Source organism: Desulfosporosinus paludis (genome assembly GCF_045689965.1).
Classification (GTDB): Bacteria; Bacillota; Desulfitobacteriia; order Desulfitobacteriales; family Desulfitobacteriaceae; genus Desulfosporosinus; species Desulfosporosinus paludis.
The window spans coordinates 4,836,200-4,893,870 of the sequence record NZ_CP144211.1 but is presented as its reverse complement, the minus strand read 5'-3'; the positions used below and the strand labels follow the sequence as shown (position 1 = coordinate 4,893,870).

Below are 57,671 nucleotides of genomic sequence, written 5' to 3'. Positions count from 1 at the left end.
TTGATTCTTTAATTTCAAGACTATCGTCAGACGGTCTTACCTCCTCAGCTTGGAGCATTGCTGCCCCTCTGTCCCTATCAACAGTCACTTTACTCATTTCGTCTGCAATATTGCTTAGCCGCTCGACCATCTGGTTAAAAGCGGCAGCTAAATCCCCGATCTCTTTGGATCCAGTAACATTAACCTTTTCAGTCGCATGTCCTGTTGCTACATCTCGTGTACCCAAAGTAATCTCATGAAGGGGCCGGATAATCATTTTTTGGATAAAAAACCATGTTAACAAAATCACCATCAACGTCAGCCCTAAACCCAAAACACTGAGTCGGATCAACGAATTTACTACGAAGGACTGGGTGTAGCTTTTAGATATTCCAACATAAAAAATCCCTATTATATCTCCCTGATTATCTCGAATTGGCTCATAAGCAGTTTGAAACAGCTGACCCACAACATTGGCTTCTCCAAGATAGATTTGGCCGTTTTTCAAAACAGTCTGAGCTACAGCGTCGGAAACTTTAGTTCCAATCGCTCGTTCTCCGTTAACTCCACGCACCGTCGTGGCTGTACGAGTATCTCCAAGAAATAGGGTGACCGTATCACCCGTCAGTTCTGATAAATGATCCACTAGGTTTGTTTGATATGAAATTAAAACGTCTCCCTTATACAAAGTTCCTGCTTTTATCTGCCACTGCCCAGGAATACTAACGTTAATAATTTCCATGCAAGTTGCTAGATCCGTCTTCGCTTTCACGATAGCAGCCTCCACAGCTCGTTCCTTCATGTACCACCCGAAAACAAAAATGAAACTCGTCGCTAAAAGAATCAGAGAACCAAGCATAAGCAAGACAATTTGATGTTTAAGTGAACGCACCTCAACCCCTCCTCATGAGAAAGGCAATTTCCTTATTCTTTTGATATGATTTAATTCCACTATTATACTCGTTTTCCAAATGAGTATTTTTTAATCGGAGCTTTTTTTAGGGCAGGAATTGAGCATCTTCACGTGGAATTCATTAGTTAACAACCGCGGAAAAAGGAGGGTGCTAACCATGTCTTTGTTTCAGGTGCTCTATGAAATTCTAAGTCAAAACGGCTGGGATTTTGACTTTGACACGAAGAATGAAATCATCAAACTTGAGATTCGAGGGGTTAACGCTAATTTTCATGCTTTTCTTTTAGTTGATGAAGAGCAAGAATCCTTACTTTGCAATACACATATTAATCAGAAAATTCCTCATGCCAAACGCCTTGTCGTATGTGATTTCATGAGCCGCGTGAATTATGAACTTGCTAACGGTAATTTTGAAATGGATATGGATAACGGTGAAATCCGTTTTCGCACGTTTCTGGATCTTGCCGATGCAGAGCCCTCCAAAGATCAGATTTTAAACATAGTCTGGAACGGTGTTCTCGGTTTTGACACTTACTATCCTGGTTTAATGAAACTTGTCTATGAAGACTATAGTGCTGAAGAAGCTGCAGCATATTGCAATGAAGAAAATGCTTAACGAAAATAAAGAAAACTTGGCTGGCGCCCGAAGACACTGTCTTCGCACTTGTTAGCCTTGGCGAAGGCGGCTGCCTTAGTTGCCCATATGCTTCAGACGAAGACACTGTCTTCGCACGAATTAACCTTCTTGCAGTATACAACAAAGTTATACTTTCAGATTAGTACTAAAAAGGAGTGGCAAATTTGCCACTCCTTCACTATGCAGTCATGGGCACAATATAGATCAGCATCATAATAAAATGGACCAGACTCCCCACCGCAATAAAGAGATGAAATATCTCATGAAATCCAAACCGTTTAGGAAAAAAATCAAAGATTTTAGTCGCATAAATAACCGCACCTATAGTATAAGCTACGCCGCCTACGGCCATAAGGATGATTGCACCTTTGGGGAGGTGATGAATGAGCTGCAAAAAAGGTACTAAGGCAATCCATCCTAGGGAAACATAAAAAGCCGTTGATACATACCGAGGAGCATGGATGAGCCATAATTTTAAGGCCATTCCAATTAACGCCAAAACCCAAACGGATATAAGCATTGCCCAACGCCAAGCCCCTGCAAGGCCAAAATAAAAGACCGGGGTATAGGAGCCTGCAATAAGAAAATAGATAGCAATATGATCAATTTTCTTTAAGAGAAGCTCCTTTTTGGGAGTCGTTCGAACCCAATGATAAACAGAACTCGCCCCATAAAGCATAATCACACTAATACCATAAATCGTCATAGTAATGAGTTTAGAGATATTGTCTTTGCAATTAATGATCAAGAATATAAGACCAACAATAGCTGCCATAAAAGGGACAAAATGTGTCCACGTGTTGACTGGTTCTTTCATCTTTAAACTCATTGGAAAGCCTCCTAAACCTATGTATGTTTACTGGCTATAATTGTAAACCTTACCTAAAGCAAAATCAACATCACAACCTGTAGGTATTCATAATGGTTCTTGAGTTTAACAAACTTACAAAAAAGGTAAGCAATTTATATTGTAGCAATAATTACCTGAGTAATAACAGCGCTCTAAGACATAATAAGAATGTTCCAGTACACAAACACATTTTAAAGGAGGGTTCCTATCATGGCAGGAGAAAGAAATACAAACACACCAGCAGCTCAAGGTGCTTCACAACAATTGGATCAATTCAAGTATGAAGTTGCGAATGAAATGGGACTCCAACTCGGCGGTGACCGCACTAGTCGTGAAAACGGTTCTGTCGGCGGTCAAATGACCAAACGCATGATTCAATTCGCTGAAGAGCATCTCAAAGGCGGAGCAAGAATCTAACGTTTAGCCAGCTAACATGGCATCTAAACAAGAAGGATATCGTAAGATATCCTTCTTGTTAATTTTACTCTTAAATAACTATAATTTTAACACCCCCTGAACACAATAAACATTATGCAATGAAGTTACGAATAGCAAAAAAGGAGCTTTTCGCTCCTATTTAATCGTACCATCAGTTTCTTCCAAGTGTTTTTTCTTTGAGGCCAGTTGAGCTTTAACATCTTTAATTTGGTGCGCCGAAAGTTCTTCAGCATTTTCCTCTAAGAATTCTTCATTTTTATGAATGTTTTGGATGGTTAATTCCAGCTTTTTTAGGTCTTCAAATTTATCCTTATTGCCATCTTTTCTGGGCATGCTCTTCACCTCAAAGCTAGTTTATCCAAAACAGAAGGATTCATCCAAATAATCTTCTCGGTCCAAAAGCTCTGCAATTAGCAGCTTTTCCATTCTTTCCAACAAACAATACCGGCTAAAATCAGAATAAAAAAATCCCTAAGTACATAGTAAAGGCTAATTTTCTCTGGCCCGCCAAATCCAAAACATCCACAGCCATAGGGTAGAACATTACTATAGTTTAGAGTTATTTGAATAAGAAAAACTAAAGACAGCAAAAGTAAAAAAATACTGGAATACTTCGATTTCCAATTTAAAACTAAGGATAAACCTGCTAATATTTCCAACCAAGGAAATACAATGGCAATCAATAAAGCTATTAATGCCGGCAAAAAGGGATAATAAGCCAAAATAGTTGCTTTAAAAAGGTACAAGTTAAAAAGCTTTGACCCTCCCGCGAATATGTAAATTCCCGCAAGCAGTACTCTTAATATCAATTTGTTCCACCTGTTTCTTGAAAAAATTTCTTATACTCCTCAACGGTTTCAAAACCTCCGGTAATACCTTTAACTAATTTATGATTATTATAGACGAAAATCGAAGGGGTCCCCTGTATTTGAAACTCTTTGCGCAAATAATCATATTTTTGCACATCGACTTTGACAATAGTTTTGATCGTAAGTTCCTTCACTGCCTGTATCAACTTAGGTTCGGACTTAATACATTGTTCACAGGTTGGCGAATAAAAATAGACATAAAAATTCTCACCACTATCTATTTTTTGTTGTAATTGATTGGGGGTAATATCCGGTATCTGGTTTGTTTTGAACATTTGTGATTGCCACAAATAAATTCCAACGGATAATAATATTCCTACAATGAATATTACAAGAAATATTCGTTTCATCCCACCACTCCCCCACTTTGTAAACTTAATTTTCTATTCTTTCCAAGGGACGTTATACCAGTCTGTCTCCCCTCAATTGACGTGCAATGATTAGGATTAATAACACACCATCTGTTAACCAATTCCTAGTTGAGACGTATACAAGTTAGTATACCATAATGAGCAAAGATTCTTGCTCATTATATATCCTTCATTTCCTTGATATTCAATGCACATAGACAAATTCCTTTTTAAGTCCAATAAGGACAATAATAAATACATTATACTTAAAGACAGCTTCCTAAAGGAGACTGCTCATCAATGGATAATCTTCATTTTCAATGACACCTCCAGTAATTGGACGGAGCCTGCTATTAAGGAATGCCGACCTGAAAACGGCAGAAGAACCGAATTTTGCCCTAATTACGTCAACTGCACTATCAACCTTACGTCGTTTATCGAAATTCTTGCCAAATAAAGAAGTTTGATAGAAGTCGTTTTGGCAAAGCTCCGATACGCGCAGCCCCATATGTCTAAGGGGTTGACCGTTCCATAATTCATCGAAAAGCTGGCAGGCTATTTCCCAAATTTCATCGGTGCAATCAGTGGCGTTATAGAGCTTTCTTTGATGTGAACAACCATAAAATTCATTCGTTTGAAATGATACTGATACCAGCCGAGCCAATATATTAGCTTGACGCAGTCGAGCACTTACTGATTCGACGAGTGAAAGAAGTACGTGATAGGCATTTGTTCGGTCTTCTATATCAAAGGGAATCGTCGTAGAATTCCCCATGCCTTTTACTTCAATGGTATCCCCTGTTCGGACAGGAGAATAATCTATGCCGTTTGCGTAGTTCCAGACGAGAACCCCATATGACTTTAGAAACAGTTTAATCAGTTTCAAGTCAAAATTAGCAAGTTCTCCAATCGTTCGAATCCCTCTAGATCTAAGCTTTTGAGAGGTCGCTCTTCCGATCATGAAAAGTTCCTCGATCGGTAAAGGCCACATTTTAGTTGGTACTTCTTCAGGGAAAGATCGTATGGACCATATCTGGCTTCTTAAGCTCTCCAGCCATCTTAGCCAAGAGCTTATTCGTGGAAATTCCGATATTCGCTGTAAAGCCTAGTTCATTTTTTATCTTGTCCTTAATTTCGTGGGCGGTTTTAACGGGATTGTTGGAATGCAGCCCCATTCCTGAAAAATCCAGAAAACACTCATCGACGGAAAACCGCTGAATGGATGGACTATATTCCCTGAGAATCTCGACCATGGCATCACTACACTGACGATAAAGAGCATAATTCGGACGCACAATCATAAGATCAGGGCACTTTTGGCAGGCCGAATAAAGCGTTTCACCAGTCGTAATGTTAAATCTTTTAGCCGGTATTGATTTTGCAAGCACAATACCATGACGAGTGGTTGGATCACCCCCAACGACCGACGGAACTGTCCTTAAATCTAGTGGGTCTCCATGTTGGAGTCGGTATGAAGCTTCCCATGATAGGTAGGCTGAATTCGCATCAATATGGAAAATATATTGTTTCGCCATCGATTTACTCCTCCTATTACTGGACATTTATTCTCACAGTACATTCATTTGGATATTATACGAACTTATGTTCTATTATACTCATATCCATTATGAACATCAATGAGTGCTCAGCCACAGAGGTTGACATCGAAAGGATAAACGATTAGTATTTTTTTTAAAAGCAATGAAAGAGGCATTTAGCGTGGAACAAACTATACCAACAAGAGACCAAGCCTATGATCTTCTGACTAAGTATAATAAAACTGACAGCCTGATCATGCACGCCATGGCTGTTGAAGCTGTCATGCTTCATTTTGCCGATATTCTTGGAGAACCTGATAAGGAAAAGTGGGGCATCATCGGATTGTTACACGATGTCGATTATGAAATGTACCCTGAACAACACTGCACAAAAGCCCGGGAAATACTGACAGAACACAACTTGCCCGAAGACTATATCCATGCCGTGCAAAGTCATGGTTGGGGATTATGCTGTAATGTCGAACCTATACATAGAATGGAGAAACTATTATTCACCATCGATGAATTAACGGGTTTAATTGCTGCAACTGCTCTCCTGCGGCCAAGCAAGAGCATTCTCGATCTGGAGGTCAAATCTGTTAAAAAGAAATGGAAACAGAAAAGCTTTGCAGCAGGAGTAAACCGTGAAGTCATTGAACAAGGCACAAAAATGTTGGGGATGGAGCTTGACTATATCATCGGAGAAACAATCAAAGGAATGCAAAATGTGGCGGAGGGTATTGGATTAAAAGGAGACCTTTAAAATATTTGGCTATAGCAAAATATACATAAACTCGTACACGTCTGGCAATATTACACCTGGAGGTGATTTTATGGCAATGCCAAATTTGAAATGTACAGTAGATACCTGCCATTACTGGGGAACCGGTAACCATTGTGCCGCAGACGGTATCGAGGTAAATAACCAAAGCAACAAAGCTCATACTTCTGATGATACAATCTGCCAAACATTTAAACCTCAAGGGTAAATAATTTCGATAAAGGTTGCCGTTTTGACGAGGCCACTGAAAAAGTCCCTGTATTATATGCTTTTAAAAAGAGCTAGAATTACTGGTTATAAGGTAATTCTAGCTCTTTTTTGATATAATTAAGGTAGCAAATCAAGTTTTTGGCGCTGCTTCTTATTCGCTCGGCAGCCGCTTAATTTGAAGGATTTATTATTAAAGCTCCGACGGACAAATCCGTCAGAGTCTTTAATTTTCCGGGGGCTTCACCCGCCGCTTAAGATAATGCCGGGGTAATCTGCAAACTCACGAATTGTCATTCTTTTTTTCTTCCGGTAACTCATAACCGTTTGTCCCAGGCGATGATAGCTCATACTATCTCCCTTTCCACAATAACGCGCTTTTTCCCCAATTTGTACTGACATAATGTATTTCCAAGAGAAAGCCTGTAATTTATTATTTAACTATAATATAATAATTTCTGTGCGTTATATTGTACCATGTATTTTATAGCACACAAACACTTGGAGGTATCTGATGCAATTAGGAATTATCCGTTATGGTTCTTTAATTTTAGGAGTATTTGCCCTATCTACTTCAGCGATTTTTGTAAAACTGGCTGATGCTCCCTCCTCAATCACTGCTTTCTATCGCCTTTTCTTTGCAGTGCTGATACTGCTGCCGCTTTTAGTCTTCAAAAGAGAAAACCGGCAAGCTCTTTTCTCTTTGTCTAAGAAACAATGGGGATTAGGGTTCCTATCAGGCTTGTTTTTGGCAATCCACTATGTGTTATGGTTTGAATCCCTGAACTACACATCCGTCGCAAGTTCAACCGTTATCGTCACATTGCAGCCTCTGTTTTCATTTGCCGGGGGACACTTCCTGTTTAAGGAACGAGTCAGTAAGAGCGTAATCGCCAGCTCTTTGATTTCCATGATTGGCTGTATTATTATCGGTTGGGGAGACTTGCAAATCAATTATCAGGCTTTATGCGGGGATGTTCTTGCCTTTATAGCTGCCGGGATTATAACTGCCTATTTTTTTATCGGGCAGCACATGCGAAAACAATTGCCGGTTGTTCCTTATTCAATCTTAGGCTATACAGGCAGCGCATTTTTCCTGGCAATCTATGCGCTGAGCCGGCAGGTGTCTTTCACTGCTTATCCTCTGCAGACATGGAAAGCCTTTATCGGTTTAACCGTAATTGCGACGATTTTGGGACAAATGGTTTTTAACTGGCTGCTGAAATGGTTGAGTACAGCGGTTATCTCCATGAGTATGCTGGGAGAAATAATCGGAACCTGCATTCTTGCTTATTTCATTTTAGGAGAGGTTATCTCTTGGCGGCAGGGAGTGGGCATAGTAATCACATTAGTTGGCCTCGCCTTATTTTCATTTCATAAAAGCAAGACAAAAATAGAACAATACAATTGCTCTGCTTAAACCAACTTATTTATTCATCTTCGTTTCACAGTATATAGAATTGGAGGTATTTTATATGGAGAAGATTAATGTCCAAGAAAAACTTAGCCTTTTCAATGAATACTGGAGTCCCAGAATTATCGGGGTAGTCAATGAGTCCTATGTAAAGTTGGCCAAATTTAAAGGAGATTTTATCTGGCACACTCATGAAAATGAGGATGAAATGTTTTACGTACTTAAGGGAGTATTGACAATTAAGTTTAGAGAGAAAGATGTACTGCTCCATGAAGGGGAATGCATAGTAATCCCCAGAGGAATCGAGCATATGCCTGCTGCCGAAAAAGAGGTTCAGGTAATGCTTATTGAAGCGAAGACTACTTTAAATACAGGCAATGTAATAAATGAGAGAACAGTAGAAAGCCTTGAAAAAATTTAGGCATTGCATTACTTAAAAAATCATTTCTCAGGTGAAATATGGAGAAGAAAAACCTGCCATTAGGGCAGGCTTTAAAGTTTAGTTGATAGGGCGACTTTTATGCCGCAGCGCAGCCGGTTGTAATACCAACAGCCGGAAATCGGCGTCTTACCATTTTCACGGCAGATATTGCATACTACCGGAAATAATACTTTATTTCCTTTGTATCAAGTTTGCGATTAAGAACAAAATCCAAATATGCAAAGGATAAAACGCATAAAAGAAATATTTTAGACCTTTTCCCCTTTCGCCGTTATAGGAAAGCATCAACGGAAGGGCTATTATCATCATCCATTGGTAATTCCCATAGAACAGATTTTGAGCTGTGAATCCGCCTAAACCTGCGCTTGCAAACATTAAGACGGAAAAGATGATATACATAACTGAAAATTTTAGGCGATTATTTCTAAAAACATACATAAAAATGCCAAGTACTATAAAAATAAGCGCTCCTTCACTTGTTAGAAGATTTGGGATTAACCCGTTTGCCAAGTACGCATAGGCTTTCGATAGAGCCTGAAACCGTGTGAAAAGCAGAAAACTGACTATCTGAATCACGACAAAGCCAATCCATAATAGAACTTTCTGGTTTATAGTACTTTTTCAAAACAAATGTACTTGTTTTCACATGATTTCCTTTTAACACGCGAGTCAATATCATCTCTCCATTCGCCGTTCATTCAAGATCCACTGTGGACATCCGCTCTGACGTAGTATACGATGCAAAAGATTAGCGAGACAAAAAAGGTAAGTGCTAGGATAACCAGCGCAGGGGGCGCATAAGGGTTCGGGCTGGAATTTTGGGCTATGCCTTGGGCTAGTTGCCGGACAGGCCAATAAGGAACCAACCAGGGAAAAAGGATACCACTTAGGCCATGTCCAGCTTCACCGATAACTGTGATGACTGTGACAAACACCCCTAAAACTGTCATAGGAATAACACTTTTTCCGACCATACTTAAAGCTGCTGCCACAGGAATCGTGCCAAACGAGAGTACAACAATCATCAAATTCATTCGCATTCCCAACCAGATTACATCAACGTTAATTTGATGCTTTAAAAACAGCATGGAACCAATTACCAACACAGTCACACACGAGAGTGCTGTAGTTATAGCAATGAGCAAAAATACGGCCGACAGTTTACCCGCGAGGAATCCCACACGCGAGACCGGATAGGAAAACAGTTGATTAATTGTAATTGTACGCTCCTGATACTCACGTGCTATGATATAGGCAGTCATCAGAGCAAACAAAGCTGGCCCCAGTATTGTTATCACCTGCCCCTGGCGATAAAACATGTCCTGCAGGTTAATACCTACAGGAGCACCTGCAGGAGATACTTTTGGTAATAATGCCAACAAGCTCACAAGATTTGCCGGTAATGCGCCAATAAGAACCATCCAAAGAATCTTGGTATTTTTAAGCTTCATCATTTCAGTATAAATAACGCTAAACAAGCCCAGCACCTCCGGTGATTTTGAGAAAATAATCTTCCAGGCTTTCCCCGACAGCACACTTTCCTTAACGCCAATACCATGACTAGCCAGCGTAGAATTAACCATTGCCGATTTATCCAAACGTTCGTAAAGGCGAAGGATGCCGGGTCCGGCTACGAGATAATCGGTCACTCCAAGCTTTTGCTCCAAAACATAGGCTGCCCGCTGCTCATCATCGACCTTAATTTCAAGATAGTGCCTGGTCTTTTCCTGCAGGGTCTCATAGTCTATCTCCTCAAGCAGCCTTCCCTGATGAATGATACCGATCCTGGTGGCCACCTGCTCGATCTCACTTAACAAATGACTGGAGATTAAAAAGGTGATGCCGCGTTGTCTAGCCAGATCCAAAAAGAGCAGCCGGATTTCCTTGATGCCTACCGGATCTAAACCGTTGGTCGGTTCGTCCAAGATTAGGAATTCCGGATGATGAAGTAGAGCACGGGCAATTCCCAGTCTCTGCTTCATTCCCAGGGAATAATTCTTCACTTTTTGATGTTTTGCATCGAGCAAGCCAACAGTAATCAGAACCTCGTCAATGCATTTCTTGTTGCCCATGCCCATGAGGCGGCGATGGATCTCCAGGTTTTCTGTTGCACTCAGGTTGAGATAAAACCCTGGGTACTCGATAATAGCGCCGATGCGCTCCAGAGCCATGGCCCTGCCGCCATTCAATCCTGCGCCGAACAATTCGATCTCTCCCGCTGATGGACGGATCAGTCCCATTAGCATCCGAAGGGTCGTCGTCTTGCCTGCACCGTTTTGCCCCAAAAAACCGTAGATGTCTCCAATCCTAATGTTAAGGTTGAGGTCGTGAACTACTGCTTTTTCTCCGTAGCGTTTGGTCAAATGATGGGTTCGTAAACAAAAGCCCACGGATATCACTCCTTTCGAAGCACAGTATACATTACAGTTCTTTCAAACCTTTTAAAAGCAGATGGAAGTATCGCAGCAGGAGAAAAAGGATGATGGATATGAAAGCAAGAAAAAAAGCGAGGTTCAGCATGCTAACACCCCTCGCCCAGTTTATAGCCAAAACCCCAGACGGTCTGAAGATACAGGGGGTTCGATAGGTCTTTCTCTATTTTCGTCCGGAGCCTGCTGATATGAACCATGACGGTATTGTCATCGGTCATACTCTCTTCCTGCCAAACGGCCTGGAAAATCTAGGATTTGGTAAAGACGCGAGTGGGATTGGACAGGAACAGATTCAGAATGGCGAACTCCTTGGCGGTCAAAGACTTTTTCTGTCCGCCCACGGTGACCTCATAAGTCACTAGATCAAGCTCCAAATCTCCGTACTTCAAGACCCTAGACCCGGCCCCATTAGCATCCTGATTGAAATCCATGTAACGACGAAGCTGGGCTTTGACTCTTGCGATCAACTCTCCTATCGTAAACGGTTTGATGATATAATCATCCGCCCCAAGCCCTAAACCCATTATTTTATCCATTTCTCTATCTTTGGCGGACAGGATAATCACTGGAATTGTTTTTTTTCCCGGATTTTGCGCAAGACTTCCTGACCATCAACTTTAGGCAACATCAAGTCTAAAATGATGAGTTGGTATTCCTTATTGGAAATATACAAAAGTGCTTCTTTTCCGTCGTAAACGGAATCTGTTGCAAATCATGCCCCCAGCATTGGAAACAGCAACGACCAATTCAGCCTAACGTACAAAGGTATATCCTGTAATAATCGTACCGACACCGCCTTCAGCGATTTCGGTATATCTGGTAAAGCTCCTCAGTGAGGTATCCTTCCGCTGTTGCTTTTTCCACGGAAGTTGCAGAACGAAAGAAATGGTTTGCAATAATCATACTCTAGTAAATATACATTATTTAAGATTTAGCTTGCGTTTTCAAGTATCTCTTCTTTATAGGTTTCAGTTTTCCTTTCCTTCAACAAGGCAATTGCATATACCAGCATAAAAATAACCATAAAGATGGCAGAAAACCGATACATCATAGCATAACTCTTACTTTCTGCAATGAGGCTTAATAATATTGAGCCAATTGTAAAGCTTAAATCCATTGAGGATAGAAATGTTCCATTAGCTGCACCTATACGCTCAACTGGTGATCTGTTTACTGCCCATGCCTGTAAAGATGGTTGAACTGCACCATATCCAAACCCATAAAATAGTGAAGCAATAATCAGAGTAGTAACAGAGTCTACGTAGGAGAGTATAATAAGTCCAATGATCATTGATATCGCTCCGGGTATAACTACTACAGCATGACCTTTTCTATCAAATAACTTTCCCACAAAAGATCTTGTAACTAAAATCATTGCGACATGTCCTATAAAATATACCCATATATTAGATAGCTTAACTTCCTTACCAAATAACATTATATAACTCATAATTCCACACAAAGGAATTGCTAATAAAAAACAAAGAAACGACGGGAGCAGCGCTCTCTTTTCAATTAAACCCCTCAATGAAATAATTTTCTCTTTTTTAGCACCTAACCTTTGCACCTTATTTTGAGAAATCGACACTAATTGTAATAATAGCATTGCAATACCAACCAAGATTATAGAAACCACAGCTACTACATTGAACTTATAACTATTCATAACCATAATTGCTATAATTGGCGCTAAAGACATTGAAATTATCATAGATAGTGAGTAATATCCCATTCCTTCACCTCTAAGTTTACGGGGAACCATTTCCGAAATTACGGCAGCAATAGCTGTAGATGACATCCCCCAACCGACGCCTTGAAGAATACGTACTACTATTACTGCTGATATAGGAAGAAACATGTAAGAAAAAGTGCATAAAGCTAAAATAAAGAGACCAATTAATAAAAGAGGCTCCCTATTAATTTTATCAGCTATATGTCCAGTAACCGCCCTGCACACAAGTGAAGATATAGAAAATCCACTAACAACAAGACTGGCTTGCAAATTATTTCCGCCAACCTGTTTGGCAAATGCAGGTAAAGTTGGCACCAATAAATAAAAAGCTATATAAACAAATAAATTTATTATTAAAATGACTATATAATTTTTCGTCCAAAGTTTGTCCGAAAAATTTAAACTTTTTTCTTTCAATTATCTCTCCACCTTCTCTTGTGAATTTATATTGTTGTTCATTTTCAAGAGAACACGTCTATAAGTTTCTATTTCTTCATCTGAGATTCCCTCGATTATTGTTTGAAAGAAACTTTCTAGAGAAGGTCCCACTTGTTTCTTAAGGTTTATTCCTTCCTCCGTTATTTGTACACTAAATGCTCTTTTATCTTTTTCACTAGGTTTCCTTATAACAAGCTTTTTCCGTTCTAAGATATCCAATATTCTTGCTAATGTAGGTTGATCTTTATCCACATTTTCAGCTAACTGCTTCTGTTTAATTTTATCTTGCTGTGATAGTTTCAATAATACATTCCACTGCTCAAGAGTAATATTATGCACTTCAAGTTTTGAGTTTAAATAGCGCATCATTTTTTTATTAGTTTGATTTGTCAGTTGACCTATAGATTCATCATAAGATATATACATACATATGTCCTCCCATTTTCTTGTTGCAACAATTATTGCTATGCTAATTATATTTTGGAGGATAATTACTGTCAATACACATATACAAATTAGACTTAGCCTTTTAAATGGAAGTATTTCGGTTTTTCCTCATATACCTGCGCTGTCACCTCTAAGCCTTTAACCATTAGTATTAAGTTAACTGTTTTCAAAACAGCTTCAGTCTCAAGGTAGCCCTATAAATTGTTACACAATCAAAAAATCCGCTTGTAGAGCGGCTTTTTTGATTGTGATTGTATTACTTAAACTTATTACGGTATCCACGTGCTCAATCAGTCGAGCAAGATAAAATATAACAAGAAATAGCTACTAATGATTTTTTAGGTATTGATGTTTCGAGATTGTTAAAACCATAATACCCTGTTCTTGCTGCACACCAGGTATTGCAGGATTATAACTTAATAAGTCTACCTGAACCTAAAGTTTGGTAGTCCGGATGTGACTAGAATATGCTACCTCCTGTGCATAATCGTGTGATTGATAACCTGATGACTTTGGGTTTGACCCCGAAAGCGAGGCGTTAGCCGGCGCCCGCCGGACATTATTTAAAATACTTATTGCCGTTTTAGATAAATACTAGTAAATTCCCTAATCATGGACACTTCTATCCTTAGAACCTTTTCTCCATCTTCTCTTTCAATTAAATGTGCCTTAATATCCCCATCCTGCTTGAGCACCTTGGTTCCAGGATTTATACCGATACCCGAAGATATATCTATAAAAAAGTTATATACGGGCTGCAGTTGCCTTATTGGTTTTGTCGGCCCTGAAGTCAGGTTAATGAGCGATAATACATACCCTTCATTATTCTCAGTAAGCGCAATATGAACGCTGTTTGGGGCGTTTGTTGTTAATGACAATTTTCCTTGGAGAGTCCATTTTATGGCGTTGAAGAAAGTATCGATAAAATCCTCGTGTCCGTTGGTATGGCATAATTTATCTGTTTGGTTGGCAAAATAGACAACTTTGCCCAAACCATATGTCCCTGCCATTATCGTGGGGAACTCCGTTTTCATATCTTCAAGCCAAGCGTACTCCGGAGGCTGATTAGGTATTATGGGGATATAGTTACATACTTGATCATAACCTTCTTGATTATTAGCAGTACAAAGCAGCATACTTCCGCCATTCATAAGAAGAGCAGTATTGTTAATTCCAGCCAAAACAGGATGATCCTCTGAGTGAATCATTTGATAGCAATCCGCTGACGTGTTTTTTACCGTCCCGGTATAGCTGCATCCAAACAAATCCTTTAAACCAAAATCCTCACGCCTGTTTCCCTTTTCATCATAGAGCGAGGTTTCGTAAGATGCGATTAGTCCTCCGCCATTTTTCACGTATTCTTTAATAATATTGATTTGTTCGTCGGAAATAAACGCAGCATTAGGCAAAATAAGAAGTTTTAAGTCTTTAATTTTCTCTAAGCTTAAATCGATGTCTAAGATAAAGTTATATTGGATATGGTTATCAACAAGAACCCTTTCCACACCTTTGATAAAAACGCCATAGCCGTCAACATTCTCATCATCCTTGGCCAAAGCATCCCGGCTCGGCTTTGAAAAATATATCCCGATGTCTTCAACCGGTGTTTGGCCATCTAATAGTTCTTCATTATCTGCAAGATAGCTAAAAACATCCGCTTCCAAATAGGCGCTGCGTCTATCAAAAGTTGCATCTGGATGCTGCCCGTTAAACATACAGTTCCAGAAGTTGCCGCCGACACTAACGGCTTCCCATAACCAGATCTTGTTTTCAAGTTGCGGATCTTTGACGTATCTCCAAAGTTGCCCATGGTTGCCGTATAACAAAACTGTTTGCATATTTTTATTAAGCGACTTCATAAATCGCACGCTGGATGCGGAATAAGACAGGATGTCATAAACCCTGTTGGGATGATGATGGGATAAAAAGGCCGGACTTACCAGAAAATCGAAATGTTTTTTGGCGTTATACAAATCAACAGAACAATAAAATGCTAACGAATGGTGAAACATCCCGAATATTTCAGCGCAAAAGGCTTTGTCTTCTCCATAACTTTTTACTGTATCCCTCAACAGTTTGATATGGCTATCAACACAGCCGGCCTTCCAATTCCTGTATTCATTAAATTCACCGGATGTATAATCGTCTCCCACGGGAATATCCTTTCCGGTATCCTTTTTGTACTTTTCGCGACAGGTTTCGCAATAACAGGGACCTATACTAAAACAAAGCGCATTCTCCCAGACCCCATCAATATCATAATGATCCATGAGATATTGAATGAACTTTACTGCATGCTGATTCGCATAATAACCATTGTAACAAGGACTATATATTTCAAACGGACGCGTTTTGGTTCCATCATTTTTAATCTGGAGGGAAGTAATGCCCTGCATGCCTGTCCCATCAAGGTTTTTACCAAACCAGGCCGGTTTTTGCTCATACCTCTCCCTTTCTACCCCCCTGAAATCGACCCTAACCAACACTTTGATATTCCTTTTATGTGCCTCTTTGACCAAATCCCCTAAAACATTCTCCGTAGTCATAAATTGATTGGGTTTGGCCATTTCCAAATCACTTTTAAAGAAATCAATAACCCCGCCGGCATTAATAATGATACAGTTGGCTTTTACTCTATCCAAATAGTCGACCACTGCCCTTGCATCATAATTGATAATATCCGGTTCTCTCAATACAGTTTGCACCATACGCAGCTGTTTTTGATACCATTGCTTTTTCATTTCCTCTCCCCCATTTGATTCATGATTAAGATTCGTTTGTCAAAAAACGATGATCTGGTCATTGAATGGTACCAAGATATGAAGTTTCAAGGATGTCTTCATATCTTGATACCAAACAGGATTATACGCAAATAAAATTATTTTACAGTAAGGCTATCTTCTTTTATAAACCCGCCTTTAGTATTAATTGTCCAGGAAGTAATTGCAGCTATCATTTGTATTCCCATAACCAGCGCCATAATAGCAGTATAGGAATTAGTCGTTGCGATTAAATAACCCATTAACGTAGGCGTAATGATACCCATTACCTGTTGTCCGAAAGAGCCAATACCTAGGCCGAGGCCAATTACGTCTTGTCTAACATACTTGAGCAGTAAAATTCCGGGTATTGCCGCTAATGTGCTGGAAGCTACAGTGGCCAGTGTCATATAGGCAACTCCCATAGCAACCGTCGTTGCACTAAAGGTAAGGTAAACAAACAAGGCTGAGAGAATTAAACTGAAAACAATAAATATTCTTTCCCGACCTACAAAAAACTTGTCTAAAGCCCAGCCGGCAATATTCATCCAGATAAAGCTGGCAATATAGGGTACTGCAGTAGCAAAACCTACAGATGCTAGTTTTAGTCCTTTGACTGTGACCCAATAATAAGGCATCCATGAAGTCATACCCCAGGAGAAAACCCCTACGCAGATCTGGATTACAATGGTCTTCCACACAATAGGTATTTTTATCACATCAAACAGAAGGGCTTTATCAGTCTTAGTCTTTTCTTTTAAGACAACTTTAGGCTGGAGGCCTCTTCCCACGTACAATAATATTGGTACAACGAGAATACTGATTCCGGACAGCAGCCAAAACCCAATGCGCCAGCCAAATTTCGCACACAAAATGCCTATGGCAATCGAGCCGACTGCGCTTCCCAGCATAGCCGAAGACACAATAAAGGACTTGGCTTTTGCGCGTCCTTCCATGGGGAAAAGATCTCTAACCATGACAGTACTGGCAGGCGGAAAACTTGCTTCAGCAAAACCAAAGAAGAAACGGATAACCGCCAAGGAAACAAGCGACCAGGCAAGTCCGGTTGTCCCTGTTAATATCGACCAAGCGACAAGAGACAAAACGATAACCTTTTTAGCCCCATACTTATCGGCTAAATAGCCACCCACTAAAACCATCACGGCGTAACTTACAAAAAAGCTGCTCATGACAATACCCATTTCAGTAGTTTTTAAGCCAAACTCCTTAGCGATGGGCAATAAAGCGATGTTAATAGCCGCCTTATCGAAGTAGCCAATCAACCATGTTAAACCCAAAACGAGGGTAATTATCCAGCTTTTACTCTTTGATAATTCCATAATTATTCTCCTTCTCTTCCAAATGAGCAATATTCTTGGTTGAATTACCAACTGGATTATTTCATCTGGCACAGGCATTAAATACACTAACGGTGCTAGTATTAAATTAAACGTAGTATTGTCTTTATTTAATCCCCTTGTTAAAATGATAAAAGATACTCTTTTCAATAGATATCGGTTTTACGCATTGCTTTTTGCGGAGGAATACGTAAACCGGTATCTTTTCACTTTTCTCCCGGCTTTTTAATCCCGGACAATGTCAACAGCCTCCTTTCTTAGCGTGACTACTGCCAGTATCAGGATTTCTTACACCACCTCTTTTGTCAAAAATTTTTCTTAACAAAAAGCAGAATCCACACAATCTTCTGACACGCCAGATTGCCAAGGCTCGACAACTTCGTTGGTTGAAGTTTTAAGCAACTGCGAATCAATTTCCAGCATACCTTTCCAAGATCTCGGGATGTAGTTACTAAAATTAACTATGACTATTCAAAATACCTTCACCCTTTTGCATTATGCTATATTTTGCGGCAAGTATAACGGCCTCTTCCATACTTACACAGCTTGCAATTCCCTTACCCGCAATATCAAAGGCCGTTCCGTGGTCTACGGAAGTTCTGATAAACGGCAAGCCGAGTGTTACGCTAATCGTTCTCTCAAAATCTAAAGTTTTCGTAGCGATATGTCCCTGATCATGATACAGCGACAAGATAGCGTCAAATTTATTCTGCAGGCCTAAATGAAAAACGCTGTCTGCCGGGATCGGTCCAACCGCGTTAATGTTTAACCTGTTGGCCTCTGCGATAGCAGGACTCACTTCGCGTTGATCCTCATCCCCAAATAAACCACCGTCTCCGGCGTGCGGATTTAAAGAAGCTACTGCAATTTTCGGGTTGTCAAACCCCAATTTTGATAATTCAATTTTAATCTGAATCAGAGATTCTAAAACATTCGATGTTGTTACTTGTTTGCAAGCCTGTCTCAGGGATAAGTGACGCGTTAAGAAAAAGACCCTGAGGTTGCGTACTGCAAACATGGTTAAAGCATATTCGGCCCCCGTTAATTCCTGATATATTTCGGTATGACCGATAAAATGGATTCCCGCTTCCTTAATGGCTTCCTTATTGATTGGACTTGTCGCAATTACATCAATTTCTTTAGCCAATCCCAAATCAACGGATTTCTTAATACAATCAAAGGCTGCTTGACCGCCCAGTTTTTGGATCTCACCCATTTTGATTAAATCACTGGTCACCGGCGTCGCTTCGATAACATCGACAACACCGTATTGAAATTGGGCCTCCTCCGCCCGCTGAACAGGATGCACGCGTAATTCAAGACCTAATTGGGCAATCATCTTTTGTAGGATTTCAGCATTTCCTATCACAAGTGGTTTGGCGATGTCAAAAATCCGCTTGTTCGCAAGCGCTTTAACGACGATTTCCGGACCTATTCCGGCCGGATCTCCCATCGTGACGCCTACAACGGATCTTTGATTTAATGAATTCATCAACTATCATTTCTCCTTTATGTCCTTATTCTTTTGAATTTAAAAGATATTCCACACACATTTGTGCGCTGTCCGCCACGCCAACCAACCCTCCTTTCGTAACCACCGACAGGCCGGAATATTTTCCATCGGCAATTAATCCATACGAGACCAGGGGCATAACCTGATCTTTTAATTCGATTACCCGGGCCCCGATCAGGTTGCAGAAATCCACTGCCATGTCGCCGCCGGTCAGGTAGAATCCCTTTAGATTCTCAATATCGCGTTCCAGGACTTTGCAGGCAAGCTTAGCTATCGTTGAAGTGATCTGTCCTGCCAGCTCTTCGGAAGTCACTTTTTTTATCACGGCCAAGGCTTCCAAATCCAGTGGAGTACTTTCTTCTGAAGAAACGCTAATTCCAAAAACCCGAGAGCGTTGACTCATAGCGTAGATTTTATTTACTACTTGAGCTTCTTCCGGGGCACTCATACCACCCTCTAAAATGTTCAAAACATCTACCCCGACTAAGCAGTCGCCGTACTCCCGCTGCAAATGATCCAGTTGCAATGAGGTTAACTCTGAAGCACTCCCGGCGACAACCATCACTTTACTTATTGTTTTGGAATGCATGCCGTCCAAGCATTTAGTCATCACCGCTTTGCTAAAGGGACCGGGATCAATTGCAATAAATTGAATATTTAATTCTTTGACAGCCTGGGCAATACCATCGATTTCTTCTTCGGAAGTCGCGTCCAGGATAATTATTTTTTTACCGGCTGCTAAGTGATTATTTAATTCCTTCTTAATAGTTTCCATTCCAGCCAGTACAGCGCTAAGCCCAATGCTAGCAACCGGCAAATCGGTCTGGCGTGATATTTCCACCGCCACGCCGGAACTTAACACAGGATTTTTGGGGTCACACCCTGCTTTGGTTTGTTGAACGGGTACGTTATGAACCAATTGATAGCCGCCAACCGTAACCCTGCCTGAACTGGGGTAGGCCGGTACCACAATAGCGGCATAATCTAAAGGTAAAACGCTTAAGGCTCCTTCTATTTCGGCTCCCAGATTACCCCTTAAGGTGCTGTCGATCCGTTTGCTGAAATAACGAATCCCTGAGGCCATCAATGTTTGGATAACCGCTTGAACGCGGCATTTGGCCTCAGGAGCGGGAATTCCCCGGCTGCACGTATTTAAGACCAATCCGTCATATGCCTCATACATCCTGCGATCCAGGTTTTGATAATCGACGATACTAATTACTTTAAAGCCATTCTGCACCAAAAGAACGCCTGACCCGTTAGCCCCGGTCATATCATCGGCGACCACTGCAAATACTGCCATCTTATTCAATCTCCGTTTTACACAAAACTAGTTCTATTTCTTTGTTTACAATTTGACTGACTATCGCGGGGTCTAACGCGTTATCGCTGATAATAACGTCGACATCGTCAAAGTCGCATATTTTGGCAAAGGCACGACAGCCAAACTTGGTGTGATCGGCAACTAAAACGACCTTTGCTCCGTTATTGATCATTGCTCTCTTAAGATGGGCTTTTTCAAGGGTCGGGGTATAAATACCGCTTGAGTCGATTGCGCCTCCCCCCAGGAAAACCACATTCGCACTAACCTGTTTCAAAAAGTTGATAGATTCCGCACCCAATAAACAATAAGTTTTTGGCTGAACCTGCCCCCCCGTTGTGATGACATTAATATGGGGAGCGTCTGCTAATTCCAGAGCAATATTCAAATCATTAGTGACGACAGCGATAGACTTTTTGCAGATTTTTAATTGTATGGCTATTTCCAGAGTGGTTGAGCCGGCATCAAGTATGATGGCATCGCCTTCTTGTACTAATTTAACCGCCTCCTTGGCAATATTCTGCTTAATAGTGACGTTTGACGCCACCTTTACGCGATAAGGAATCTCCTTAACAAGTCCTTCATTCGCCAATGCTCCTCCCCGTTCTCGTTCGAGCAGCCTTTTAGCGTTAAGAAAGTTTAAATCCCGCCGGATGGTCATGGTAGATACCCCAAAGTATTCTGCCAATTCCATTACTTCTGCCCGGCCTTCTCTGGTAACAAACTCCAAGATCCCTTTTCTTCTTTCACCTGTAAGCACAAGCATCATCCTCAATTAGTGATTATTTCTGTTTTCTAATGTTCGTTTCTGTTTGTATATGTATTCTACAGAGAATTCAAAACTCCTGCAAGTTTTTGAAACCTCTTTTGAGAAAATACAAAGTGCCGATTAATAATTAACATTTAAAAACCTTCCTTTCATAGGAAACATAACTCAGCTAGACCGTAAAACGATCTAGCTGAGTTATAAACATAAATTACTATGTTGGGGCCGGTTTTCCCCTATACACTGTTTCCGCGAACGCACCTAGAAAACATTTCGCCTGCTTTTTGTTCAATCCCGAAAATTCTTATACTCGTATTAAAATGTTGTGCAGACACAAGGCAGGGAGTAATGAGAAACCTCCTGACTTATTCTCAATATTTTCTTATTCGAGGTCTATGCTGCCCCAACAATTTTTGACGAGCTAAGTCCCAACAGGACGTAATTGCCTTTTCTAAAACAAGAGAACTATTACTTAATAGTCGTACCGCAATTCCATTTCTTGTAGTTAAGCTAGCGCTGGCGAGTAAATGAGGTTTATCAGCACATATTTGATGTATTCTATCCGCTAAATCCTGACTTACATTTTCGGAAAAAATATAGAGATTTCCCTGATAAATGTATTGATCATACATTCCCAGAGAAAGAATTTCCTGCCGGCTAGGGATAATCCTCCAATTGTCCCAAAAAATCAAATCACCATTAAAATAAACTTTTGTCTTTGAATGATAAGATTGAAACTGAAAGACCTCATCACTCTTTACTCTTCCAGGAGTAACAACTTCGCTCAAGAAAGCAACCGAACCTTGATGCAGATAAACTTCCGTCTCGCCTACAAAATTTGAGCCAGCAAAGGGTATCACCGGATCAGGAAAATACTCTAAAATTGAGTTACTACCAAGTTTAAACAAATTCAGTTGGCAAGCAAATGAATCTGGTGAACGGTAAACTTTTGTAGCTGATTGAGTTGTCAGAAAAACCCGTGCTTCTGCTTCCAAATCTAATTCCAGATGATAGTTATCACCTTGGACCATTCCACCTGCGGGATTCATCTGATAGATGAATATCTCACCGGTCTCCGGCTCAAAGTAAAATGGTTTAGCTACTTTAAGGGGTACACGGTTGTAAATATCTTTAATAACAGTTCGGCCATCTTGAGGCCCGAGGCGGAGTTTAAGTTCACCACGTTTACCTGGGAGCTGAGATAAGTCCGAAATGCCTAACATACCAAATCTTCCATTAAAGCATTCTTCTTAATCCAAGAAATCACTTCAGATATACCTTCTTCTTTAAACAGATTAGTGAAAACAAATGGCCTATTTCCTCGCATCTTTTGAGAATCGCGAGCCATTACTTCCAAATCCGCCTTAACATATGGAGCTAAATCAATTTTATTAATCACCATCAGGTCGGACCGGGTAATAGCCGGTCCACCCTTTCTAGGTATCTTATCTCCTTCCGAGACATCAATAACAAAAATAAATACGTCTACCAATTCCGGACTGAAGGTAGCCGAGAGATTATCCCCCCCGCTTTCCACAAAAATAATATCTAGGTCGGGAAACCTTTTAATGAGATTATCTATAGCCTCCAAGTTCATAGAAGCATCTTCACGAATTGCCGTATGAGGACACCCACCTGTCTCAACACCTACAATTCTTTCGGCCGGCAGCACACCATTTCGCACTAAAAATTCTGCATCTTCCTTGGTGTAAATATCATTGGTCACAACAGCCAAACTGAATTCTTTATATAGATTACGAGTAAGTTTTTCTATCAGAGCCGTCTTACCTGAACCTACAGGTCCCCCTATTCCGATTCTAACTGGTCTTACAAAATCCCTTATCTTTGTAGTCATATCAGCTTATAAAACCTCCATCTCCCTAAAATTAACAAGAATTATAATCAATTTCTCAGGAAGTCCCTGCTTCATACTAGGCTACTTCAACCACTTAAAGGTTAAACAGATTACGACATAAAGAGTCTGGAATATAATCGTTCATGCTGCATGGATCTAATCTCCAATGCAGGGGTGGCAGACCCTAAGTCTTCGATATGAAGTTTTAGACTCGTGTTTACAGTCTCCAGCATAGTTCCTTGCAATGACGTTAAGACCAGCTGACCCTCGTTTTGTCCTAGAGGAACAAGGCGAACTGCATTATTTACCATTCCAGCCATAGCATTATAAATATAGGCTAAGGCTGCTTCTTTAATCCCAAGACCAAGAACTTGTGCGGCTAAACCAAATACTACAGCATGATGTCCATGAGTCTTGCCTTCCAAGACAAGGGTACAAAAATCTAATAACATAACGTTATTTGTTACCAGACTTACAACCCGCATCATTCGGTTTCCGGTTTTAATGCTTGCTTCCCTGCTTTCTCTGGCAAGCTTTTGAGCTGATAGAATCTGATCAAGTTTAAGTATTTCTGCCAAATCAGCTATTTCAGCAGCTCTATGAGCTAAGGTCAAGGCCAAACAATCTGATGTAGCGATAGACTCCAGTAAATAAACTTTAAGAAATTGGGCAAGGGTTTCTTTGGAATTAATTAATTCTTTCTGAACATACGTTTCTAGCCCATAGGAATGACTGAAAGACCCGGTTGGAAAAAAACTATCGCTGATTTGTAATAATGAAAGAATTCCTTCTTCAGTGATGGTGACGAGATGCTGGTTGGAGAACATGCTCCAGTCTCCTTTTTTCTACTTTGGTACCAATGCTAAGTTTATTAAAAAACTCTAAAATTGTAGGATCAAACGGAATCAGTATTTGATTACCCTCTAAAAAAATTGGGGCATGCCTATTGCCGAGCTGATAACAAATATGGGCCATCTCCTTCATAGTCTGAGGCTCAAGGACAATTGCTTGGGTAGGAATTAGTTCTATAGCGATAACCTTTTTATCATCTTTATAGAGTACATCACCCGATCCTAAGCAATAAGATCCATCCAGAGAAATTCCAACTTCAGTTCCTTTATCCGTAACCCTGCGTATTAGCCTCTTATCAAGTTCAAACCATTCCAACTCTATCTTTTCGACGATCTTACCGGTTAAATCCAGATCCTGCAAATTTCCTATTACCTCTTTAAGAAGCATCTGTTATCACTTTCCTCTTGTAATTCGAGTTGATAATCTTCTTAACACCGTTTCCGGCACAAGAACTTACTCTCTTCAATCAAAACAAGAAATACCTTTGGGCTAAAGGTAACTCCTTAGCAGGCTCACACATTAAAATTTCCCCATTTACTTTAACCTCGTAGGTCTCTGGATCGACCTGTATATTAGGCAAAGCATCATTGTGCAGCATATGCCTTTTCGTAATATTACGGCAATTCCTTACGGGGACAACCTCTTTTTCCAAGCCCAGGATTTTTTGGATACTATGATTAAATGCATACTCGGAAACAAATGTTAAACAAGTCTTATATTTAGCCTTTCCCAATGCTCCAAACATGGGCCTGGACATAACCGGCTGGGGTGTTGGAATCGAAGCATTGGCGTCTCCCATCTGACTATAAGCAATCATACCGCCTTTTAGGACCAGCTCTGGTTTAACCCCGAAAAATTTGGGTTGCCACATAACGATGTCTGCTACTTTACCTACTTCCAACGAGCCTACATATTCGCTGATACCATGGGTAATAGCTGGATTGATCGTGTATTTCGCTATAAAACGTTTAGCCCGGAAATTGTCATTTTCACCTGCTTCCTCAGCCAAACGACCGCGCTGCTTTTTCATTTTATCAGCGGTTTGCCAAGTTCGGATTATTACCTCACCTACTCTTCCCATCGCTTGAGAATCAGAGCTCACCATACTAAAAACACCAAGGTCATGGAGGATATCTTCAGCAGCGATAGTTTCAGCACGAATCCTTGAATCGGCGAAAGCCACATCTTCCGGAACTTTTGAGTCCAGATGATGACAAACCATAAGCATATCCAAATGCTCATCGATTGTATTAAGTGTATAAGGCCTGGTGGGATTCGTAGAAGAGGGTAGGATATTGGGCTCACCGGCAATTTTTATAATATCTGGAGCATGTCCACCCCCAGCTCCTTCTGTATGATAAGTATGTATTGTCCGGCCGTTTATAGCAGCTATGGTATCCTCGACAAAGCCTGCCTCATTTAATGTATCTGTATGGATCGCTACTTGAACATCATAAGCATCTGCAACCTGTAAGCTTGTATTTATCGCTGCCGGAGTACTGCCCCAATCTTCATGCAGCTTTAATCCCATGGCACCTGCTCTGACCTGTTCAACCAAAGGATGTTCTGATGAAGCATTACCCTTACCTAAAAAACCCAAGTTCATCGGAAACTCTTCCGCAGCTTGCAACATCCTATGAATGTTCCAAGCACCGGGTGTACACGTAGTGGCATTAGTACCTGTAGCCGGTCCAGTTCCCCCGCCGATCATAGTTGTAATACCGGAAGCAATTGCAGTCTCGATCTGTTGCGGTGAAATAAAGTGTATATGAGAATCAACACCACCCGGAGTTACAATCATTCCCTCACCTGCAATTACTTCTGTTGATGCTCCTACAACCAAGGCACTATGTACACCATCCATCAAATTCGGATTCCCAGCTTTACCGATACCTACTATTTTCCCATCTCTGATACCAATATCAGCTTTAACTATACCCCAATGGTCAAGAATAAGAGCATTGGTTATTACTACATCGAGTGCTCCGGCTTCTCTGGTTGCATTTGTGCTCTGTCCCATTCCATCACGGAGAACTTTACCCCCACCAAATTTACATTCGTCGCCATAAATTGTACAATCTTCTTCTACCTCAATGATTAAATTGGTATCGGCCAAACGAACCTTGTCCCCGACAGTTGGTCCAAACATTCCGGCATACTCTTGATGTGTCATTGTTAACAAGGCATTATTCTCTTTATCAAATGCGAGATTTGCAGCAGTTTTTCCGCTTTGTGCAGCGCTCGGGTGGCTCCCTTTAAAGCCTCCCGAATTTGCTTTGAGTAAACTTTCCTTAAGTTGAACCTCTGAACCCAAGGAACCGTTAGTTAAGTTATTTAAACCATAGACGGTTTTTTTACCTCCTAACTCAACTAAAGGCACTTCTTTTTCTTCACCCGGTTCAAATCGCACTGCCGTTCCGGCAGGAATATTTAATCTCATGCCAAAGGACTTTGCTCGATCAAATTCAAGGGCCTTATTTACTTCAAAGAAGTGAAAATGAGATCCTACCTGAATCGGCCTATCGCCAGTATTGGCAACAATCATTAATTCTGTTTTCCGTCCGGTATTGCCTTTTATTTCACCGGTGGCTAATATATATTCTCCGGGTTTCATAAAATATCACCTACCTTATTGGATGATGAACTGTGACCAGCTTGGTTCCGTCAATAAATGTGGCTTCAATTTGAATCTCATCGATCATTTCACTTACCCCATCCATAACATCTTCTTTGGTTAAAATATGCCCACCAAATTGCATTAGCTCAGCTACTGTTTTACCATCTCTTGCACCTTCCTGGATAGCTGAGGAAATTATTGCCACAGCCTCCGGATAATTAAGTTTTAGGCCTCTCTCCTTACGATCTTTGGCTAATTGAGCAGCCAAATAGATCAATAGTTTTTCCTGTTCACGGGGAGTTAACCTCACGATTTTCACCTCTTTTCACAACGACCAGCTTCAACTAAGCTGTGATTTTTCCATCACAAACGGATACATCAAATATCCTTCCTGCCTCTTATCGCCCGATAAAAACAAAAGGAGGTTCAAAAAAGTATAAATACTTTTTTAGAGCCTCTTTGCTCATGATCTTCTCAATAAACAAATAATGCAAAGACGTAACCATTAAATGTAAATCCCTTTAGTAAATTTCTTTACGTTTAACGCTTAAGTTCGGGATTTATTATCCCCTTTCCTTTGCCTAAGTGGGATAAGAATAGAGATTATAAATTACCCTCTTTTGATAAAGCAAGTTTGAATGTTTATAGCCGATTCAGCAACGTATGATAAAGTACGTCAACTCTTCCTAACCATCATCTTATCTTTACCGTATTATTTAAAAGTATTCGATTATTTTTCCTTCAGCCTTTGCCAATACTATCTTTTATTATCGTTATACCTCGGCTTAGACAACTTTACCGGATTAATTCTCGTAATCTTAATCCTCCTTCATCATTCAGAACTTGGTATCAATACTTCGTTACCCATGCCAAATGGTATTTTATGCCATATATCGTGTGACTACCTCTTTGATTATCGGCCATATCACTCACCTCTTAGGTGAATGATGTCCTGTTGTTCGAAAAGTAATCATGCTAAAGCTGTTTGCATAAAGGCGAAGGTTTGGACCTGGCACTTGGAAAATAAAAAAAGGGAGTGTCGCAAAAACTACTTTTTTGAAGTAGTAAGCGATGCTCCCTATTCTTTTATCCTGTGAAAGATATTTAGTGGTTGGATTAAAATGTTCAAGCTCTATTTATCTATCTAAATATAGGTATGAAAAATTAAGCCTTCCAGATTAGGCTGTTTTTTTGTACCCTTTTAAGCCATTTTTAGTGGATGAAGGGGTTTCCCAATTCGTTCGTTTTGTATCTTAGCATGAAGTTTATTCACGTTATACCCAAAACACAGCAGCATAAATTCGGTTTTTACACTGGTTTTGCCCCGTGTTAAAAAACGGTTGAAGTGATAGTCATTTTTGAGTACTCCAAAAGCTCCTTCGACCTGTATGGATCGGTTTACTCTTAGCAGTATTCCTTCCTCGGTTGACCGAAACTTCTGTTATAATATTCATTTAAAAATATATCTACCATCTCACTTGCAATTAACTTGCAATTCTTGCTCTACTTCAAACATTCCGCTGAATTTCCCATGCAACTTATTAAATTCATTTTTTCTTAAACATTATGAATTTCATCTTTAGTATCAGAAGCTGTACCATACCTACGAGGAATTATAGTTCTATATTTAACTAAATGGCATAGACACTACTTATTATAGTGGCGAATTCCTACTACAGTGGGCTTTATCTGGTCAGTTAAGCCACATAAGATGGCCAACAGTCCTTCAGAAATATAATGATTTAATATCTTCTTCAATCTAATTAGGAATTTCGCTAGTGTTAAGACTATCTTTGGCAAGTATTCCGTAACCGTAATACAAACTAATACCCTCCCTTTAAATATCATTATCTTCATCCTCTATCCCAAGCGATATTCGCTCACGCAAACTAATTCTTTTATAAGAAATTACTTCTAGGTGTTTATTTATTTTAATTTGATATAAACCAACAATATCATTTAGAGAACGTTGGCGCTTATAATCCGAAACTTCCACTGTTTCTACTATGGCACGCCAGCCATCCTCTTGTTTTTCTATTGAAATTACCCGTCCTTTAGTTTCCAGAGCTATTTCGAAAAGTTCTTTTATTTTACTTATAACCTGCTCGAGAGCCATTTTCAGTACCTCCTCTCAAATAAAATTATGACAACTCTTACCTAATTGGTTTAGTAGCAAGTGACAATCCGACAGCTGAATCGTATATACTAGCCATTCTTGGTGTCCGCAATTTCCCTTTCATTTCAAGAAGCTCGTGACTTTGTAATAGTTGTCATTTTCACACCTCAATACGGATTATTCACAGGTATTCAGCAACATCGTTGAATGTATTAACACATAATATGTTTCCAATTTAAATTGAGTTATACTTTTTAGATCTTGACCCCATTACAATAGATTTGTAAAACAATTCACGTATTTTCCATAATCAGCATACGATTATTATGGAAATATAGTCCTGGATTTTTCTACATTTTATACAACCAACCGATTCTCAATTTGACAAAAAGGGGGCTTTAGCTATGAAAAACAAAGAAAAATTAAACCTTCTGGAAGAACTGCTGGACATCGAAAAGGATACCCTCAGTGAGGACACTGAGCTGAAATATCTCAGCGAATGGGATTCCTTGGCCGTTATATCCATCATTGCAATGTTTGACAGTGACTTCGGCAAAATTATCACAACCGATGAAGTAAAGGGTTTTGTTACCGTAAATGACATCATGGCTAAAATGGAATGAGGTGAACTCTTTTGGCAGTAGGGATATTGAATAATGTGGAAATTAAGGGCATTGCAGGTGCGGTACCCGACAACGTAAGAAAAATTGAGGAATACAATGACGTATTTGGCGAAGAAAGTGTCCAGAAGTTTATCAAAATGACAGGCGTAAAAAAAAGATATGTTGCTTTGGAAGAGCAGTGCGCCTCTGATTTATGTTATGTTGCGGCAAAAAGTCTGCTTAATAAATTGGCATGGGAGCCTTCTTCCATTGATGCATTGATATTTATTACACAAACGCCGGATTATGCAATACCAGCAACGGCCTGTGTCCTTCAGCACAGGCTGGGACTTCCGAAGACTGTATCGCTTTTGACGTCAACCTCGGATGCTCAGCCTATGTTTATGGAATTTGGCTTACCGCAACAATGATTGCTACACAAGGCATAAACAGGGTTCTTCTGCTCGTTGGAGACACCAGCAACTATGGAATAAATCAAAACGACAGTGCTACAGCCATGATATTCGGTGATGGAGGTTCAGCAACAGCTTTGGAAAGAACCGAAGGTAAAAGCCTAAAGTACTTCCTGAAAACCAAGGGCAGTGGTTTCAAGCATATTATTGTCCCCGCAGGACATGCCAGGAGCAGGAGTAAGACAAATCTGGAAGCCTCGGAATATTTATTAGCTATGAGCGGTTCAGATATTTTTACCTTTAGCATTACAGATATCCCACGGACCCTTAAAAGCTTCATGTCCCAATACAACATTGACAAGGACGGTGTGGATATGTACGTATTCCACCAAGCCAACCTTTTTATTCTGAAGCATGTGTCAAAGAAGCTGGGTATACCGATGGAAAAAGTGGCTGTCTCAATAGACAGGTACGGAAATACAAGCGGAGAATCAATACCGCTAACACTGGTGGATGCTTTGGGAAATGAGGAGTCAAAAGAACCTATAAAACTCTTGCTGTGTGGATTCGGCGTAGGATTATCCTGGGGCGGAATATATCTCGAAATGGACAGATCCGTCTGCCTGCCAATGATATACACCAACGACTACTATACAGGAAGCTGAGAATCAATTATGAATCCAATGAATTTAAACGGCAAAAACATTATGGTAACTGGTGCCTCTTCCGGCATTGGAAAAAGTATCGCAATATTCTTGAGCAAAATGGGTGCCAATGTCATTATGGTGGCAAGAAATGAAGAAAGGCTCAAGGCAGTTCTCAAGGAACTGGAGCCCGGCAATCACTCCTACTTTTTGTTCGATCTGAATGATCCTACTGGAATAGGGAAAAGGATGGACAATGTATGCAGCGGAGGTTTAAAGCTTAACGGCCTTGTACATTCAGCCGGCATATCAAGGACTGTGTCTTTGCAGTACTTGAAACTGGAAGATTTGAACAATATCATGACTGTTAACTTTTATTCCTTTATCGAACTTGTAAAACAATTTTCTAGGCGGAAGAACAATGATAATGGGGGAAGCATAGTAGCCATATCGTCTATTTCAAGTAAAGTTGGTGCAAGAGGCCTGACTGCGTATTGCGCAAGCAAAGGGGCTCTGGACAGCGCCATTAGGTCAATGGCACTGGATCTTGCTCCAAAGGGGATAAGAATAAACTCCATAGCACCAGGCATGATAAAGACCCAGATATATGACGGACTTAAAGAAATTGTCAATAACAATAATTTTGAGGAAGACCTGAAAAAAAGGCAGATAATGGGTATCGGGGAACCGGAGGATGTCGCCTATGCAGCCGCATTTTTATTAAGTGATGCATCAAGATTTATAACAGGGACATCAATAATAGTTGATGGAGGATATCTGGCCCATTAAGCCTGAAGCTTCCGAACAGAATATTTGAAGGGTTGCAGGCAAAACACCTGCTTTTTGGGGCGGTTTCCTTCTATTGCCTGCAGCCTTCCAGCATTTCGTTCTTTATATTGTTCAGTAGCATTTCTACATCAGAGGAAAGAACCGTATCTTTAAAAAATCCTGCAGCCAGTCTCATTATTCCGTTATAGGTGTTAGCAACCAGCAGCAGTCCTGGCGCACTGACAACCGGAGGAATAATATAATAATCGGAAACAATAACATCACCCATTTTTATTAATTCCTTTGACAGGATTCCAATGTTGGATAGTGAGGCTATACATCTGTTGCCAGTGTAGACAGGGCATTTTGCTCTGTTTTTACCTATTCCTGTTGTAGCCTGGTAATAGGCGAGAGCTTCCTTAAAGCTGATCTTTTCCAGGCGTTCCAGGCCGATAGCGCTTTGTAAGCCGGGATAACCCCTTTTTATATCATTCATCATATAGACGACCCTGGACAGCGTCTCATCAAAAGACTCGTTTTCTACCATGGAAAGCCAGGTATTCACCGAGCCGGAGAAATTACGTAAGGCTTCGGTCTTATTATCAGGTAAATATCGCCGTAAATCGACAGTGAGATTTATCCCCATGGGTACGCCGTATACCGGCTGCCCCATTTTAAGCATAGCTCTGTAATACGCTGCAAGAATCATGTCATTAATCGTGGCTCCCCTGGATTTTACATAGCTGTTTATAGCATCCACCTGGTCTGGTGAAATCCTGCAGGCAGCAATGCGGGTAGTGCTGGATGTATCCTGCTTCCATGGAAATGCCCATGTTGGTATCAGGATATCCGACCCTGGAATCCACAAAGAGTCCGGGTCCGCTATACCAAGACTTTTAAACAGTCTGTCCTGGTCCCCTCTTCCTCTTATTGACTGTATTGGTACAAATGCCTTCCCGGAGCCGTCGAGCCTGGAATATATGTCCGAGACCAACTGGACATACTCCTTGATTCCCGTTCCATCACAGCATGCGTGGTTAACTTTTATTCCCACGATATCACATTCATCCGAACGGATCAGCTTTACTTTTACCTTGGGGTCATTATCCATATCCAAAGGGCTTTCTAAAAACCTCTGAACAGTCGTATTGGCATCTGGGACTTCCTCAAGAGAACAAAACATCACTTCATCGATGTTTTCCGATCTTTTCCAATAGGGTGGATTCCCTTCAACGAACCTGCATCCCAAAACAGGCTCTGCATCAACTGACAACCTTACTGCTTTAACCAGCCTGTCAAAATCCAATCTCCCATCGAGTCTCAAGATGGCTTGAGGATGAAAATTTCCCATTCCGTAACGAGCAATATAATTATATATGTCATGTCCGTTTGCCGGCAGGACATCCGGACTGTCCGGTATCTTCCCTATTCCGGGCTTGTTGATATCCAGGTACTTCTCAAAGACCTTTCCCAGTTCCTTATAATAGCTCACCATATAAAGTGGCAGATTCTCGTAGAATTTATAGTAATGGTCCAAATGGAACAAGGGAAGCATGGCTTCAAAAAGGTTTTCACCTCTAGCGAGTTTTTTAAATAAGCCTTCATAAGATATTTTTATTTTAGCATCTCCGAGTTTAATTTTGATCTCCACATTTCTCAGTCCCTTCCAAAATATAAAAAGTCTAATGGCATGATACCGGCTGCGCCTAGAGGCAATTTCGCCAGCCTTTTTACTGGCTACTCCTAAGGAGGTTATCTATTTGCCTTGTCTTCAATGATGTCCGCCTCTTCTTGTTTCTGAATATACTCTCGAATGACATCCTTATTAATTCCAATCGTACTTACATAATACCCTCTTGCCCAAAGATGTCTTCCGCTCCCTTGTTTCATTTGAGGAAAACGATTGAATACCATATGCGCACTCTTTCCCTTGAGATACCCTATAAATTCGGATACACTCAGTGATTTTCACATACAAATGTACGTGATCAACACTGATGCTTCAATCGCCCAACTCCAAAATTTTATACTCGCATAACGTCCTTTATATTTCCCAACTTCCCTTCTGATCTCCTTAAAGAAGATTTTCGGCGATATTTCGGGATAAATATGATGTGATAACTATAATCCAACGGGTGTGGGATAAGCTTTTCGCACCCATGGGTTCCGCCCTCCTTTGCTTGAGATTTGGCTAGCGAAACCATTTCTCATCATAGCAAAGGAGGACTTTTTAACATCATGCCTCACGGCACTCCCAGTTCAGTTCTCCCACACAAAGCGTGGGGCTTAATATTTGAGTATGGCATAGTTTCAGTTTTTGTAACCGCTTATTTATTATTTCCATTAGCCATTTTTCTTCTCCTGGTATCCTGGCACTCAACCTGGCCGCCGCCAACGGAAGCATCCATGCATCGAGATTTTCCAGCTTAGCCTTTGAAGCTCTCATATACTCATTCAGGTAAAGCCGGCATGTCATCCATTTAGGGAAAGCGGACATGGTACCCGCAATATCGGGAATTCCGGGGGGTACTACCGGTGAATTGATTATGAGACATGTCCTGGCAACATCCCCTGAAGGGTCTCCCCTGTACGCTCCGCTCCAATCTATAGCAACAAGCTTATCGTTGGAGACAATTATTTTGTCCAGATATAAATCTCCATGGCAAATGCTGTCCCCTTCCGGTAACGTATCGACAAAGTCTATAATTCTTTTCGCCTTGTCTCCCAGTATTCCTGAAGAAAGTGCAATTGCCAGCGAGAATTTTTCCTTTTGAGATGGTAATCCTTCACTGGAGCATTTATGAATTTTGTGTTGAAAGCCTGCCAATTCCTGTACAAAGCTGTGAAACCGCCAGGGCTCCTTCTCGAGAATAGCTAGCATTGATTTGCCGACTATCCTTTGAAGTATTATCCCTTTAAGGCCGTCAATCTCTACCATATCGAAAACAGCAGGAGAAGGTACTCCAGCTTCAAGTATCTTCCGTCCGGTTGCGGCCTCCCGCTTTATCCATTCCTCAGGGTATCCTTCCTTGTAAAGCTTTAATACTTTATCCTGTCCCCACATATATACGTCGGCTGTCATTCCTTTACCTAGCAGCTCTCCCTTTTCCATAATCATCTTCCTTTCAGAATGATTTATTAGACAGTTTCACTGCTCCCGGACTATCCGGTACTGCAAGACTCGGAAAACTGCCTTAGCCGTTGGTAAATTTCGGGAGCCTCCTTTTCAATATTGATTGGTTCAATCCTTCGGTTTGTCCATACATGGACTGTTTTTCCCGCAGCAAGGAGCCTCCCTTTTTCCTTTTCAAGCACTTCATATTCAAACTTTACCTTAACACAGGACATATGGGATATTCTTGTAATGACTGTAACCTTGTCGCCATGCCTTGCAGGACTTTTAAACCTACATTCCATTTCGGTAAGCGGAAGGTAGAAGCCCCTGCCGCCTATTTGCGAATTGGAAGCTCCCGCCTTCCTCAAATAATCCGTTCTACCTTTTTCGAACCAAAGCGGATAGATTGAATGGTGTACAATGCCCATCCTATCAACTTCGATATATTTAACCTGGAGACTTGTTTCTGTTGCCATTACATTATTCGTCCTTGCCTTTGTCGGATTTACCGGTTTTTACATACTTTTCCGCGCACTTTACACATTCTTCAAGATAATTGGTATAACTTGTATGAGTCAGTTTGAACAAATCCTTGAAGAATTCCGGATTGGGCCTTGAAAACATTGTTTTAAAACGTTTCTCATTTGGAATCTCAATTGAGACTTCACCTAATTTGATTTTCATACTTACCCCACTCCTTTTATAAGATTCACAGAATAAAATACTTTTCCCTGTCATGGATACATAAGGGTACACCAGATAGTAAAACATGTTTCATAATGCCATATTATGGAAGTTTGGCCACAAGCGTTACATTTAATCTCTTGTGTTAACTATTTATTTTTGCTTTGGGGGCAGTAACATACAAATTATTATCAATTCGATTAACATAATTGTATAACTGTGACATTTGGACGTGTTCATCCATAATATGGTACTGCAAGCAAATTGCAAATCACTTTCAATATTATCTAAAATAATCACTGCAAAGTCAGAGAGCCTTAGAAAATTTTCTAAAAGGAGCGGTTACAAGTGAAATCAATGTCTAAATTCCCCAAGATCAAAAAGCTGGATTATGATGCCGGATCTGATATTATGCCCGCCTACGCTCATGATTTTTGCAATTATGTTGCCCGTTACGGAATGGGAAATTTTCAGATCCAGGTTATAATGAAGCTGGACGGCAGAATAGACTTCGACAAGTTGTCAAGAGCAGTAAGATTATCCGTTGATGTTGAGCCGGTTCTGGGCTGCCGGTTTGTCGAGGATGACCCTCCATATTGGAAACGGCTGGAGGATATTGATAAAACGGAGTTCTGCTCCATGGAGGAGACCACCAACGTAGAAGAAGCTGTCCAACGGTTTTTAGAGAACCGCTTGGATATGGACCATGACCCTATGGTTAAAGTAAAACTCATACGTTCGCAGGAGTATGACACAATAGGTATTAAGCTTAACCACACATGCAGTGATGGCGCCGGAACAAAGGAGTACATCCATCTTCTGGCGCATATTTATTCCTGCATCGACAGCGAAAATGGGGAGTATGTACCAAAACCAAGCGTGCGCAGCAGGGAAGATCATGAACGGGCATTAAATACCCTAGGCATAGAAAACCCGGAACTTGACAATTCAGTAGTAGAAAGCCCAAGGACCGTCTGGCCTTTCCCATGGAAGTCGGGAGGATGTAAGAATGTCACTCCCTTTGTGATTTGCAGGCTCCCCGCAGGGCATTTGGATATATTGTCCAGGTATGCAAAAGAACGGTGCGCTACAATTAATGATTTAATACTTGCCGCTATTTACAGGGCAATGTTTAAATCATCCCGGCCTCAATACGGAATTCCTATGGATATTGGCCTTACAGTGGATTTGCGCCGCTACCTCCCTGACAACAAAGCTCAGGCAATCCGGAATTTTTCAGGCGGAATTATTTTGAGAATCCCAAGAATTCACGGTGAGTCCTTTGAGGGAACATTATCCAGGGTAGTTTCCGTAATGAATCGCAAAAAGAAAGCAAACCCCGGTTATCAGTCCGCTTCAGGTGCAGAACGGACAGAAATCTTAAGTTTCCATCAGTTTCTGGCTTTTTCCAGATTGGCGTCAAAGGCCTCCGAAATCCTGTCGCAAATAAGCATTTTTTGCTCTCCGGGATTGTCCAACGTAGGCCTTATTTCAAAGTCTTTAATAAAATTTGGTGAGCATGTAGTCTCAGACGCTTATATTATTCCGCCGGTAATACGTGCACCTGGACTTCTGATTGTTGCATCCAGCTATAACGGGATATTGACGCTTGCAACCGGATATTACAAAGGTTCCATCACCAGGAAGTTTCTTGAGAAACTCCTAAACAAGATGAAAAGTGAACTGATGGAAGGCTGTAAGCAATAGTCCAGGGGTAAATTGTACCCTTTGTCAAGAACCATAAAAAAGAGCTTTCCATCACCACCCAGCAATTTAGTTACTGGGTGGATTTTTATTACGAAGAGTTCCTATCAGTGAATAGTTATACTATCCATTAGGAGACATTCCCTTGAGCTCCCATTGATATTAACTTCAAGAAAAATATAATGCGGGCGAATTGGGAAAATCCCCTCATTCATTAAAAACGGACTAATAAAGATAAAAAAATGCCGGAGCTAAAAGGCTTATTTTGCCATGCTCTTAATTTGGGAAAATCTAATTTAACTATTAAATCAATCTCTAAATTATTTTTTCCATTAAAAAGCAAAGGGGGAGTACCGCCAACTACTACAAAAAAGTAGTTTTGCGATACTTCCTGGCAAAAATAATTGTGACTATATCCTTCGTTTGTCGATAACCCTTTTCGCCTTGCCTTCACTTCGTTCTATAGTCTTAGGCTCTACAAGCCTGACTCTTGCGTTAATGCCCAGTGCACTAACGATATTTTTTCTGATTTTAACCTCAAGCTCTTCGATTTTCCTGACCTTATCCGAAAACATGTTCTGTGACATTTCTACCCATATCTCCAGTATATCCAGATTATCAACCCTATCGACCATCAAAAGGTAATGAGGCGCCGTTTCACCGGTTTCCAGAAGTACACTCTCTATCTGAGACGGAAACACATTTACACCTCTAACTATGAGCATATCATCACTTCTTCCGGTAACCTTGCTCATTCTTACTAGGGTTCTCCCGCACTCGCATTTTTTATATTTTAGCGAGGATATATCGTGTGTCTTGTATCTAATAAGCGGAATGCCTTCTTTGGTTATGGTGGTGAAAACAAGCTCTCCGGTTGTCTCTTCAGGCAGCACCTCCTGGGTTTGGGGATTAATAATTTCAGGTATGAAATGGTCTTCCTGGATGTGCAGGCCATTCCTGCAGTTGCAGCCGACAGATACTCCAGGTCCCATTATTTCACTAAGGCCATATATATCAATGGCCGTAATACCTAGGCGCTCCTCTATTTCCTTCCTCATGTTGTCGGACCACGGTTCTGCGCCAAAAATTCCGGCCTTAAGCTTCAGGTCGCTTTTGCGGATTCCCATTTCCTCCATTGTCTCCGCAATATTAAGGGCATACGATGGGGTACATGCCAGGATAGTAGTTCCGAAGTCCTTCATCACCATTAACTGCCGTTTGGTATTGCTACCCGAAATAGGTATAACAGATGCACCTATTTTTTCAACGCCATAGTGAAGTCCGAGCCCCCCGGTAAACAGGCCGTATCCGTAAGCAACTTGTACAATGGACTCTTTATTGGCTCCTGCGCTGCACAATGCCCTTGCCACAACTTCAGACCAGGAATCCAAATCCCTCCGTGTATAACCCACAACCGTCTGTTTCCCTGTAGTTCCGGAAGATGCATGTATCCTCACTATATCACTCATGGGTACTGCAAACATCTCGTAGGGATAAGTGTCTCTCAAATCCTCTTTGTTAGTGAACGGCAGGTTTTTCAAGTCCTCCAATGATTTTATGTCTCCTGGCTCAATTCCGGCTTTTTGCATCCTCTCACGGTAAAATGGCACATTACAATAAACCCTGTTAACGGTATTTCTAAGTCTTTCAGTTTGGACTTCAATCATTTCGCTTCTCGACATACATTCATAAGCCGAGTTCCAATACAACATACGTTTCCCTCCAAAGCTACTTCATCGACTATAATCGAAATCTGTCCTTTAGAAATAGTATATTTACATAATTTTCCTTATGTGTCTACTTTCGAGGAAAAATGAATACATTTCACAGGTTTTGATTATCTTTTAAGTTCTATCTTTATTACTCCCGTATAGACAGACGGAAGAATCTTGTCCCGGCACTCTCCTTTGGCCATTCCATTGTCACTTCGCCAACATCACGGGCAGGCCTTAACAACAGGCTCCACGGTTTCCTTCACCATTGGCTTCAATGGTTATAATTTCCGAATTCCTTATGGCCCTGGTATCATTTACACCATCAAAATATCAGTTGCAAAAAAGGAAACACCAGACCATGCAAAATGATCTGGCAATTCCCCCTACTGTTTTCTTAATTATCTACGGTCTCAAGAGTAGTCCTATTTGAATTATTAATCAATTTACACCCTATTCCTGAAACCAGCTATGATAGGCGACTTTTCAAAATGTAAGTGTTTCTATACTCGAAACGGTCATAGGGTTGTCAAAATGTCGGTTTTGAAAACGCATTTAGAGTAATTAAGTTGTGGAACAAACATCCTCCCACGTACAGTCAGTAAACTATGTCCCTCCTTTTTCATACATTACTAATGGCGATATTTGTAAGTATGGAGGACAAAAATGTCACCTTTTCATAATTTAACTCGAGTGAATGGATTTGATTTTAGTAACCTTAACAATGCAAGGCAAAATAATTACGCATGGTCCATGAGCAACCTGGGAGATTTTATCTATGTAGGTACCGGCAGAAATATACCGATAGATATAATTAAATCCATTGAGACGATGACTCAACTGCCTGTTCTAATTAAGCCAGACCCGATAGATAATCGAGCTGAAATTTGGGGATTTAAAAAGGATGGGTATCAGCCATGGCAAAGAGTTTATAAAGCGCCAGACGGCTCTGGCATTTCAGGTTTCAGATTTATGATTAAGCATGAACCTTTTGGAGGCAGCCCTTGCCTTTTTGCAGCGACTTTCGGGAACAAAGTGCAAATATTAAAAACCACTAACGGCGTAAATTGGTTTATCTTGCCTGACAACGTTTTGCAGGGAACCTCATCAAGAGCTATGGTGATACAGAAAGGCAAGGTATATGTTTCTACCATAGATGAGGAAAGCCGAACTCCAACTCCTCAGCTATATAACAGTAAGGATCCAGAATTTTACCCATGGGAAAGTCTTATAGACGTTAACGCACCGGGCTTTGACCCTTCTAAAAACCCAACAGGTGCTATAAGTAATATGGCTGTATTTAACAACAAGATATACGTTGGCATAAGTAATTCAAGTGGAGCTCAAGTTTGGAGAACAAATGGACCAGAACCAAAACTGAATGACTGGACACTTATTGTTGATAAAGGTTTTGGAGATCCTGCAAATAAGTATGCACTAAGCTTTGGTGTATTTAAAAACCATCTTTATGTAAGCGGTACAAAAGAATTGCCGTTAGCTTGGTTTATGCCAATGGGCTGCGACATAATAAGAATAAGCAAGAATGACGAATGGATATTAATAGTAGGCGGAAACCCATTTTTACCTCTAACGGCATCCTCAGGAGGCGTACAAAAAGGCGTTTCAGGCCTTGGTTCGGGGTTTAATAATCCATTTAATGTGTATGCTTGGCAGATACAGGAATATGATGGCAAACTGCTTATCAGTACTTTTGATGATTCCAGCAATATGGAAGTGATTCTTGATACTCTTTTGGCAAACAAACTTGCATTAGAGCAACTAATTGGTAAAACCGTAACAAACTTATTAATAGAAATATATATGAGTGTTGTAGGAATATTAAGAGGTATTAAATATCCACTAGGATTTGATTTGTATATCTCCGAGGACGGCGTTCATTTCAGTTCAATTTTCCTGAATGGGCTTAATAAACCGAATAATTATGGCGGAAGAATACTCTATGTAGACAGCCATGAAAAGCTATACCTTGGAACGGCTAACCCATTCCAGGGCTGTGAAGTTTGGAGAACAAACGAAATTTGCGATTATGACACAAAATCATGCGGTAAAGACCATTACAAAAGCCTGTGGGTAATCAGGGAAATTATATGCGACAAGTACGATATTATCAGTAAAAATATGCCTGCAATCCTTAAATTTCTACCAAAAGAGAATTATCACAGATTTTATTGATATAATATTAATTAAGAGTTGATGTCAAAAGCCACACTGTGTGTGCCTTCAGACTGTACTTTAATTTCATCTATGAGGAAGTCAAAGGGCTCTATTCGGAGCTTGAATGGGGAAAACCCGGCATTGATCCAGTCTCCCTGTTCAAAATTTATCCAGCACCTCTATGGGATACGAAGCATGCGTCAGACCATCAAAGAAATTGAAGTAAACATGGCTTACCGTTGGTTTATTGGGTATGACCTTGGAGAAAACATTCCCCACTTCTCCACCTTCGGCAAGAATTACAGCCGACGGTTTCAAGGAACCGATGTCTTCCAACGCATCTTTGAACATATCCTTCAGGAAGCCGTCCAATGTGGCTTTGTGGATGCCCAGGCGCTCTTTATCGATGGAACCCATATCAAAGCCAGTGCCAACCGACACAAAGCGACTCAAGTGGTGGTGGAAAAACAGGCCAAACGCTACCAAAGCAATTGGAAGAAGAAATTGAACGGGACCGAGCAGAACATGGGAAAAAGCCCCTGAAAAAAGACGGCTCCGATGATGATACAACGCCCTCGACCCCAGAGACCAAAACGGTTTTACAAAGCCAAGTGGACCCGGAAAGCGGGCTGTCCCATAAAGGAAAGCACAAGAAGCGCTTCGCCTATGTAGCCAATACGGCTTGTGATCAGCATAACTTTGTCGTAGACTTCGTGGTGGGAGCGGGGAATCTCCATGACAGCGTCATGTTTGACGAACTGTATGAAAAGCTCTTGGTGAAGGTTCCCGAGGTGAAAGTAATTACCGTGGATTCTGCCTATAAAACGCCTGGATTATGAAACAAATCATCGACAGTCAACGAATCCCGGCTGTACCATACAAACGCCCCATGACGAAGAAAGGATTTTCTAAAAAGGGGAGTATGTCTATGACCAATATTACGACTGCATCCTCTGTCCGGAGAACCAGATCTTAAAGTATAGCATAACCAACCGGGAAGGGTACCGAGAGTATAAAAGCAATCCGGAAGGGTGTCGGGAGTGTAGCCGAAGGAATGAGTGTACCGCGAGTCGGGCGTGCCAGAAAGTCGTAACCCGGCATGTGTGGGAACCGTATATGGAGACGGCGGAAGATTACCGACATACTCTGTAATACCGGACCATCTATAAGCAAAGAAAAGAAACCATCGAGCAAGTGTTTGCGGATGCGAAAGAAAAGCATGGAATGCGCTACACGCAGTTGCGTGGACTGGAAAAAGCCAAGATGCAGGTCACGCTTACCTTTGCCTGCATGAATTTAAAGAAGTTAGCCACATGGAAAAGAAGAAAAGGGATGCTCCCCTTGATTTCGGTTTTTCTTAAAAAGTGGATTCAACATATACATCATTTACGGTTCATTCTAAAACAAAAAAGAGCGTTACGCTTTGCGTAACCTCCTTTTTGTCTACGGTCTGAGGCCCTAGCATGTGCTAGGGTCTTAATATATTCTATACCGTTAATGTCCCTTACCAAAAAAAGCTGGATCGCTGGCCTATTAATGAACTCTAATTCTTTGGCCAGGATAAATCATATGAGGATTATGAATGTGTGGATTTAAAGAGATTAAATGATGAACATGAGTCCTATAATGTCTCGCTATATGATGCAAAGTTTCACCTTTGCGAACATGATGATACATTGATATAAATCCCCTTTCCATCTGGTAACTACGCTCCAAATTATGCCAAAGAAGATTTATTGGTGCTAGTACAAAATGTTTAAATCCCACATTATTCCATATATTTCAATCAAAACATATTATGTGATATCTCTTGATAAAGGAGGAAAAGTCAATGGCATTTGGCGGAGTTGGTGTCGATGGCGGTGCTTGTGGAACAGGACGTGGCTTTGGTGCAGGAATTGCTGCAGTCGTAGTGATCATTCTTCTGCTTATCGCACTTGGAATCGTATTCTAATTTAGAAAGGAGGAAATTTGATGTACGGAATGGGTTATGGTGGTGCAGCAGGTTACGGAATGGGTGGAGCATGTTGTCCAGCACCTGTCGCTCCTGTGGCTGGTGTTGGGGCTGGGGTCGGCGTAGGAATTATCGCTATTGCTATTTTGATTCTTATCGCTCTAGGCGTAATCTTCTAATAAATACTATTTAAAGGCTATCATCTTAATTGGTGATAGCCAGTTCTTATTGAAGGAGTTGATCTTATGTTTGGTTTTGGATTTCTCCCCTTAGCTCTGGGTTTCGGTTTAGGGGCTACTATAGCGAGGCCTCGTTATTACCCATCAGCGTATCCCTATGCCTATGCTCCTTATCCCTATGGATGGTATTAGTTTTTAACTATATCGACAATTAGTCAAATATAAAGGTCGCAGTTCTAGCTGTTACTAAAAATACTTCTATGTGTAAACAAAGTAAGGAGAGCGCAAAGCTCTCCTTACTTTGTTTGTTCCCTGAAGTCCAGCCCCATACTCACCCCAACCACATACTCCACCACACCCAGCACATCCCTGAACCGCCTCAGTTCCTCTTTGCCAAGCTGGTACACCCTTCCCCAAATGCATAAGAAATCTCTCGCCCTACTAAAACTAATACCTAGCTTTACATTACTTTGAATTAGAAACGGCGAAACCTTCTCATCTCAAATCTCTCAAATGGATCGAATTCAAATCTCTCAAATGGATCTCTTATCCCAAATCTCTCGAACCTTTCAAAAGGATTAAAGAAAAACGGAAAAAAAGGGAATCTCCCAAAACCAAAACGATTGAACATGGGCATATCTTAACTGTCTCCTTTCGTTATAGATGACCCTTTCCCAGACCGTTAGACACCCAAAACATCAAGAAACCTTCTTGTGACGTAATTATGCTTATTTTTTCAGTCTTCTGTAAATTTTTGAAGTGTAATGGAGCGTAGCGGAATGGAACTTCAAAAATTTGCGGCGAGCTTCGTATACTCCTCCGGAGTTTTGTATCCGTTGCCGGCATGAAGCCTTTTTCTTCTGTAGTAAACCTCAATATACCAGAATATTTCGGATTTTGCCTGCTCTCGTGTCCTGAAGTGCTGGTCGTTAAGCCATTCTTGTTTCAGTTTACCCCAAAAGCTTTCCATCGGCGCATTATCCCAGCAGTTTCCTTTCCGGCTCATTGAGCAGGTGAAGTGAGTTTCTTTTAATAGATTTTGGTATTCATGGCTGCAATATTGCGATCCTCTATCTGAATGTATCAATACGTTTTTGGGGTTGCCACGCTTTCCTAAGGCTTGATTAAAGCATCTTATTACTAAATCTTTGGTCATTCTTTCATCCATGGCCCAGCCGGCAATTTCTTTCCCAAATAGATCCAGTATTCCCGCAACGTATAACCAGCCTTCATCTGTCGGCACATAGGTTATATCGCTTACCCATTTTTGATTGGGTTTTTCCGCAGTAAAATCTCTGTTTAGTATGTTTTCAGCAACCGGCAGGTTATGATTGGAATTGGTTGTCGCCTTATATTTCTTTACTACTTTTGACTTTAGTCCGTTCTCTTTCATGATTTTTGCTACAAGTTTTCGATTCACCGGCGTTTCGGGTTTGCTTAGGTTTTCTGCAATTTTTGACGAACCTGGGATTCTTTTATTTTCATAGAAATTGTTCTTTACTGCTTCGGTCAGTTCTTTCCTACGTATGCTTCTTTTGCTTTCTGGTCGTTTATCCCATGCATAATATGTGCTTCTTGGAACATGAAGTATTCTGCATAGCTTCGCTATTTTATAATTTACGGATTCAGCTTTGATAAACTTATATTTTTCTATTTCTGATTCTTGGCGAAGTAAGCTGCCGCTTTTTTTAATATTTCTATTTCTTCTTTAAGTTCTTTGTTTTCTTTTAGGAGTCGCTTCATTTCCTCATCTTCTGGTTTGATATGTCCGCTGCCGACAAAGGGCTTGCTGCTGTTCTGATGGTATCTCTCTACCCACCCGTAAATTGTGTTTGCATGAATCCCTACTTCTCGGGCTACTACCGCCACTGATTCTTTGTTTTCTACCACTCTTTTACAGATTTCCAGCTTATACGCTTGATCAAAGTTTTTGGCCAATTACAAACACCTCTTATTTTTATTGTACTTGGTGTTTAGGGTGTCTGTAAAATGGGGGATGGGTCACTGTCATGCTGGACATCAACCGGAGACAAATTCCTTTATGCGGACACTGCTTTGCCAATGTCGAAGCTGACAGATTTCAGCTCAATCAGTTGAAACGACGATAACTCATTTGGAATATGGAGAGCCGTATGCGGTGAAAGTCGCTTGTACGGTTCGGGAAGGGGCGGGTTACTTTGCTAATCCGCCTATTTCATCCAAGATAAGCAAAAATAATTCAAAATAAAACAAAAAAGCCAGACCGCCCATAAAATATGGAACAATCTGGCGATTCATATCCCTAACTGTTTTCTAAATCAATAACAGTCTTAAGGGAATCCAATTGCGCAATTATTTAAATACATTATGTTATTAGTATCTCCTCAAGCATCCAGGCAATACTTTTAAGAGTCTCATGTTCTTTATCTACTATATCAATTACCATTACTTGTATCATCCGCAAAATCATTACTATCATTTGAAGAATTATTAGTATAGATAAAAATAGGTATAGAGCTTGCTCAAAAGTACCTGGCGACTTAAACAACCAACTTAAAAATTGCGTCCATAGGGGAACGAATATTGCTAACAATAACCCAGCTCCAACTAGTCCAGCAGGCTGATTCTTTTCAGATTTCTTATTGAGAAGTTCTATTAACATCTTAATCTTTTTATTATCTAGATTGTTATCATCAAGATATGTTTTCATTAGTCTCAATCTCATCTCGTGATAAGCGACTCCACCCCAAAGAAACCCATCTGAGGTTATACCATATTTAGAAACAAGCTCATTTTTAGCCTTTGAATTACTTACGACAAGCTATCTATTGACTTTCTTGCTGCTATATAAGAAAGTCAATTAAGAAACCCCTCCTTAACGGTTAAACGCAGGAGGAGTATCAATACATATAAAATCTCTAGCCTCAAACTAAGACTATACTTTATATTACTTTAGAATTAAAAACGGCGTCTTCTCATTTCAAATCTTTCAAATGGATCGAATTCGAATCTCTCAAATGGATCCCGTATTCCAAATCTCTCAAACCTTTCAAACGGATTAAAGAAAAATGGAAAAAAAGGAAATCCCCCAAAACCAAAACCAAAACGATTGAACATTGGCATATCTTAACTGTCTCCTTTCATTGTTTAAAATCCCTTTTCCAGATCCATTATTAAAAGATAACACCCAAAGCTATCAGGATTAAGATGGCTATAGCTATGATACCTACTCCTACACAACCAAACATTCTTGTTCACCCCTTAATAGCATGAATTTCGATGAGAATTATAGATTATAGAATTAAAAAACAATGCCCATAGCGATAAGCAGAAGAATGATTACAACTACAATTGCTATTCCTGCTGCCATTTTTGTTCCTCCTTATTATTCAATTCCGATACGCATCGGATATTACATAATATGGAATTAACATAAAGCTGTTACAAGCTTTAATAGCTATGTACACCAATTATTGGATTATCTTATAAAACAAAAAGCCTCCGAATTTGGAGGCTTTTTATTTGCAAAAAAAAATTCTCCTCACAAAGAGGGGGTATAGTAAAGAAAGGTGGACTGATTAAAATGCCATTTATATTAACCGTTAAAATTAGCGAAATAACCATGTTTGCTTAATATTAACCCTTACGAATAATAAAGTAAAATTCATTATTGTTAAGTTAAGCATGAGCAAAAGTTATGATATTCCGTTCAAAAAAATTCCCTCACGTGGAGGGATATTATAGGAGGATGGGCAAAAAAGGCTCTATATGTTAACCGCTTAGCGGGTAACATCTATTGTGATTATCTACTGTATTAATAATAAACTATGATTGTTACAATCCCGTGAAATTTGTCTAAAAAATACGTTAAAACGTAGAAAAAGCTCACCTCCAATCAAGGAAGTGGGCTTTCGTCATGTTACAGCTTCCGCAACTGCTGTATATTTATTGTGCTATATTGTATTTCCTCATACCCACAAATTACTACACATATTGCCATAAATTACATAAAACACAATTTCATAGTTTCAAGGCCCCCTCGACACTGTGACATATTTTATTAGAATATTTGCCTAAAAAACGCTATTTTTATCCCCAATATGTTTCCGTGTACGGGCACTTTACATATTCATGACATTTTTAGCTCATTTCAAAAAAATCCCATCTTCAGAAACCCTTGTCACAAGCAGCTTCTAGAATGTGAGCGTTTTCAAACTTACCACGGTCTCAACGTGCTGCGTTCATGGGTACATGTTCAAAAAATAATGTCTCTTAGACCCGGCTCAATTTGAAGACCACTTTATCTCAATCATCTGTCCTCTTTATCCTCATAATTATTCCTTGGTATCTATCCTAGGCAGTATGTAATTCGTGGCATACTGCCACAGTTTCAGGATCCGCAGAGGAATTATATTTCTGTACATTAATGGTACTTGAGCGCAATTCTTCAATTTGACCAATTATTTTATCTAATTCAGACACAAGCATCCCTCCCAACCTATTTAGTGATAGTATTTCCATCCAACATACAAAAATGAGGACTACCAAAATGGAGTCCTCTTCAGCGGGTTCCTTTTTCCAAAATTCCATATACAATTACGCAAAACACCCCTTATACCCCCATAAGGTACACCCAAAATTTGCGTAAAGTGTACCCCCTGTGGTCTAAAAAGTATTGTTTTCTTACATCCACGGGAACATAAAGCACACCTAGGATTATCCCAATACCCTGAAAACCACTGATACCAAGCTACTTCCGCTCTATCACGACGAATGTTTCAATGTGCTGCGTCCACGGAAAAATACATGAGTCACCGTTACAGCATTGTTTGTTCGAGCCACCTCTCCAATAAGAATTATTCACCCATACTGCGTAAGCCCCATTCAGAAGCAAGGTCTACTTTATTTTGTATTGCTTTAAATTTTTGAAGTTTAGTTTGCAAGCAAAACTCAGAAATAAATATGAAAAATGCGAGCATTACCAAAATCTAAAAATAGGACCACTAATCTACTTGATCAGCATGATGATTTGTTGTTTGTATTGAACTGATTAAATCATTTCACTTTTTACTGACTAATTGCAGATATCTTTCCATCAAATCAGCTACTCTTTCCTCTTCTTTTTTAAATCCTTTGCCCTCATAAGCAGCCACTACAGCTCTATCCAAATTATTGTGCGCCTTAATCAGGTCGCTTGGCATAGTTAAGGGGTCATATAAATCTGCCAGAGAACTGTTTGGATATAATGATCTAGCATTAAGGATCTCTGAGGCCGCTTTTTCAATATCAACTTTTTGCTTTTCTGTGGGATCTGGCCAAGGAAAGTTATTATACACAATATCCTTTGAATAACGAAAATCGCTCTTAATCCTTCCGCAGACAGTTTTGACCCAAATCATGTGGATCTTAGATGTGAGAATACCGAAATGATAAAGTGTTGCATTTGGTAATATATGTACTGCATCATTTACAATGATTTCTTTATCAACAAAGCCTATTGGAACATAAGCTCGTTTCTCCGAGGAATGTCTAGGTATAATTATGTAATTACTATTTGGTTGTCTTATTTCCATAAAAAGCGAGGGAGTTAAAGCACACATTTGTGTAGCTTTCTTCGGGCTAGATAAACGAAATTTACGAACTAATTCTATTCGTTCTAGAACCAACGGCATTTTCTTAATTTCTGCAGGTTCGGCATTAACTAACCATAAACACCATCTAGGCAGATTATTAATAAATTCTACAGCACCCATTATTTGCTTAATATACTTTTTACTTTCAGGTTCGTTTCTAACAAAATCTTCGTATTCGTCTGCTTCAATGATGAGATGACCACCATCAGCTGGCTTATTACCGTAAACCATCTCGGGAACATTACATATTGGCTTTGTTCTACTCTCAATAAAAACATTGGGTGCATTTATTAGATAAGGGTTAATATTTTCTACTATTTCCTTTTTATCCCCATCTAGAATAACTTTCTTCCCAGTGTTGTATAACGAAAAACCAATTATAACACAATGAACTGCTGCTTTACCTTTTGCTTCATTGCTCCATACGAAAGTACGGTAGGCGAAATTAATTACAATCCTAAACATATTCATGAGAGTTTCCCAGATTGGTGTAACCTGCTCACCCTGCACGATAGAATTTGTTGAAACAAATGCTACCCGAATGCTTGTGTTTTGAATATATCTGGCGGCTTTATAATACCACCCTGTCACATAATCAATTTTTCCTGAGTTTTTAATTGGTTTGCCCTGATAATTCACGAAAACATTGGTAATATCCCGTTTTTGCTCTTCTGATTGGTTTGAATAACCAACAAAAGGTGGATTTCCTAAAATAAAATTCAAATCATATCTCGGGACAATATTTACCCAATCAACGGTTAAAGCATTACCGTTAATTATTGTGGCTGAATTGATTAATGGTAGGCGAGCAAAATAAAGGCCAAAGTATTCAGCAATCAAAGTGTTCATCTGGTGGTCAATCAGCCACATGCCGACCTGGGCGATCTGGCAAGGAAATTCTTCATACTCAATGCCATAAAACTGGTTTACGTTAATTTTGCAATATGACGGAATATCAATAATCATCTGCTGGCCTACATCTACCCGCATTTTCAGCACTTCTAGCTCAATCCGGCGGAGTTCTCTATAAGTAACGATTAAGAAATTACCGCAGCCACAGGCCGGATCTAAAAATTTAAGTTTCCCTAATTTGTTATGAAATTGCTCCAATTGCGTACTGTTGCCCTTAATCCGTTCAAATTCAGCCCATAGATCGTCTAAGAATAAAGGTTTAATTACTTTAAGAATGTTTTCTTCGCTTGTGTAATGGGCTCCAAATTCCCTTCTTTCCTGAGTATTCATAACCCCTTGAAACATCGCTCCAAATATGGCCGGAGAAATATAACCCCAATTGAGACTGCTGCATTCAAGTAGGATCTTGCGCATTTTAGAATTAAAATCGGCAAAAGGTAGGTGTTCAGAAAAGAGCTTACCATTGATATAGGCAAAACGCTTTAATTCATCTGAGAGCATTGTCTGTTTGATTCTCTGTTCCGGTGGTGTGTCCAATACTTCAAATAACCGGGCCATACGGGATGATAGATTCGATCCATCTGATTTTGTTTTTAAGATATATTCGTAGAATATTTTCTTTTCAAAAATGCCGGTATCATCGGCAAACATGCAGAATAACAACCGTACCAAGTAAACCTCAAGCTGGTGCCCTTCATAGCCGTGCGATTTTAAAATATCATGCAGTTTTGCCATTTTTTCAGCCGCTTTGATGTCAACTTCTTTGTTGTCGGTAGGCAGTTGGGCAAAAGTTTTGTATCCGGCCAAATCGGAGAACAACTTAACGTTTTTATGTAAATGTGCAGTTTTGAACTCCCACTGCTGTCCTGTAAACAGACGGTAGAGTCTAATGTTTAAAAAGTTACAGACCATTATGTATTCCGGAAGTTCTTCATCCTCTAGGTGAAAAGCGTAGTCTCTTGCCTGTCCAAAAGCCTTGTCTAGACTCTTTCCAATCGATTTCATCTCGATGAGGATTACACCTTGCCAAAGAAGGTCAATATAGCCGTTTCTATGTCTTCCCATCGGAACTTTTGTTTCGAAGGTAGCAACCCGCTTGCGGTCAATACCAAAAACATTAAAAAAATCATTTAAAAAGCTTTGAGATTCTGAAGCTTCTCCGCTTGTATTACGCCATTTTCTAGAAAAACTCAAGGCCCGAGTCGTTATCTCATTCCAACTTAGTGAAATTTCTAATTACCTCCTAGCTTACCATTGGTTGGTTTATCTATTTAAGAGATAACTATTAGTGACTGTTTGGCCAATATTCATAAACAATAAAACAGAAAAGCCCTGAGAAATTTTTTCCCAGGACTGGTCGTTAATCTTAATTGCTTTTTTTCGATTGAACCTCAAATTCTATGGGGGTACATTTTATCCGGTTCGGATTAGATCTTTAACAATTAGGGTTCGAAATAGAAATTACATCGTAAAAAGCAATGTTTTAAATTACCCATAGAAGCTGAAAAGCCCAGCATTAAAAACATGTCTCCCCACTCTACCCCTTAAGTCCACGGAAACATATCCATTTTCATCGCTACCACAACATATAGTGTTGGTATGACTGGGTTTACACATCATCTTGTGGTTTGTTTTCTATTGAGGAGAACTACCGTCTCTATGTGCACCGACCACGGAAACATATCTACCGGCTGCACCTCAGCCACCAGTATCCCCCGCTCTGCAGAATCCCCAGATCCCGTGCCAATGCCCCAGGATCACAGGAAACATAGATAATCTGATCCGGCCCCAATTCCAGCAATCGCTCCAACACTCTCTTGTGTGCTCCGGCTCTCCTGAACTGTTGATACCCCAAACTCAGCGGATTCCTGCGCCTGTTTCCTCTGCTGGTCCTGACCCCTCTCCACTCATGCCCAGCCCGGCCCATTCTTCGAACGCTATTCACCCCCCCCCTTTCTACCCCCCATCCTCGCCTCCATAGCCTTAATCAAAAAACCATTCAGCATCTTCTTATACTCCCCATGCACCTGGGAATCAACCTTTGCCAGCAAATCCATCTCATAAGTCAGTTCTTTGAACACTTTATCCAAGCTCTCGTAGCAAAAAGCGATTTTAGCGGTGAGCAACTTGATCTGGGCAGCCGCCAGCTCATTGCTCACCCTTTGGTAGCTCTTCAAATTTGAATTTTCCGCTAGCTTCTTATTTTCCATGGCCTTTTTCTCAACATCCTGCTGCAGTTCTTGCTTGGACTTCCGCAAATCGTTGGTTTCCTTTTTCAGGTTGTCCCGCTCCTGGGCCAGCCGGATGTTATTCTCTTTTTCCTCAGCCAGGGCTTTCTGGAGACCTTCCTTCTCCTGTTTGGATTGTTTCAGGTCATTAACCGCCTGCTCCAGCTCACGGGTTGTCATTCCTTCAATATCTATGTCGCTGATGAATTGCGCCCGGTCTTCTTCCGGCACCCCCAAGAGAATGAGGGCGTGGGTATAACTCAAGTTCGGCAGTTCCCGGCCCAAGGCTCCGGCGTCGCCTAAAGCGGACTGTAGACTCCCAAACTCCTCGTAGAGGCGCATCAATTTTCCAGCCCGGTTCTGGGAAAAGCCGACGGACTCTTTCAGCCAATTGCCCCATATTGTCGTCAATATGTCGTCAATTTAATGTGGTTATGGGGAGACATTTATTTTGAACTGCTGACAATCTCTCCTATTGCTATTAATGAAATGTTATGGTTCTTATTAAGTACTAACAGAATAGCTCTAATCATATCTTATGAAAAATAACAATATGAAGGAGTATAAAGTTAGTTGATTAAAGTTCGTTTACGGCCCATACTTAGTAAGATAAATTTACCGACAGTCTTAAAAACAGCTATACTTCCGGGTGAATCAATCGAAAGATTATTTATTGCAACCCAGACAGGAGAGATCTTTCACATTGGAAACGGAGTTATAGGGACTTTTTTAGATATTAGCCCGCAAATTATAAAACTTGGCGCTTCTGGTCGTGGATATGATGAACGGGGATTGCTAGGTCTAGCGTTTCATCCCGAATTTTATTATAACGGCCTTTTCTATCTTCATTATTCAGTAGCTGGAACACAAGGTCCAGGTGCTCTTCCTGGTGCCCCTCCTGAATCTTTTAAGCCTAACCCATGTGACCCCAGAACCTTAAACCTAAAGTGGATAAATAGAGAAATTCAATATGATCATATTGATACAGTTGAAGAATGGATTTTCCACTCGAATCAACCTCAAAAAAGGCGGGCATTACTTAATTTAAGAAGACCGTTTTTTAATCATAATGGTGTCAACAGCTTAAACTTTTCACCTGAAACAGGAAAACTAGTTTTAACAACCGGAGATGGTGGCTCAGGCTATGATCCATTTAATTTAAGCCAGAATGATATGGAAATCGCCGGTAAAATAATTGAAATTGATGTAGTTAAGAATACATTTATCAATAATCCACCCGTAGTTACACGTTTTAATGAACTTCCCGTACCTATTCAGGAAACGCTTACGGTAATTGCCAAAGGGGTTCGCAATATACCAGGTATTTCATTTCAATGGTTCTTTAATCAGTATATTAAATATGTAGGAAATGTCGGACAGGATCTGGTAGAGTCGATTTTTTCATTCGTTCATTATAAACCAATACCGGTTACTCACCTAATTCATGCTTCTTTAATGAGATCTGAACCTGACCAAGAAGGATTTATTAACTTTGGCTGGCGAGGGTGGGAAGGTGCATTTCCTGCTTCGATTATAAGGAGCTGCTCTACAAATCCGACTTTGCATGAGGAAACAATTGCTTATTACAATGACGCAGTAAAAACTTCAGGGCGGCGTCTTCAGCCTCAAATTAGTTATTTTCATAAAGATCCCCGACCCGATAAGTTTGGAGGAACTGCACTTACAGGAGTCCAGCCATATATGGGGAATGGAATCCCCGATTTAACGGGAAGCGTTGTGTTTACCGATTTTGCCCGGCGTGAAAAATCCCAAACGACCGTTAGAGGGGTTTTAGCTTATACCAGGGTAAGAACAGATTGTAAACTAAATGATTTTAATGTTATTGAAACCGATTATAATTTTGGGTCTCAATCGGCTTTTTATGTTAGTTTGGGAACGAATCTGGATCAAACCAGACTATATTTAGGGGTTTATGGCTCTATGAAAGTGACTGATTTTAACCAAGGTACTGTTTTTGAAATTGTTTCATGAAGTGTTCCTCGACGTACCTGGATGGCTCTATAATTACCTTAATTTTTTCTTGATTGCCAAAAGTAGTATACTACTAAGTACGAATTGCTTTTGGAGTAATTGATATGCCATTATTGCTATATTAAGTGCAGTAACCATCTAGTCTGCAGGAGCATCATTAACACTTTATTTAGGTAATGAGGAGATAACCCAAATTCAAAATGCCCTATTCCCTCCTTTATCAAGATAGTCCAGCCGTAGGACAAGTTGTTATGCAGTATCTCAATATCATCCCGAGTCAGGGGTTCAGTCCGTGGACCATCGTCCAGAAACAATTATCTGTTGTGTTCGCATTGCCTTTAGTGGTGGGAATGGTTCATAACTGCCTTGCAAGCGGTAGTTGTTGGCCTGATTCTTTTTCTGCCGACATTCATTCAGTGGTTTAGTGTGGCTTCTAGGAAGGTGGTATTATGAACAAGCCAATTGCAAACTCAAAGCCCGTATGGTATATGACCTGGTGGGGTATTTTAATCGTGATTTTCTTGTTGTTCCTCTTGATTTGTGGAGTAGTAAAGCCTAAATGGATCAAAATCGAAGTTTCAAATTGTTACGTCGCACTTCTCTCTCTAGGATTTGCGTACCTCTTTTTGCGTTTTTTACGTATCAGATCGAGAGTCGTAAAATTTGTCTTCGGCTTATTATGGCTGCTCTTTTTGCCAAATACAGCTTATCTATTCACTGATCTGGGACATATAATTTATCAATGGAATAATACTGTGTCTCTGCCTGGTCACATGCTACTTCTTGTGCAGTATATACTGCTGGAATTGTTCGGAATAATAACGTTCGTTTTTTCATTTCTTCCATTTGAGAAGGTTATAGACCGGGCCAATGTTTTCAAAAAAAGAAGAGGTACTTGGTTGGTATTTTTTAATTTCCTTGTAGCTTTCGGATTGGTACTGGGGAGATTTGAACACATAAATTCCTGGATATTGTTTACCAATCCGTTAAAAGTTCTAAAATTAGTGATAAATATCTTCACGTCTCTAAATCTCTTAGGGCTGACAATTCTTTTTGGTTTACTCTGCAACTTTGTTTATTTCCTTTTCCGGGGTATGCTTCTTCAAACAATAAAAAGGTATTTTCATATATTGGATTATTAATAATTGTTTCATAGCTACTTACGAAGGTCTTTTCATCGTGAAGAATGGAGTTAAAAATATTCGGTTTGATTATTTTTCTATTGAATCAAGAGCGGCATCAGGGTTTTACGGTTAGCTATAATGGAAAAACAATAAGAACTATTACCTCATACACTCTGCAATAAAAAGGCGTAAGGTAATGAAAACTGCCGGTCAAAGTTACCTCAACCCCGACCGGCGTTTCATAAATGATACTAATAAACGCTTTTTTGCACTAGAATATTCTTTTTCCCTGTAAATACTATAGTCCAAGTGTAAAAGTAAAAGTCGTATATTCATTTTTCATTTCCCCGCTTCCAAACATCCCCCAACGCTTTCCGGTAAGAAAGTCCACGTCCTGCGGCCTAACACCGCCACCCGAATCCCCCCGCACCACGCAAGAGTCGGTACTTGACTGCTGGCTAGGCTTTATCAAGACGGCTATTTCAAACCGTATGTTCTTCTTGAACTTAGCAGAGCGCAACCGACGTGGTGATTGGGTTTCGATGGGGAGGCTGGATTCAGCTTGAGGTTGTTAGGATACCCACAGTTCAGCAAAGTACGATTCTTGGGGTATCATCCGTTACATCTTTCACATTTTTTAAGATACCATGAAAATCTAGAATTACACTTTTTACAAATCCACTGTTGTTTTTGCCCTTCTAGCCATTTTTCTTTACCAATGTCTTTTATCAAAATAAGGTTTATTATCGATTCGGCATGATGTGGCTTTCCATCACTACTAAAATCTATCAATTTCTTACAAGGAAAATCGTTGCATAAGCTACAATATTCGATTTTCTTACCTCTTGCACAATCTCTTATATCACAGTCTCCACATAGGTTTTCTAATCGACAACCAGGGCAAAATTCAAGTGGTTGGCTTTTAAATTTATCATACTTTGAGGGCATACGCATAATATGTTCTTTGTTGTCTTCCTCAAAACCAACTTTAAAGCTGCATGCACCACAATAAAGACCACAATAAGCTATTAGTTCATCTGACATCGAGAGTACTCCTTCTTGCAATTAACAAAGCCCTGACACCCGTCACCAAACACTCCTGCGTGGTGATTTGGTATCAACGAGGTAACTAGATTCCAGCCAACTAATCAGCATAGGGTTATTCGAAGGACTTCTTGAAAAGCATAAACTTCATTCCTTCGGCAAATTATTCTTTTTCATTCGTCCAATTACACCTTTAATACTCATGGCTCCAGGCGGGATCATGGTTTTGAAGTTGTACTGTATTTCGTTTTAACCCAAGCATAATATTTTCTCCTATCAATCAATCGCGTAAAATTTTTTTTAATACGTTAACATCTTTCCTTCATCCCACTGCTTCCAACGCTCCCGGCGCGGTATTTATTCTTCTACCAACTTTCATAGTGCATCATTTCTTCAAGTTTCTTTCTAGGACGATCTTTTGGAGATTCGCTTGCATAACCAAGGGTAAGAATACAGACTACATATTTGTCAGCAGGAATATTTAAAATTGGTCTAATTTCTTCTTGGGTAAACCAAGCAACCCAACATGTACCTAAGCCTAAATTATTTGCTTCAAGTACAACATGCTCTATTGCAATAGATGTATCTCTGATAATTTGTTTAAGTTCAAGCTGTGGACTGTCTTCATTTAGCGACATTTGGACATTGTCGGTTATTCTAGACCGTATATCTGCTACACAAACAATAAAAACTGGAGCTGTGAGCATCCATTTTTGATTATTAGACACTTCAACTAATTTTTGTCTCTTAAGTTCCGATTTAACTATAATGAAATGCCAAGGTTGTGTATTATCACCAGATGGGGCTAGTCTTGCGCTTTCTAGCAATTGCATGATTAATTCATCATCAACTGGCTTATCCAGATATTTTCTTATACTTCTACGAATTTTTATCTGCTTAATCATAATAATGCTTCCTTTTTAAGTATTCATTTACCTTATCAAGTTGAAATCACCCTGTGAACACAATGCCGGATGCTACCCTCTTTGTCTATGTTCAAAATTTTCGATTCTAAACATACGCACCTACCTCCTAGCACCCTAACACTCCCGGTGTTGTAATTTGGTATCGATAATGACAGGAAATATAAACCAGCTTGGTGTTGTTAACATTATCGAGGGGCCTTCTTTGGGAAGCGGGGGAATTCTTTGGAGGTGTGGTGTATGGAGATGTTGGATAGTTTCAACAGCATAGTTATTTATCCCTCTCAGCAAGACCTTTGGCAATCACCGATTGCACAACAGATGAACATCAGCCACCAGCAGGGTTTTTAGTCAGGCATTCACATCCAGTATTGGCCCCTGTATGTTTTTTAATATCTTCCAAAGTAGAGCAACACTTAGCCACAGCAACATGATATAAGATTTCTTCTTCTGTGACATTTGCACAATAACAAATTGGAACAGGAGGAGGAACTTTCTTAAACCAAATCTTATTATGCAATTGATCTTGAAAGATTGGCTTTTTCTCATCTTGAGAGTAGTATGCGACTTTGCATTCGGGAGTTCTACACAAGAAGAACTGTTCACCTAAAACTTTTATGCCTTGGTTTACCTGATGTTCGACTGTTTCCTTACGTACTTTCTGCCCCATCCGCTGACAAATGGGACAAGCTGGAATTGTTTTCGAGTTTGAAGACAGATCAATAATCATTGTAATATTTCCTTCTTTATTTTCATAAACTTAACTCCACATTTAAGTTTTTCAGGCTCATGCATTTCATTTTCGGCATAGTATACCGCACAGCGAAACACATACAATTGACATCTATCCACCTGACACCCCTTAATTGAACAATGCTTGTCATACATAACTTGTGGGTCTTGTCCTTTTAGGGATTCGATGCTGGTGTACCCCATCTCAATCAAATCTTGTTCAGTTGCTTTTCCTACGATAATGAACACATTTTTCAACTGCAGGCCCAATACCGGTACCTAACTCTTCCCATACAGATTCGACAATCTCAGGTTTCATTCCCACTAAAGCGATCCTCTGAGCGGAAGTAATCTTAATGATGGGGATTTCGTATTTTTTTGCTACATTAGCGATGTTTTCTAGTAATTCAGGGGTAACACACCAACCGGGGTTCGTGGGACAATGGCATAGGTTTTTTTATCCCTTTGAATAAAAGCTCCTCTTGGTGCAGCCTGCTCTGACATAGTAAACCCTCCAAATACGTTCTATC

58 protein-coding genes and 8 pseudogenes (1 of these 66 cut by a window edge) are annotated in these 57,671 nt (G+C 40.2%); 21 read left to right on the top strand and 45 right to left on the bottom strand.

Going from position 1 to position 57,671, the window contains the following annotated elements:
• Positions 1 to 871 carry the 5' portion of a cache domain-containing protein gene (locus VZF35_RS24350; RefSeq protein ID WP_407308980.1) on the bottom strand. The gene continues 287 nt to the left of window position 1, outside the view, so 871 of the gene's 1,158 nt are visible here — the first part of the coding sequence; its start codon is at positions 869 to 871; its stop codon lies off the left edge, out of view.
• A gap of 178 nt (positions 872 to 1,049) precedes the next feature.
• On the opposite strand from VZF35_RS24350, the gene VZF35_RS24345 reads away from it, so the two are divergent.
• The gene (locus VZF35_RS24345; RefSeq protein WP_407308979.1) at positions 1,050 to 1,508 is read left to right on the top strand and encodes a YbjN domain-containing protein; all 459 of its coding nucleotides are present in this window, start codon (positions 1,050 to 1,052) and stop codon (positions 1,506 to 1,508) included.
• Between the two features lie 199 nt (positions 1,509 to 1,707).
• Here VZF35_RS24345 and trhA read toward each other — a convergent pair whose 3' ends face one another.
• Positions 1,708 to 2,358 (bottom strand): PAQR family membrane homeostasis protein TrhA, encoded by a 651-nt coding sequence (trhA, locus tag VZF35_RS24340; protein WP_407308978.1) that lies wholly within the window; start codon positions 2,356 to 2,358, stop codon positions 1,708 to 1,710.
• Positions 2,359 to 2,589: 231 nt separating this feature from the next.
• Here trhA and VZF35_RS24335 point away from each other — a divergent pair, with 231 nt between their 5' ends.
• Positions 2,590 to 2,796, top strand: coding sequence for an alpha/beta-type small acid-soluble spore protein (locus VZF35_RS24335; protein ID WP_308894584.1), 207 nt, complete (start codon positions 2,590 to 2,592; stop codon positions 2,794 to 2,796).
• 156 nt (positions 2,797 to 2,952) lie between these two features.
• Here the strand turns inward: VZF35_RS24335 and VZF35_RS24330 are convergent, their stop codons facing one another.
• The 4 genes and pseudogenes from VZF35_RS24330 to VZF35_RS24315 form a co-directional block, all read right to left on the bottom strand.
• A complete protein-coding gene (locus VZF35_RS24330; protein ID WP_407308977.1) occupies positions 2,953 to 3,150 on the bottom strand; it encodes a hypothetical protein in 198 nt (65 codons plus the stop codon).
• A 77-nt stretch (positions 3,151 to 3,227) separates the two neighbouring features.
• Positions 3,228 to 3,626 carry a MauE/DoxX family redox-associated membrane protein gene (locus VZF35_RS24325; RefSeq protein WP_407308976.1) on the bottom strand — a complete coding sequence of 133 codons (399 nt, stop codon included), beginning with the start codon at positions 3,624 to 3,626 and terminating at the stop codon, positions 3,228 to 3,230.
• A complete protein-coding gene (locus VZF35_RS24320; RefSeq protein WP_407308975.1) occupies positions 3,623 to 4,036 on the bottom strand; it encodes a thioredoxin family protein in 414 nt (137 codons plus the stop codon). Before VZF35_RS24320 ends, VZF35_RS24325 begins: the two co-directional genes overlap by 4 nt.
• Before the next feature lie 280 nt (positions 4,037 to 4,316).
• Positions 4,317 to 5,571, bottom strand: a pseudogene (locus VZF35_RS24315) (DNA polymerase IV).
• A 166-nt stretch (positions 5,572 to 5,737) separates the two neighbouring features.
• On the opposite strand from VZF35_RS24315, the gene VZF35_RS24310 reads away from it, so the two are divergent.
• Both VZF35_RS24310 and VZF35_RS24305 read left to right on the top strand, forming a co-directional pair.
• The gene (locus VZF35_RS24310; RefSeq protein ID WP_407308974.1) at positions 5,738 to 6,337 is read left to right on the top strand and encodes an HDIG domain-containing metalloprotein; all 600 of its coding nucleotides are present in this window, start codon (positions 5,738 to 5,740) and stop codon (positions 6,335 to 6,337) included.
• 70 nt (positions 6,338 to 6,407) lie between these two features.
• Positions 6,408 to 6,563: a DUF1540 domain-containing protein gene (locus tag VZF35_RS24305; protein WP_407308973.1), complete on the top strand. Its 156-nt coding sequence runs from the start codon at positions 6,408 to 6,410 to the stop codon at positions 6,561 to 6,563.
• A gap of 242 nt (positions 6,564 to 6,805) precedes the next feature.
• Here the strand turns inward: VZF35_RS24305 and VZF35_RS24300 are convergent, their stop codons facing one another.
• Positions 6,806 to 6,964, bottom strand: a complete 159-nt coding sequence (locus tag VZF35_RS24300; RefSeq protein ID WP_407308972.1) for a hypothetical protein — start codon at positions 6,962 to 6,964, stop codon at positions 6,806 to 6,808.
• A 112-nt stretch (positions 6,965 to 7,076) separates the two neighbouring features.
• On the opposite strand from VZF35_RS24300, the gene VZF35_RS24295 reads away from it, so the two are divergent.
• On the top strand, positions 7,077 to 7,982 hold the full coding sequence (locus tag VZF35_RS24295; protein ID WP_407308971.1) for a DMT family transporter: 906 nt from the start codon (positions 7,077 to 7,079) through the stop codon (positions 7,980 to 7,982).
• A gap of 55 nt (positions 7,983 to 8,037) precedes the next feature.
• Positions 8,038 to 8,397: a cupin domain-containing protein gene (locus VZF35_RS24290; protein ID WP_407308970.1), complete on the top strand. Its 360-nt coding sequence runs from the start codon at positions 8,038 to 8,040 to the stop codon at positions 8,395 to 8,397.
• Between the two features lie 192 nt (positions 8,398 to 8,589).
• Here VZF35_RS24290 and VZF35_RS24285 read toward each other — a convergent pair whose 3' ends face one another.
• The 20 genes and pseudogenes from VZF35_RS24285 to gvpO form a co-directional block, all read right to left on the bottom strand.
• Entirely contained in the window at positions 8,590 to 8,994 is a 405-nt protein-coding gene (locus VZF35_RS24285) for a TraX family protein (RefSeq protein WP_407308969.1), read from the bottom strand.
• Positions 8,995 to 9,116: 122 nt separating this feature from the next.
• Positions 9,117 to 9,872, bottom strand: a pseudogene (locus VZF35_RS24280) (ABC transporter permease); the annotation flags it as partial.
• 16 nt (positions 9,873 to 9,888) lie between these two features.
• Positions 9,889 to 10,808, bottom strand: a pseudogene (locus tag VZF35_RS24275) (ABC transporter ATP-binding protein).
• A 131-nt stretch (positions 10,809 to 10,939) separates the two neighbouring features.
• Positions 10,940 to 11,098, bottom strand: a complete 159-nt coding sequence (locus VZF35_RS24270; RefSeq protein ID WP_407314807.1) for a helix-turn-helix domain-containing protein — start codon at positions 11,096 to 11,098, stop codon at positions 10,940 to 10,942.
• Positions 11,099 to 11,523, bottom strand: a pseudogene (locus VZF35_RS24265) (response regulator transcription factor).
• Positions 11,524 to 11,781: 258 nt separating this feature from the next.
• Positions 11,782 to 12,999: an MFS transporter gene (locus VZF35_RS24260; protein WP_407308968.1), complete on the bottom strand. Its 1,218-nt coding sequence runs from the start codon at positions 12,997 to 12,999 to the stop codon at positions 11,782 to 11,784.
• Positions 13,000 to 13,446 carry a MarR family winged helix-turn-helix transcriptional regulator gene (locus tag VZF35_RS24255; protein WP_407308967.1) on the bottom strand — a complete coding sequence of 149 codons (447 nt, stop codon included), beginning with the start codon at positions 13,444 to 13,446 and terminating at the stop codon, positions 13,000 to 13,002. It abuts the gene before it with no gap.
• Between the two features lie 593 nt (positions 13,447 to 14,039).
• Positions 14,040 to 16,208: an alpha-amylase family protein gene (locus tag VZF35_RS24250; RefSeq protein WP_407308966.1), complete on the bottom strand. Its 2,169-nt coding sequence runs from the start codon at positions 16,206 to 16,208 to the stop codon at positions 14,040 to 14,042.
• A gap of 137 nt (positions 16,209 to 16,345) precedes the next feature.
• Positions 16,346 to 17,566 (bottom strand): MFS transporter, encoded by a 1,221-nt coding sequence (locus VZF35_RS24245; RefSeq protein WP_407308965.1) that lies wholly within the window; start codon positions 17,564 to 17,566, stop codon positions 16,346 to 16,348.
• Positions 17,567 to 18,041: 475 nt separating this feature from the next.
• Positions 18,042 to 19,076 (bottom strand): 4-hydroxythreonine-4-phosphate dehydrogenase PdxA, encoded by a 1,035-nt coding sequence (gene pdxA, locus VZF35_RS24240; RefSeq protein ID WP_407308964.1) that lies wholly within the window; start codon positions 19,074 to 19,076, stop codon positions 18,042 to 18,044.
• A 25-nt stretch (positions 19,077 to 19,101) separates the two neighbouring features.
• Positions 19,102 to 20,400 carry a four-carbon acid sugar kinase family protein gene (locus VZF35_RS24235; RefSeq protein WP_407308963.1) on the bottom strand — a complete coding sequence of 433 codons (1,299 nt, stop codon included), beginning with the start codon at positions 20,398 to 20,400 and terminating at the stop codon, positions 19,102 to 19,104.
• Position 20,401: 1 nt separating this feature from the next.
• Positions 20,402 to 21,187 (bottom strand): DeoR/GlpR family DNA-binding transcription regulator, encoded by a 786-nt coding sequence (locus tag VZF35_RS24230; RefSeq protein ID WP_407308962.1) that lies wholly within the window; start codon positions 21,185 to 21,187, stop codon positions 20,402 to 20,404.
• Between the two features lie 368 nt (positions 21,188 to 21,555).
• On the bottom strand, positions 21,556 to 22,407 hold the full coding sequence (locus VZF35_RS24225) for an urease accessory protein UreD (protein WP_407308961.1): 852 nt from the start codon (positions 22,405 to 22,407) through the stop codon (positions 21,556 to 21,558).
• On the bottom strand, positions 22,401 to 23,039 hold the full coding sequence (ureG, locus tag VZF35_RS24220) for an urease accessory protein UreG (RefSeq protein WP_407308960.1): 639 nt from the start codon (positions 23,037 to 23,039) through the stop codon (positions 22,401 to 22,403). The genes VZF35_RS24225 and ureG overlap by 7 nt, the downstream gene beginning before the upstream one ends.
• Positions 23,040 to 23,149: 110 nt before the next feature.
• Positions 23,150 to 23,866: an urease accessory protein UreF gene (locus tag VZF35_RS24215; protein WP_407308959.1), complete on the bottom strand. Its 717-nt coding sequence runs from the start codon at positions 23,864 to 23,866 to the stop codon at positions 23,150 to 23,152.
• Positions 23,832 to 24,278: an urease accessory protein UreE gene (locus tag VZF35_RS24210; protein WP_407308958.1), complete on the bottom strand. Its 447-nt coding sequence runs from the start codon at positions 24,276 to 24,278 to the stop codon at positions 23,832 to 23,834. Before VZF35_RS24210 ends, VZF35_RS24215 begins: the two co-directional genes overlap by 35 nt.
• A 79-nt stretch (positions 24,279 to 24,357) precedes the next feature.
• The gene (gene ureC, locus VZF35_RS24205; RefSeq protein WP_407308957.1) at positions 24,358 to 26,505 is read right to left on the bottom strand and encodes an urease subunit alpha; all 2,148 of its coding nucleotides are present in this window, start codon (positions 26,503 to 26,505) and stop codon (positions 24,358 to 24,360) included.
• A 10-nt stretch (positions 26,506 to 26,515) separates the two neighbouring features.
• Positions 26,516 to 26,818, bottom strand: coding sequence for an urease subunit gamma (gene ureA, locus VZF35_RS24200; RefSeq protein ID WP_407308956.1), 303 nt, complete (start codon positions 26,816 to 26,818; stop codon positions 26,516 to 26,518).
• 891 nt (positions 26,819 to 27,709) lie between these two features.
• Positions 27,710 to 27,934 (bottom strand): annotated as a pseudogene (locus VZF35_RS24195) (transposase); the annotation flags it as partial.
• 411 nt (positions 27,935 to 28,345) lie between these two features.
• Positions 28,346 to 28,624 (bottom strand): gas vesicle protein GvpO, encoded by a 279-nt coding sequence (gene gvpO / locus VZF35_RS24190; RefSeq protein WP_407308955.1) that lies wholly within the window; start codon positions 28,622 to 28,624, stop codon positions 28,346 to 28,348.
• Positions 28,625 to 29,028: 404 nt separating this feature from the next.
• Here gvpO and VZF35_RS24185 point away from each other — a divergent pair, with 404 nt between their 5' ends.
• The 4 genes from VZF35_RS24185 to VZF35_RS24170 are packed head-to-tail and all read left to right on the top strand — an operon-like array spanning position 29,029 to position 31,072.
• Positions 29,029 to 29,247 (top strand): phosphopantetheine-binding protein, encoded by a 219-nt coding sequence (locus tag VZF35_RS24185; RefSeq protein ID WP_407308954.1) that lies wholly within the window; start codon positions 29,029 to 29,031, stop codon positions 29,245 to 29,247.
• Positions 29,248 to 29,258: 11 nt separating this feature from the next.
• Entirely contained in the window at positions 29,259 to 29,657 is a 399-nt protein-coding gene (locus tag VZF35_RS24180) for a hypothetical protein (protein WP_407308953.1), read from the top strand.
• Positions 29,654 to 30,304: a 3-oxoacyl-[acyl-carrier-protein] synthase III C-terminal domain-containing protein gene (locus VZF35_RS24175; RefSeq protein ID WP_407308952.1), complete on the top strand. Its 651-nt coding sequence runs from the start codon at positions 29,654 to 29,656 to the stop codon at positions 30,302 to 30,304. The genes VZF35_RS24180 and VZF35_RS24175 overlap by 4 nt, the downstream gene beginning before the upstream one ends.
• Before the next feature lie 9 nt (positions 30,305 to 30,313).
• Positions 30,314 to 31,072 (top strand): SDR family NAD(P)-dependent oxidoreductase, encoded by a 759-nt coding sequence (locus tag VZF35_RS24170; RefSeq protein ID WP_407308951.1) that lies wholly within the window; start codon positions 30,314 to 30,316, stop codon positions 31,070 to 31,072.
• Between the two features lie 70 nt (positions 31,073 to 31,142).
• On the opposite strand, the gene VZF35_RS24165 is transcribed toward VZF35_RS24170, so the two are convergent.
• From VZF35_RS24165 to VZF35_RS24145, 5 genes and pseudogenes are all read right to left on the bottom strand, one after another.
• On the bottom strand, positions 31,143 to 32,702 hold the full coding sequence (locus VZF35_RS24165; protein WP_407308950.1) for a condensation protein: 1,560 nt from the start codon (positions 32,700 to 32,702) through the stop codon (positions 31,143 to 31,145).
• Positions 32,703 to 32,803: 101 nt separating this feature from the next.
• Positions 32,804 to 33,212 (bottom strand): annotated as a pseudogene (tnpA, locus tag VZF35_RS24160) (IS200/IS605 family transposase).
• 75 nt (positions 33,213 to 33,287) lie between these two features.
• A complete protein-coding gene (locus VZF35_RS24155; RefSeq protein WP_407308949.1) occupies positions 33,288 to 34,169 on the bottom strand; it encodes a phosphotransferase family protein in 882 nt (293 codons plus the stop codon).
• Between the two features lie 44 nt (positions 34,170 to 34,213).
• Positions 34,214 to 34,642: an acyl-CoA thioesterase gene (locus tag VZF35_RS24150; RefSeq protein ID WP_407308948.1), complete on the bottom strand. Its 429-nt coding sequence runs from the start codon at positions 34,640 to 34,642 to the stop codon at positions 34,214 to 34,216.
• Positions 34,643 to 34,646: 4 nt separating this feature from the next.
• Positions 34,647 to 34,850: a hypothetical protein gene (locus tag VZF35_RS24145; RefSeq protein ID WP_407308947.1), complete on the bottom strand. Its 204-nt coding sequence runs from the start codon at positions 34,848 to 34,850 to the stop codon at positions 34,647 to 34,649.
• Positions 34,851 to 35,207: 357 nt separating this feature from the next.
• Here VZF35_RS24145 and VZF35_RS24140 point away from each other — a divergent pair, with 357 nt between their 5' ends.
• The gene (locus VZF35_RS24140; protein ID WP_407314805.1) at positions 35,208 to 36,557 is read left to right on the top strand and encodes a condensation domain-containing protein; all 1,350 of its coding nucleotides are present in this window, start codon (positions 35,208 to 35,210) and stop codon (positions 36,555 to 36,557) included.
• Positions 36,558 to 36,964: 407 nt separating this feature from the next.
• Here VZF35_RS24140 and VZF35_RS24135 read toward each other — a convergent pair whose 3' ends face one another.
• Positions 36,965 to 38,266 (bottom strand): phenylacetate--CoA ligase family protein, encoded by a 1,302-nt coding sequence (locus tag VZF35_RS24135; RefSeq protein ID WP_407308946.1) that lies wholly within the window; start codon positions 38,264 to 38,266, stop codon positions 36,965 to 36,967.
• A 195-nt stretch (positions 38,267 to 38,461) separates the two neighbouring features.
• On the opposite strand from VZF35_RS24135, the gene VZF35_RS24130 reads away from it, so the two are divergent.
• From VZF35_RS24130 to VZF35_RS24095, 8 genes and pseudogenes are all read left to right on the top strand, one after another.
• Positions 38,462 to 38,638, top strand: a complete 177-nt coding sequence (locus VZF35_RS24130; protein ID WP_407308945.1) for a hypothetical protein — start codon at positions 38,462 to 38,464, stop codon at positions 38,636 to 38,638.
• Between the two features lie 321 nt (positions 38,639 to 38,959).
• Positions 38,960 to 40,459 carry a hypothetical protein gene (locus VZF35_RS24125; protein WP_407308944.1) on the top strand — a complete coding sequence of 500 codons (1,500 nt, stop codon included), beginning with the start codon at positions 38,960 to 38,962 and terminating at the stop codon, positions 40,457 to 40,459.
• Positions 40,460 to 40,561: 102 nt separating this feature from the next.
• Entirely contained in the window at positions 40,562 to 40,984 is a 423-nt protein-coding gene (locus VZF35_RS24120) for a transposase (RefSeq protein ID WP_407308943.1), read from the top strand.
• A complete protein-coding gene (locus tag VZF35_RS24115; RefSeq protein ID WP_407308942.1) occupies positions 40,933 to 41,280 on the top strand; it encodes a transposase in 348 nt (115 codons plus the stop codon). The genes VZF35_RS24120 and VZF35_RS24115 overlap by 52 nt, the downstream gene beginning before the upstream one ends.
• A 109-nt stretch (positions 41,281 to 41,389) precedes the next feature.
• Positions 41,390 to 41,872, top strand: a pseudogene (locus tag VZF35_RS24110) (transposase).
• A 400-nt stretch (positions 41,873 to 42,272) separates the two neighbouring features.
• Entirely contained in the window at positions 42,273 to 42,395 is a 123-nt protein-coding gene (locus VZF35_RS24105) for a hypothetical protein (RefSeq protein WP_407308941.1), read from the top strand.
• Between the two features lie 20 nt (positions 42,396 to 42,415).
• Complete coding sequence (locus tag VZF35_RS24100) at positions 42,416 to 42,574, top strand: hypothetical protein (RefSeq protein ID WP_407308940.1); 159 nt, start codon at positions 42,416 to 42,418, stop codon at positions 42,572 to 42,574.
• A gap of 66 nt (positions 42,575 to 42,640) precedes the next feature.
• On the top strand, positions 42,641 to 42,766 hold the full coding sequence (locus tag VZF35_RS24095) for a hypothetical protein (RefSeq protein ID WP_407308939.1): 126 nt from the start codon (positions 42,641 to 42,643) through the stop codon (positions 42,764 to 42,766).
• Between the two features lie 66 nt (positions 42,767 to 42,832).
• On the opposite strand, the gene VZF35_RS24090 is transcribed toward VZF35_RS24095, so the two are convergent.
• The 7 genes and pseudogenes from VZF35_RS24090 to VZF35_RS24060 all read right to left on the bottom strand — a co-directional run bounded on the left by VZF35_RS24090 (position 42,833) and on the right by VZF35_RS24060 (position 51,737).
• Positions 42,833 to 42,997: a hypothetical protein gene (locus tag VZF35_RS24090; protein ID WP_407308938.1), complete on the bottom strand. Its 165-nt coding sequence runs from the start codon at positions 42,995 to 42,997 to the stop codon at positions 42,833 to 42,835.
• Between the two features lie 364 nt (positions 42,998 to 43,361).
• Positions 43,362 to 44,512 (bottom strand): IS3 family transposase gene (locus VZF35_RS24085; protein ID WP_407308937.1). Its coding sequence is split into 2 segments (ribosomal slippage): positions 43,362 to 44,254 and positions 44,254 to 44,512, totalling 1,152 coding nucleotides; the frame shifts between segments, so codons are not numbered across the junction.
• 406 nt (positions 44,513 to 44,918) lie between these two features.
• On the bottom strand, positions 44,919 to 45,263 hold the full coding sequence (locus VZF35_RS24080) for a hypothetical protein (RefSeq protein WP_407308936.1): 345 nt from the start codon (positions 45,261 to 45,263) through the stop codon (positions 44,919 to 44,921).
• A 1,643-nt stretch (positions 45,264 to 46,906) separates the two neighbouring features.
• Positions 46,907 to 47,074 carry an aspartyl-phosphate phosphatase Spo0E family protein gene (locus VZF35_RS24075; protein ID WP_407308935.1) on the bottom strand — a complete coding sequence of 56 codons (168 nt, stop codon included), beginning with the start codon at positions 47,072 to 47,074 and terminating at the stop codon, positions 46,907 to 46,909.
• 539 nt (positions 47,075 to 47,613) lie between these two features.
• Complete coding sequence (locus tag VZF35_RS24070) at positions 47,614 to 50,292, bottom strand: class I SAM-dependent DNA methyltransferase (RefSeq protein ID WP_407308934.1); 2,679 nt, start codon at positions 50,290 to 50,292, stop codon at positions 47,614 to 47,616.
• A gap of 422 nt (positions 50,293 to 50,714) precedes the next feature.
• A pseudogene (locus VZF35_RS24065) lies at positions 50,715 to 50,932 on the bottom strand (23S rRNA (uracil(1939)-C(5))-methyltransferase RlmD); the annotation flags it as partial.
• Positions 50,933 to 51,035: 103 nt separating this feature from the next.
• Entirely contained in the window at positions 51,036 to 51,737 is a 702-nt protein-coding gene (locus VZF35_RS24060) for a DUF3102 domain-containing protein (RefSeq protein WP_407308933.1), read from the bottom strand.
• Positions 51,738 to 51,899: 162 nt separating this feature from the next.
• On the opposite strand from VZF35_RS24060, the gene VZF35_RS24055 reads away from it, so the two are divergent.
• Entirely contained in the window at positions 51,900 to 53,318 is a 1,419-nt protein-coding gene (locus VZF35_RS24055; RefSeq protein ID WP_407308932.1) for a PQQ-dependent sugar dehydrogenase, read from the top strand.
• 449 nt (positions 53,319 to 53,767) lie between these two features.
• The gene (locus VZF35_RS24050) at positions 53,768 to 54,460 is read left to right on the top strand and encodes a DUF1361 domain-containing protein (RefSeq protein WP_407308931.1); all 693 of its coding nucleotides are present in this window, start codon (positions 53,768 to 53,770) and stop codon (positions 54,458 to 54,460) included.
• A gap of 594 nt (positions 54,461 to 55,054) precedes the next feature.
• On the opposite strand, the gene VZF35_RS24045 is transcribed toward VZF35_RS24050, so the two are convergent.
• From VZF35_RS24045 to VZF35_RS24025, 5 genes are all read right to left on the bottom strand, one after another.
• Entirely contained in the window at positions 55,055 to 55,486 is a 432-nt protein-coding gene (locus VZF35_RS24045; RefSeq protein ID WP_407308930.1) for a DUF3795 domain-containing protein, read from the bottom strand.
• A 365-nt stretch (positions 55,487 to 55,851) separates the two neighbouring features.
• Entirely contained in the window at positions 55,852 to 56,391 is a 540-nt protein-coding gene (locus VZF35_RS24040) for a nitroreductase family protein (RefSeq protein ID WP_407308929.1), read from the bottom strand.
• A gap of 346 nt (positions 56,392 to 56,737) precedes the next feature.
• Positions 56,738 to 57,139 (bottom strand): (2Fe-2S)-binding protein, encoded by a 402-nt coding sequence (locus VZF35_RS24035; protein ID WP_407308928.1) that lies wholly within the window; start codon positions 57,137 to 57,139, stop codon positions 56,738 to 56,740.
• Positions 57,136 to 57,390 carry a helix-hairpin-helix domain-containing protein gene (locus VZF35_RS24030; RefSeq protein WP_407308927.1) on the bottom strand — a complete coding sequence of 85 codons (255 nt, stop codon included), beginning with the start codon at positions 57,388 to 57,390 and terminating at the stop codon, positions 57,136 to 57,138. Before VZF35_RS24030 ends, VZF35_RS24035 begins: the two co-directional genes overlap by 4 nt.
• On the bottom strand, positions 57,362 to 57,508 hold the full coding sequence (locus VZF35_RS24025; protein WP_407314803.1) for a hypothetical protein: 147 nt from the start codon (positions 57,506 to 57,508) through the stop codon (positions 57,362 to 57,364). Before VZF35_RS24025 ends, VZF35_RS24030 begins: the two co-directional genes overlap by 29 nt.
• Positions 57,509 to 57,671: the final 163 nt, after the last annotated feature.

Coding starts and splice junctions, on each gene's coding strand:
- VZF35_RS24345 (WP_407308979.1), top strand. CDS start 1,050: ATGTCTTTGTTTCAGGTGCTCTATGAAATTCTAAGTCAAAACGGCTGG.
- trhA (WP_407308978.1), bottom strand. CDS start 2,358: ATGAGTTTAAAGATGAAAGAACCAGTCAACACGTGGACACATTTTGTC.
- VZF35_RS24335 (WP_308894584.1), top strand. CDS start 2,590: ATGGCAGGAGAAAGAAATACAAACACACCAGCAGCTCAAGGTGCTTCA.
- VZF35_RS24330 (WP_407308977.1), bottom strand. CDS start 3,150: ATGCCCAGAAAAGATGGCAATAAGGATAAATTTGAAGACCTAAAAAAG.
- VZF35_RS24320 (WP_407308975.1), bottom strand. CDS start 4,036: ATGAAACGAATATTTCTTGTAATATTCATTGTAGGAATATTATTATCC.
- VZF35_RS24310 (WP_407308974.1), top strand. CDS start 5,738: ATGAAAGAGGCATTTAGCGTGGAACAAACTATACCAACAAGAGACCAA.
- VZF35_RS24305 (WP_407308973.1), top strand. CDS start 6,408: ATGGCAATGCCAAATTTGAAATGTACAGTAGATACCTGCCATTACTGG.
- VZF35_RS24300 (WP_407308972.1), bottom strand. CDS start 6,964: ATGTCAGTACAAATTGGGGAAAAAGCGCGTTATTGTGGAAAGGGAGAT.
- VZF35_RS24295 (WP_407308971.1), top strand. CDS start 7,077: ATGCAATTAGGAATTATCCGTTATGGTTCTTTAATTTTAGGAGTATTT.
- VZF35_RS24290 (WP_407308970.1), top strand. CDS start 8,038: ATGGAGAAGATTAATGTCCAAGAAAAACTTAGCCTTTTCAATGAATAC.
- VZF35_RS24255 (WP_407308967.1), bottom strand. CDS start 13,446: ATGTATATATCTTATGATGAATCTATAGGTCAACTGACAAATCAAACT.
- VZF35_RS24250 (WP_407308966.1), bottom strand. CDS start 16,208: ATGAAAAAGCAATGGTATCAAAAACAGCTGCGTATGGTGCAAACTGTA.
- VZF35_RS24245 (WP_407308965.1), bottom strand. CDS start 17,566: ATGGAATTATCAAAGAGTAAAAGCTGGATAATTACCCTCGTTTTGGGT.
- pdxA (WP_407308964.1), bottom strand. CDS start 19,076: ATGAATTCATTAAATCAAAGATCCGTTGTAGGCGTCACGATGGGAGAT.
- VZF35_RS24235 (WP_407308963.1), bottom strand. CDS start 20,400: ATGGCAGTATTTGCAGTGGTCGCCGATGATATGACCGGGGCTAACGGG.
- VZF35_RS24230 (WP_407308962.1), bottom strand. CDS start 21,187: ATGATGCTTGTGCTTACAGGTGAAAGAAGAAAAGGGATCTTGGAGTTT.
- VZF35_RS24225 (WP_407308961.1), bottom strand. CDS start 22,407: ATGTTAGGCATTTCGGACTTATCTCAGCTCCCAGGTAAACGTGGTGAA.
- ureG (WP_407308960.1), bottom strand. CDS start 23,039: ATGACTACAAAGATAAGGGATTTTGTAAGACCAGTTAGAATCGGAATA.
- VZF35_RS24215 (WP_407308959.1), bottom strand. CDS start 23,866: ATGTTCTCCAACCAGCATCTCGTCACCATCACTGAAGAAGGAATTCTT.
- VZF35_RS24210 (WP_407308958.1), bottom strand. CDS start 24,278: ATGCTTCTTAAAGAGGTAATAGGAAATTTGCAGGATCTGGATTTAACC.
- ureC (WP_407308957.1), bottom strand. CDS start 26,505: ATGAAACCCGGAGAATATATATTAGCCACCGGTGAAATAAAAGGCAAT.
- gvpO (WP_407308955.1), bottom strand. CDS start 28,624: ATGGCTCTCGAGCAGGTTATAAGTAAAATAAAAGAACTTTTCGAAATA.
- VZF35_RS24185 (WP_407308954.1), top strand. CDS start 29,029: ATGAAAAACAAAGAAAAATTAAACCTTCTGGAAGAACTGCTGGACATC.
- VZF35_RS24175 (WP_407308952.1), top strand. CDS start 29,654: ATGATTGCTACACAAGGCATAAACAGGGTTCTTCTGCTCGTTGGAGAC.
- VZF35_RS24170 (WP_407308951.1), top strand. CDS start 30,314: ATGAATCCAATGAATTTAAACGGCAAAAACATTATGGTAACTGGTGCC.
- VZF35_RS24155 (WP_407308949.1), bottom strand. CDS start 34,169: ATGATTATGGAAAAGGGAGAGCTGCTAGGTAAAGGAATGACAGCCGAC.
- VZF35_RS24150 (WP_407308948.1), bottom strand. CDS start 34,642: ATGGCAACAGAAACAAGTCTCCAGGTTAAATATATCGAAGTTGATAGG.
- VZF35_RS24145 (WP_407308947.1), bottom strand. CDS start 34,850: ATGAAAATCAAATTAGGTGAAGTCTCAATTGAGATTCCAAATGAGAAA.
- VZF35_RS24140 (WP_407314805.1), top strand. CDS start 35,208: ATGTCTAAATTCCCCAAGATCAAAAAGCTGGATTATGATGCCGGATCT.
- VZF35_RS24135 (WP_407308946.1), bottom strand. CDS start 38,266: ATGTTGTATTGGAACTCGGCTTATGAATGTATGTCGAGAAGCGAAATG.
- VZF35_RS24105 (WP_407308941.1), top strand. CDS start 42,273: ATGGCATTTGGCGGAGTTGGTGTCGATGGCGGTGCTTGTGGAACAGGA.
- VZF35_RS24100 (WP_407308940.1), top strand. CDS start 42,416: ATGTACGGAATGGGTTATGGTGGTGCAGCAGGTTACGGAATGGGTGGA.
- VZF35_RS24095 (WP_407308939.1), top strand. CDS start 42,641: ATGTTTGGTTTTGGATTTCTCCCCTTAGCTCTGGGTTTCGGTTTAGGG.
- VZF35_RS24090 (WP_407308938.1), bottom strand. CDS start 42,997: ATGCATTTGGGGAAGGGTGTACCAGCTTGGCAAAGAGGAACTGAGGCG.
- VZF35_RS24080 (WP_407308936.1), bottom strand. CDS start 45,263: ATGAAAACATATCTTGATGATAACAATCTAGATAATAAAAAGATTAAG.
- VZF35_RS24075 (WP_407308935.1), bottom strand. CDS start 47,074: ATGGAAATACTATCACTAAATAGGTTGGGAGGGATGCTTGTGTCTGAA.
- VZF35_RS24050 (WP_407308931.1), top strand. CDS start 53,768: ATGAACAAGCCAATTGCAAACTCAAAGCCCGTATGGTATATGACCTGG.
- VZF35_RS24045 (WP_407308930.1), bottom strand. CDS start 55,486: ATGTCAGATGAACTAATAGCTTATTGTGGTCTTTATTGTGGTGCATGC.
- VZF35_RS24040 (WP_407308929.1), bottom strand. CDS start 56,391: ATGATTAAGCAGATAAAAATTCGTAGAAGTATAAGAAAATATCTGGAT.
- VZF35_RS24035 (WP_407308928.1), bottom strand. CDS start 57,139: ATGATTATTGATCTGTCTTCAAACTCGAAAACAATTCCAGCTTGTCCC.